Source organism: Burkholderia aenigmatica (assembly GCF_902499175.1).
Taxonomy (GTDB): domain Bacteria; phylum Pseudomonadota; class Gammaproteobacteria; order Burkholderiales; family Burkholderiaceae; genus Burkholderia; species Burkholderia aenigmatica.
Genome location: NZ_CABVQC010000003.1, coordinates 56,881 through 114,551 on the forward strand (window position 1 = coordinate 56,881; position 57,671 = coordinate 114,551).

A 57,671-nucleotide genomic window follows, 5' to 3' on the forward strand; every position below is an offset into this window, starting at 1 on the left:
ACGAAGGATGACGAAGCCGCGATCCTGCAGCATCTGGTCGAACGCTTCGCGCCGTCGTACCTCGTATCGGTGTCGTGGGGCGGCGTCGCGTCGCTGTTCGCGCTTGCGCGCGGCTGCCCGAGCGTGCGGCGCGCGGCGATCTGCTCGTTCTCGCCGTTCCTGAACGATGCGATGGTCGACTACGTGACGCGCGCCCGCGACCACATCGCGGCCGGCGAGAACCTGAAGGCCGCGCAGCTGCTGAACGATACCGTCGGCCGCTACCTGCCGCGCATCATGAAGCTGTACAACTACCGCTACCTCACGCGCCTGCCGCGCGACGAGCAGGACCAGGTCGCGTTTCACGTCGACCAGATCCTGTCGCTGCAGCCCGAGCGCTACTTCAGCGAGTTCTCGAACATCGGCTGCGAACTGCTGTTCCTGAACGGCGAGCGCGACGAATACACGACGCCCGCCGACGTGCGCCAGCTCGGCGCGCACGTGCCGCGCGCGCGGTTCGCGACGGTGCCCGACGCCGGCCATTTCCTCGACATCGAAGGCCGCGCGCAGCGCGAATACACGCGCTCGGCGCTGCTCGACTTTTTCTGCGGCGGGTCGTCGCTTGCCGCAGGCATCGCGCTCGCCGCTGCGCAGGTGTGCGTGCCCGCACCGATGCACGCGCTGTCGTCGTGACACCGCACGCGGGGCGGCCGGTACGCCCGACGCATCCGAATTCCCATCCCAACGAGGCAGGCCAGCCGTGAATATCGTTCAGACCATCGCCATCGTCGTTCCGTGGGCCGCGTGGCTCGCCTACTGGATCGTCACCTCGCAAGGCGCGAAGACGACCGTGCGCAAGGAAGCGTCGCGCTCGCGCACGCTGCAGTCGATTCCGCTGATCGTCGGCGGCGCGCTGATCATCCTGCCCGATCCGTCGTGGCAGGCGCTCGTGCCCGACTGGCAGCGTTTCGGCATGCAGGCGCAGGGCGGGCTCGCGGTGCTGGTGGCCGGCCTGCTGTTCTCGGTGTGGGCGCGGCTGCACCTCGGCACGAACTGGAGCGTGTCGGTCACGCTGAAGGAAGACCATGAACTCGTCCGCACGGGGCCGTATGGGCTCGTGCGTCACCCGATCTATACGGGCTGCCTGATCGCGCTCGTCGGCGCCGCGCTGATCGGCGGCGAATGGCGCGGCGCGATCGGCGTGCTGCTCGTGTTCGCGTCGCTCGCGTACAAGGTGCGCGTCGAGGAGAGCTGGCTGACCGGGTATTTCGGGCCGGCGTACACGCAGTACCGCCGCGAGGTCGCGGCGCTGATTCCCGGCTTCTACTGACACCCGCGAGGCGCGCGATGGCGAAGATGATCGTGACCGCGATCGGTTCGGCGGGCGACGTGCATCCGCTGCTCGGCGTCGCGCGCACGCTCGCGGCGCGCGGTCACGACGTCGTGTTCTGCACGCACGCGCCATTCGAGGCAACTGTGCGCCGTTGCGGGTTCGCGTTCGTGCCGATCGGCACCGCGGCCGAATACGAGGCCGCGATGGCGAACCCCGCGCTGTGGGATTCGCGCACGTCGTTTCGCACGCTGTGGCAGGTGATCGCGCCGACGCTGCGCCCGCATTACGACACGCTGCGCGCGCTGACCGACGGCGATACGGTGCTCGTCGGCACGCTGTGGGCGTTCTCCGCGCGCTTCATGCAGGAATTGCACGGCATGCCGTACGTGTCGGTGCAGGTGTCGCCGTCGACGCTGCTGTCCGCGCATGCGCCGCCGACGCACCCGCGCCTGACGATTCCCGCGCGCTGGCCGTTGCCGGTGAAGGCGGCGCTGATGACGCTGATCGAGCGGCAGGTGCTCGATCGCACCTGCGGCCCCGCGCTCAACGCGGTGCGCCACGCGCTCGGGCTCGCGCCGGCGCGGCGCGTGCTGGGCCGCTGGCTGCATTCGACCGACGGCGTGCTGTGCCTGTTTCCCGGCTGGTTCGCGCCGCCGCAGCCGGACTGGCCGTCGAATCATCTGCAAAGCGGCTTCCCGTTGTTCAACGATATTGCGACTCCCGAAGAAGATGTGGCACTCGATGCGTATCTCGCGGCCGGTGAACCCCCGGTCGTGTTCACGGCCGGTTCGACACGCGTCGATCACGCGGCCTATGCGCACGCGGTGGCGGACGCGCTGCGCACGACCGGCGCGCGCGGGATCCTGCTGACGCCGCACGATGCGGCGCCGGACAGCGACCGGTTGCTCGTGCGCCGCTTCGTGCCGATGCGCACGCTGCTGCCGCGCTGCCGCGCACTCGTGCATCACGGCGGGATCGGCACGGCGGCGCTTGCGTTCGAAGCCGGGATCGCGCAGGTCGTCACGCCGTTCGCCCACGACCAGTTCGACAACGCGCAACGGGTCGCCGTGAGCGGCTGCGGCGTGCGGGTCGACGGCCCGATCGACGGCGCGCGGCTCGGCGCAGCGCTCGCGCGCGTGCTTGATGAGCCCGCGTTTGCCGCGCACGCGACGCGTACACGCGCACTGCTGGCGGCCGAGCGGGATGGTTGCGAAGCCGCCGCCGATTTCATCGAACGGTTCGCGCCGCCGCGCGGGCGAGCGGCCGCGCGGCCCGAAGTCGTGGTGGCCGGCGCATGAGCACCGCGTCGCCGTTTCGCGACGGGCCTGTCGCGCCATCCGCGTTCGACGTGCCGGCCCCCGTGCCGGCCGCGCAGCCGGTGCGCGGCCTCCGGCTCGCGCTGCTGACGTTCGCGCTGTCGCTCGCGACTTTCATCGAGGTGCTCGATTCGACCGTGACGAACGTCGCGGTGCCGGCGATCTCCGGCAGTCTCGGCGTCTCGAACAGCCAGGGCACGTGGGTGATCAGCTCGTATTCGGTCGCGGCTGCGATCGCGGTGCCGCTGACGGGCTGGCTTGCGCGCCGCGTCGGCGAGTTGCGGCTGTTCGTCGGCGCGGTGCTGCTGTTCACGCTGACGTCGCTGCTGTGCGGGCTCGCGCGCGACCTGCACGTGCTCGTGATCTGCCGCGCGCTGCAGGGGCTGTTTTCGGGGCCGATGGTGCCGCTGTCGCAGACGATCCTGCTGCGCACGTTCCCGCCGGACAAGCGCACGATCGCACTCGCGCTGTGGGCGATGACGGTGCTGCTCGCGCCGATCTTCGGGCCGGTGGTCGGCGGCTGGATCGTCGACAACTTCTCGTGGCCGTGGATCTTCCTGATCAATTTGCCGATCGGACTGTTCTCGTTCGCGGTCTGCACCGCGATGCTGCGCCCGGATGCGCAACGCGGCGCGGCCGGCCCGGTCGACGTGCCGGGCATCGTGCTGCTCGTGATCGGCGTCGGCTCGCTGCAGGCGATGCTCGATCTCGGCCACGATCGCGGCTGGTTCGGGTCGCCGCTGATCGTCACGCTCGCGGTGGTCGCGGGGCTGTCGATCGTGTCGCTGCTGATCTGGGAGGCGGGCGAAGCGCATCCCGTCGTCGATCTGAGCCTGTTCCGCGATCGCACGTTCTCATTCTGCGTGCTGATCATCTCGCTCGGGATGATGAGCTTCTCGGTGGTCGGCGTCGTGTTCCCGCTGTGGATGCAGGCCGTGATGGGCTACAACGCGTTTCACGCGGGGCTCGCCACCGCGTCGCTCGGCGTGCTCGCGCTGGTGTTCTCGATCGTCGTCGGGCTCCATGCGCATCGCTTCGACGCACGCGTGCTGGCGACCTTCGGCTTCCTCGTGTTCGCGGCCGTGCTCGCGTGGGATGCGCATTTCACGCTGAAGATGACGTTCGCGCAGATCGCCGCGCCGGGGCTGATCCAGGGGATCGGGCTGCCGTGCTTCTTCATTCCGCTGACCGCCGCGACGCTGTCGCGCATTCCGGACGACCGGCTCGCGGCCGCGTCGAGCCTGTCGAATTTCCTGCGCACGCTGTCGGCCGCGTTCGGCACCGCGATGAGCGTGACGCTGTGGGACAACCGCGCGACCTATCACTACGATGTCGTGTCGCAATCCGTCACGCAGGCATCGGCGAATACGCAGCGCTTCGTGCACACGCTGAACGGGATGGGGGTGGACGGCGTGCGCGAGCTATCCACGCTGCACCAGGTCGTGATGCAGCAGGCGTACATGATGGCGACCAACGACATGTTCTGGATGGCGAGCATGACGTGTCTCGCGCTCGCGGCGATGATGTGGCTGACGCGGCCGAAGCGCGGCGCGGCGGCGTCGTTCGGGCATTGAGGAGAGGAACATGACGACACTCGGCGCACTCGTGATCCTGTATCACCCGAGCGATGCACAGCTCGACGCGCTCGGCGCGTGGCGGCATGCGTGCGACGCATTGCTCGTCGTCGACAACACGCCGCAGCCCGATGCGCGCGCCCGCGCGCTGTGCGCGCGCGAAGGCATCGCGCTGCTGCATCATGGCAACCGCGGCGGGATCGCGGGCGCGTACAACGCGGGGCTCGCGGCGCTGTTTCGCGACCGCATCGATGCCGTCGCGCTGTTCGACCAGGATTCGTCGGTGCCGGCCGCGTATTTCCCCGCGATGCGCGACGTCTGCGCGGGGCTCGCGGGGCGTGCGTTCCTGGCCGGCCCGCGCATTTTCGACGAGAACGCGCGCAGTTTCCTGCCCGAACTCTCGACCAACGGGATCGGGCTGCGCCGCCTGCGCATCGAGCCGGGCGCGCCGCTGCAGCGCTGCGCATTCCTGATCTCGTCGGGCTGCGTCGTGTCGCGCGACGCGTTCGACGTGCTCGGCCGCTTCGACGAGACGCTGTTCATCGATCACGTCGACACCGAATACAGCTTCCGCGCGCTGGCGCGCAACGTGCCGCTCTATGTCGTGCCGTCGCTGGTGCTGCCGCACCGGATCGGCGCGAAGCAGCGTCACGCGATCGGCCCTTTTGAAATGACGTCGATGAATCACTCGTGGCAACGGCGCTATTACAGCGCACGCAATGCGGTGCAACTCGGGATGCAGTACGGGCTGCGCTTTCCGGTGGCGATCGTGCCGAACCTGCTGACCCTGTGGCAGGTCGTGCAGATCGCGCTCGTCGAACGCGACAAGCGCGCGAAGCTCGCCGGCATCCTGTTCGGCGTCGCGGACGGCCTGTTCGGCCGGCTCGGCCCGCTCGAACGCACGCGGCCGCGTCTCGCCGCGCGTGCGCAGCGCGTTCAGCAGGGATGAGGGGCGCGATGCGGGGTGTGAAAGAGACGGTGGATCGGGCGCGTGGCGTGAAGGGCGGCTCGATGATGATCGTCGCCGCGGCGGTGTCGCTGGCGTTGAGCGGATGCGTGCCGTCGGGCTTCCTGCCGTCGCTGTCGTTGCGCGCGCCGGCCGACGATGCGCTCGCGCATACGGCCGGCCCCGGCGTGAACGGCGCGTGGCCTGCGCCCGACTGGGTGAAGCAGCTGCGGGATCCGCAACTCGACGCACTGGTCGCCGAGGCATCGCAGCACAACCCCGACCTGCAGGTCGCGCAGGCACGGCTGCGGATCGCGCAGGCGCAGCTTCAGCAGTTCGATTCGTTGACGGGGCTGACGGGCACGGCCGGCGCGACGGTCAGCCGCGCGCGCATGCCGAAGCCGGGCAACGACGTCGCCGACGTATCGGCCGGCGGCTATCGTGTACCCGTCGAGATCTTCGGCGATCCGAACACCTCGCCATCGTCGGTGTTCGTCGGGCTGACCTACCAGCTCGACCTGTGGGGGAAGAACCGCGCCGCGACGAAAAGCCTGATGTCGCTGCGCGAAGCGGCGCGGGTCGAGGCCGAGCAGGTGCGGCTCACGCTCGCGGTGGCGATCGTCACCGTGTACTGCCAGCTCGACCAGGCCTATGCGACGCAGGAGCTGCTGCAGCAGAAACTGAAGGTCAGCCAGCGCGTGACGACCGTGTTGCGCGAGCGCACCGCGCGCGGGCTCGACAATGCGTACGACGCGAGCGACGCATCGATCAAGCGCAGCAAGCTGCTCGCGCAGATCGCGCTGAACGACGAGCAGATCAAGCTTGCGCAATTGCAGCTCGGCGTGCTGTCTGGCCGCGGCCCCGAGCGCGGGCTCGTGCTGCAACGGCCGCGCGTCGGCGCATTCGCGGGCGGCGCGCTGCCTGCGCGGCTGCCGGCCGATCTCCTGGGTCGCCGGCCCGACATCGTCGCCGCACGGTTGCGAGTCGAGGCCGCGTTCGCGAATGCCGATTCGACGCGCGCGCAGTTCTATCCGGACGTGAACCTCGTCGCGCTCGGCGGCGTGTTCGCGCTGACGCCCGCGTCGCTGTTCTCGCGCGATGCGCTCGCCGGTTCCATCGGCCCGGCGATCTCGCTGCCGATCTTCGATCGCGGCCGGCTGAAGGCCAAGCTCGGTGCGGATGTCGCGCAGGCCGACGTCGCGATCGGGTTGTACAACAAGACCGTCGATGATGCGCTCGGGCAGGTCGCGCAGATCGTCACGTCGCTGCAGACGTCGCAGACGCTCGTCGCGGAGCAGCAGGACGCGGTAGCGGCCGCGCAGAAGATCGTGGAGATCGCGACCGACCGTCACCGGCGCGGCGTGCTGATGCAGAAGGATGTGGATGTCGCGGATCTCACGCTGATCGACGAGCGCGCGCAGATGATCGCATTGCTCGGCCGGCAGCGGACGCTGCGCGTCGGGCTGATCGGCGCGCTGGGCGGCGGATTCGATGCGGGCGCAACGGTCGCGCAGGCGCAGGCCGGGCATCGCGCGCGTGGCGGGGCGGCGAAGCGAGGCGCTTCGACTGTCGCGCCCGCTGCGACCGCCGTGGCTGCGGCGACCGTCACGCCCGTACCGACCGCTGCCGCGACCGCGAGCCGATCGATGGCGGGGCCGTCGGCCGATGCGCGGGCGGCGAGTGCGGCCGTGCCGCAGGCCGTCGCTGCATCGAATGCGGGGGCGGCACGGCGCGACGACGTGGCACGCACGCCGGCTGTCGGTGCGACACCTCGCGGCACCCCCGTTCTCGCGCGCGCGGCCGCGGTGAATTCGGCGCCGAGCCCGTCGGTCATACCGCCGATCCCCCTGTTCCAGCACGATCGTCTGATCGTTACGCAAAGCGACTGATGCACCACGACAACCTTCATACCGCCGCGCCGCCGGCTGCCCTGAACGACCCGGCACTCGACGCGCGCCGCGCGACGCGCCGCAAGCGCTTCATCGTGTTCTTCGCGGTCGTGCTGGTGGCCGCGCTTGCATGGATCGCGTACTGGCTGCTGAGCGATCGCTATTACGAAGACACCGACGACGCATACGTCGCCGGCAGCATCGTGCAGGTCGCCGCGCAGATCCCCGGATCGGTGACCGACGTCGTGGTCGCCGATACGCAGGCCGTGCGCGCCGGCCAGACGCTCGTGAAGCTCGACGACACCGAGGCGTCGGTCGCGTTCGCGCAGGCGAAGGCGCAGCTCGCACAGGCCGTGCGGCAGGTTGCGAACGCGAAGATCTCGAACACGATGTACGTCGAGGCCGTGAATGCGCGGCGCGCCGACCTGTCGCTCGCGCAGCGTGCGTTCGCCGCGCGCTCGGGCGCGGCGGTCGAGATTGTCGCCCCCGAGGAACTCGCGCGTGCGCGCGCGGCGGTCGCCGGCGCGCAGGCGAATCTCGCGGCCGCGCAGGCGCAGCTCGACGCGGCACGCGCGCTCGGCACCAAGCTGCCCGTCGACGAAAGCCCGGCCGTCGTGCAGGCGGCCGCGCAGTTCAAGCTCGCGTACCGGAACCTGAAGCGCACGACGATCGTCGCCCCGGTCGACGGCACGATCGGGCAGCGTTCGGTGCAGGTCGGCCAGCAGGTCGGGCCCGGTGTGCCGCTGATGTCGATCGTGCAGCTCAATCAGCTGTGGATCGAGGCGAATTTCAAGGAAGGGCAGATTCGCCACATGCGCATCGGGCAGCCGGTCGAGATCGTGTCGGATCTGTATGGCTCGCGCGTGAGCTATCGTGGCCGCGTGCAGGGCTTCTCGGCGGGCACCGGCAGCGCATTTTCGATGCTGCCGTCGCAGAATGCGGCCGGCAACTGGATCAAGGTCGTGCAGCGCGTGCCGGTCGTGATCGCGATCGAGCCGCGCGATCTCGCCGCGCATCCGCTGCGCGTCGGGCTGTCGATGCGCGCGACGGTCGACACGCACGACCGCAACGGCCACGCGCTCGACAGCGAGCCGCCGACGCCGGCCGTCAGCACGCGCGTGCACGACGGCGTCGCGAGCGAAGCGGAAAGCGCCGCCGCCGCGATCGTCCGCGAGAATCAGGGCGGGTAGCGTCTGCCCAAAGGCGGGGGAGGCCGGTCGTCAGGACCGGCCCGCCCGCCGGCGCGTCACGCTGCGGGTGAATGCCGCGTGCGCCACCTTCCCGTCGTTTCCCGCCCGACTTTCGGTTTTCCGCCATCGATGTCGGCGCCGTTCAAACGCATGTCGCGTTTGAGACATCGGCGCCCCTGCCTCCGGGACTACTCTCGAACAGCACGTTGCGCGTGCGCCGCATGAGCCGGCGCGCCGCGGCGCCATCCAACGAGACATGGAGACAATACGATGAGCAGCAATCGAGGTGTCGTCTATCTTGGGCCGGGCCAGGTCGAAGTTCAGAAAATCGATTATCCGAAGATGGTCGATCCGACCGGCCGTGCGATCGGCCACGGCGTGATCCTGAAAGTGGTCAGCACGAACATCTGCGGTTCCGACCAGCACATGGTGCGCGGCCGCACGACCGCGCCGGTGGGCCTCGTGCTGGGTCACGAGATCACGGGCGAAGTGGTCGAGATCGGCCGCGACGTCGAGACGCTGAAACTCGGCGATCTCGTGTCGGTGCCGTTCAACGTGGCATGCGGCCGCTGTGCAATGTGCAAGGACACGCACACGGGCGTGTGCCTGAACGTGAACCCGTCGCGTGCGGGCGGCGCCTACGGCTACGTCGACATGGGTGGCTGGATCGGCGGCCAGGCCGAGTACGTGCTGGTGCCGTACGCGGATTTCAACCTGCTGAAATTCCCCGATCGCGATCAGGCGATGTCGAAGATCCGCGATCTGACCTGCCTGTCCGACATTCTGCCGACCGGTTATCACGGTGCGGTGAGCGCGGGCGTGAAGCCGGGCTCGACGGTCTATATCGCGGGCGCGGGCCCGGTCGGGATGGCGGCGGCCGCATCGGCGCGCCTGCTCGGCGCGGCGGTGACGATCGTCGGCGACATGAACGCGGAACGCCTCGCGCATGCGCGGGCGATGGGCTTCGAGACGGTCGACCTGTCGAAAGATGCCTCGCTCGGCGAGCAGATCGAGCAGATCCTCGGCGTGCCGGAGATCGACTGCGCGGTCGACTGCGTCGGCTTCGAGGCGCATGGTCACGGTTCGTCGGGCCATTCGGAAGAAGCGCCCGCGACGGTGCTGAACTCGCTGATGGAAATCACGCGGCCGGCCGGCGCGATCGGCATTCCGGGCCTGTACGTGACGGACGATCCGGGCGCGAAGGACAAGGCCGCGCAGCACGGCAGCCTGAGCATCCGCTTCGGCCTCGGCTGGGCGAAATCGCACTCGTTCTTCACGGGCCAGACGCCGGTGCTGAAGTACAACCGTAACCTGATGCAGGCGATCCTGTTCGACCGGCTGCCGATCGCGAAGATCGTCAACGTCGAAGTGATCTCGCTCGACCAGGCGCCGGAAGGCTACAAGAAGTTCGACGGCGGCGCGCCGCGCAAATTCGTCATCGACCCGCACGGGTTGCTGGCGGCGTAACGCGACCGATCACCACGCGGCAATCGAAGGGGCCGGGGCGCTTGAGCGCCCCGGCCCTTTGTGCATTCGGGAATGCGTGCGCTCAGTGCCCGCGATAGCGCCGGGCGAGCAGCTCACGCGTGAACGATCGACCGGGCGACGTTCGCCCGGCTCCGTTCACGTGGTGCGCTCCATCGCGGCGTCGTACTGACCGCGGCAGGCCGCACCGTTCAGGCGTGCGCGCAGCAGCAGCGCATCCTGCGCGGCGCGTACGTTGGCCGCCTGTCCCTTCCACGCCGCCAGCGGCGGCTCCTGCAGTGCGCGCCCATAGGAAAAGCTCAGCAGCCACGGCCGCCCGGCAACGCGATTCATCGCGTCGAGATGCGCCGTCGCTTCCTCGGGCGTCTGTCCGCCGGACAGGAAGAAAATGCCGGGCACTTCGGCCGGCACGACGCTGCGCAACAGGCGCACCGTCGCCTCTGCGACTTCGGCGTGGGCCGGCGGTGCGGTGTGCGTGCTGCCCGCGACGACCATGCTCGGTTTGAGCAACATGTGCGCCAGCACGACCCGATGCCGGTGCAGCGCGTCGAACACGGCGTGCAGCACGGCGTCGGTCACTTGCGCGCAGCGGCCGATCGAATGATCGCCGTCCATCAGCACTTCCGGCTCGACGATCGGCACGACGCCGGCCTCCTGGCAGATCGCCGCATAGCGCGCCAGCGCTTCGGCGTTTGCCTGGATCGCCGCATGGCCCGGCAGCGTGGCGGACACGTTGTACACCGCGCGCCATTTCGCGAACCGCGCGCCTTGCCGCTGGTAGCCGTCGAGGCGCGCCGCAAGCCCATCGAGCCCTTGCGTGATTTCGTCGCCGGGCGCGAGCGCGAGCGGGATCTTGCCCGCGTCGACCTTGATGCCGGGCACGATCTGCTGGCGAGCGGCGAGTTCGGGCAACGGCGTGCCGTCGTCCGCACATTGCCCGAGCGTCTCTTCATACAGGATCACGCCGCTGACGAATTCACCGAGGCCCGGTGTCGACAGCAACAGGGTGCGCCATGTGCGGCGGTTCTCTTCGGTCGATTCGACCGCGATCGTCTTGAAGCGCTTCGCGATGGTCGGCCCGCTTTCGTCGGCCGCCAGCAAGCCTTTGCCATCCTGAACGAGTGCCTGGATCGTCGCCTGGAGTGCGCTCTCGGTGCTCATGGAATTCCTCCGCTGAAACCGCCATGCGGCCGTGCCGGCCGCCCGCTGTTCACTTCGTCACATTGTCACGCCGCCTGCCGATTTCATTCTTTGTCGCGCACCGGCCAGAACGCAAGGCGCGTGCCGCGCCTGATTGGCGCGCTCGGGTGGCATCGTCCGCGCCAGGGCTGGTGCGTGTGCCATTGCCGCGAGGCCGGCGCACCGATGGGCGGCATCGCGTGTTCGACCGTGGGTGTCCGCAGTCGGCCGTCGTTGAGGCGCACGGATGGAAATCACGCGGCCGGCCGATGCGATCGGCATCCCGGGTCGGTACGTGACGGACGATCCGGGCGCGAAGGACAAGGCCGGGCAGCACGGCAGCCTGAGCCTCCGCTTCGGCCTCGGCTGGGCGAAGTCGCACGCCGCGCGGCCCGGAGCGCTGGCGCCCGGCGATCCCGGCCATACGAAATTGCTGCGATAATCATCGCCCGTTCCCGACCCCACCGCCGCCGACCGGCGGCACATTCACGGATGGCCAAGTCACTTCCCCTCGCAGCGTTGCACACGTTCGTCGAAGTGGCGCGCTGCGGCAGCATGAAACAGGCGGCCGACCAGCTCTGCATTTCTCCGGGCGCCGTCAGCCAGCATGTCCGCAATCTCGAGGATCGCCTCGCCGTGCGCCTGTTCGAGCGCACTGGCCGCGAACTCGAGCTGACCGGCACGGGCCGTGCGCTGTTCGACCAGCTCGCCGGCGGCTTCAACGAGATCGAGGCCGCGTGGGCGAACGTGCACGGCGCCAATCGGCGCATCGTCCGTCTCGCGGTGACGACCACCGCCTCCTTCGCGAACACGTGGCTCGTGCAGCGCCTCGGCGGGTTCAATGCTGCGTACCCGGAAATCGAAATCACGGTCGAGACGCGCGGGCAGCTGGTCGACTTGCGTCGCGACTATGTCGACGTCGCGATCCGGCACGGGTTGGGCCGCTATCCCGGACACGCGTCGTTCCGCATCTGGACGCCCGAGCTGTGGCCCGTGTGCAGCCCGCAACTGCTCGATCCCGCCCGTCCGGTCGCCACGCCGGCCGACTGCCTGTCGTACCCGCTGTTGCAGGATGCGGATCGTGCCGACTGGGCGTTGTGGCTGCGCGCGCAGGGGATCGAGGATGCCCGTGCGCCGCGCGGCGCGAGCTTCAGCGAGGATGCGTTGCTGATCAAGGCGGCGGTCGCCGGGCAGGGCATGGCGCTGGTGCGCGACATCTATGCGCGGGACGAAATCGCGGCCGGCCGGCTGGTACGTGTGCTCGCACGGCCCTGGCCGACCGAACTGTCCTACTACGTCGTGTGCAGCGAAGCGCGCCAGCACGAGTGGAAGATCGCCGCGTTCCGCGACTGGCTCGCGAGCGAGATCGGCAGCGGCGACGACGGCCCGCGCGATCTACTGGCGTGACCCGCGCACGGCGGTGGCCGCGAACCCCTTGAGCTTGCCGGTCGCGAGCGCGGTGCCGAGCAGGATGATTGCGCATCCGGCGACCGTCTGCACCGAGATCGTCTCGTGCAGGAAGATCGCCCCCCATACGACACCGAAGATCGGGATCAGGAACGTGACCGACGCGGCATATTGCGCGCCCGCATGGCGGATCAGCCCGAAGTACAGCAGGTAGGCGACGGCCGTGCAGATCGAGCCGAGCAGCACCACCGCGATCCACGCAGACGTGTGAACGGGGCCGTGTGGCCACAGCGGCAGCGCGAGCGGCACGAGCGCGACCGCCGCGAACAACTGGCTGCCGAATGCCGACACGAACGGCCTGACGTTCGCCAGCTTGCGCTTCGAGTAATGCGCGGCGAACCCGTACGACAGCGTCGCGAGCATTGCCGCGGCGATCGCGCGCGGTGCGCCGGGTGTACCGGCACCGACCGCCGAACCGGCGAGCACGACGACGCCGGCAAAGCCCAGCGCGAGACCGAGCGCCTGCGGCTTCGTCAGCGGCGCGCGCAGCCACACGTACGCGACGATCGCGGTCCATAGCGGTGTCGTCGCATTCAGGATCGAATCGGTGCCGGCCGACACGAACAGCGCCGCGTAGGTCAGCAGGCAGAACGGCAGCGCCGAGTTTGCGATGCCGACGACGAACAGCGGCACCAGATGCGAGCGGAATTCCTGTCGCGCCTGCGCGTGGCGCAGCACCGGCGACAACAGCACGGCCGCGATCGCGACGCGCAGCGCGATCAGCGGGACGACGCCGAATTCCGGTGCGCCCATGCGCATGAACAGGAAGGACGCGCCCCAGATGGCAGCCAGGGTCACGAGCTGTAGTGCATTCATCGACGACTCCGTTCGGTGGATCGGGCGACCGGCCGGAACGCGATACGCGCCGGCGCGGGCGAATGACCCATTGAACGTCACGCGCGAGTCGCGATGCAAACGAGGTTTTGTGACGGGCGGTTTAGAAAAATGAATCGACGGACACGCATGCACGGACTGCGCATGCGCGCTCAGTGGCCGCGATAGAGCTGCGCGATTTGCGTATTGCTGGCGGTGGCGCGTCGCGCATGCACGGTGTGCACGCTCACGCGGTGGAATGCGCGGGCACGATGCGCGGCACTGCGGCTGGCCTTCCAGTCCGCCAGGCGAACCGTGGCGGTGGGGTGCGACCGGTCGCGGGCACGCATGGCCGGCACCGCCCGCGCGACGGCCGTCCGTCCGGCCGATTCGCCGAGATCGGGGCTACCCTGTCGGGCGGCGGCCACCTGCGCTCCGTCAGCCGAATGAAACGGATAGACGGGCGCCGGCAAGACCGGCAGCACGGGATCGTTCGACGCGTACGGGCCGGCATCGCTTGCCGTCGCGCCCGAACCATTCGAACCGCGACAGACCGGATCGGCCTTGCACGTCCGGTCGACCGTCACGTAGCCGCCGACCAGCAGCACGAGCGTCAGGATGCTCAGGATCGGTGCGCTCGATGCGCGCGGCCGCCGGAACGCCGCGTTGCGAAGCGCCCGTGCGACGCGCGACGACCACGTGTGAAAGGAGTGCGCCGCATGGGTGGCATGCGTGTCGTCCGAGGCCTGGCGCACCGGATCGAACGGCCAGTTCCGCTGGCCGCAGACGGGGCAGTGCTCGAGTGCGCGGAAGGCCACGAAGCCGCATTCCCTGCAGCGGCAGCAGGTGGTGCGTCGTGCTTCGGCTCGCGCGTTCAGGATTGCACGCCAGTCGTCGCGCGCGCGGCTTGTCCGGTTGGGCAGGACTCGCATCGCTGGAAGCGGGTGGGCGCCGTCAACGCGGCGAACGGTCGCCGGTCGTCACGATCCTTTCCTGCCAGGCAGCCGGCCGGCTCGTGCCGGAATCCGGCGGAGCGTGCGTCGTCGAGGGTCGTTCGCATGCGGTGCTCATGAGGTTCTCCATGACGTCGAGTGCGCGGAACGCATTCGTTCGTGGCGGCCTACCGCTTCATTCTTGGTCGCAGGCGCGTGAAACGCAAGGCACAATAGGCCGCTGTAATTCGTCAGATCCACGCTAGCCGTCCTGCCGCTGCCGGGCCGCGAGCGTCCCGATGGTCTGCATCGCGTGCTCGACGGCCGGTGTCCACGGCCGGCCGTAATTGAGCCGAAGATAGCGGCGGAATCCGCCGGTCGCGGAAAAGATCGGCCCCGGCGCGATGCTGACGCCGCCTTCCATCGCATCGTCGAACAGATGCATCGCATCCACGCGCGGCGGCAGTTCGATCCACAGGAAATACCCGCCGCGCGGCGCGAATACCTCGGTGCCGGCCGGAAAATACGCGCGCACGGCCGCGAGCATCTGCGCCTGATGCGCGGCGAGATTGCGGCGCAGCTTGCGCAGGAAGCGGTCGTACGCGCCGTCGCGCAGGTAGCTCGAAATCGCCATCTGCGCGGGCACGTCGGCCGCCGGCGCACTCGCGCCTTTTGCCTGACGGATCTGCCGCACGTAGCGTCCGGCCGCGACCCAGCCGATCCGGAACCCGGGCGCGAGGCACTTCGAGAACGAACCGCAATGCAGGACGAGCCCGCTGTCGTCGTACAGCTTGGCGGGGCGCGTGGGTGCCGTGCCGAAATGCAACTCGCCATAGACGTCGTCCTCGATCAACGGTACGTTGCGTGCCGCGAGCAGGTCGATCAGCGCACGCTTGCGCTCGTCGGTGAGTGTCGCGCCGGTCGGGTTGTGGAACGACGTCATGAACCAGCACGCGCGCACCGGATGCGTGTCGAGTGCCTGCGCGAGTGCATCGAGGTCGAGGCCCGTGCGCGGGTCGACCGGAATCTCGACGGCCTTCAGGTGCAGGCGCTGCACGGCATGCAGCACCGCATGGAACGCGGGCCGTTCAATCGCGACGATGTCGCCGGGGCGCGTGAGCGCCTGCAGGCTCAGCGTCAGCGCTTCGAGCGCGCCGGTCGTGATGACGATCTCGTCCATCGGCAACGCCGCGCCCGCGTTCAGGTAGCGCAATGCAATCTGGCGACGCAGCGCGTCGTAGCCGGGCGGCAATCCCGAGAGCAGTTTCGTGCGGTCCATGCTGCGCGCCGCCGACGCAACGTAGCGCCACAGGCTGCTCATCGGGAACAGCGAATAGCTGGCGAATGCGGAGCCGAGTGGCACGACGTCGTCGCATTTGAGCGAATCGAGCAGACGCAACAGCGTGTCGTCGCCGCCGATGGGTGCGGCGGCCGGCTTGCGCGGCGGATCGTGGCCGAATCGAAGGTGTTTGTCTTCGAGGTTCGCAATGAAATATCCGGACCGTGCGCGCGCGACGATCAGACCCTCGCTTTCGAGCGCGTAGTACGCGCGAAACACGGTGGACGGGCTTACGCCGTATGCACGGCACGCGGCACGCACGGTCGGGATGCGCGCACCGGGGGCCAGATCTCCACGCCGGATCGACTCGGAAATCGTCCGGGCGAGCATCGCATAACGCTTCATGCCTGCCTCAAGTCGAGCAGCTTTGTGCCGAAAAAAGAGTAGCACGGCGCGCGCTGCGCGACAGGCCTCGTTATCCCGTGATCCGCTTGTTTTTCACGGGCTCTGATCCTGTTTTTCGGCGCGACTCGCTGGCATGCTTTCGCCGCTCGAGCAATCTTCGTTCCCGACATTGACCGATACGGAACTCACGCTGTCCGCCGGCTGATCCGTGGCCCGTGCGCCGGTGCGTACGAGGTCTAGTCAGCGGTGTCATGACCCTAACCGGAAACCTTCAGCGTGAAATCGAATACTCTCGTCGCGGGCCTCGTGGCCGGCCTCGCCCTCAACCTGCTCGGCGGCGCCGCGCAGGCCGCCTGCATCAGCAATCCGCCGACGCAATCCAACGCGACGTTTCCCGCCGCACTGACCGGCAAGCTCGTCTATCACAGCTACGTCAAGTACGGCGACGGCACGAGCCAGCTGTTCCTCTACGACTTCTCGGCCCATACGCTGACGCAACTGAGCAAGAGCGCATGGGGCATCACCGATCCGATGAACGGCGTGTTCAGCCCCGACGGCAAGTGGCTCGCGTTCATGGGCATCAGCAACGGCGCATGGAACGTGTTCATGCTGCAGCTCGGCGCGGGCACACCGCCGGTCAACCTGACGAACAGCACCGGCGCGACGCGTAACGAGGATCCGAAATTCAGCGCGGACGGCAAGACCCTCGTGTTCAAGCAGAACGGCGACGTCAAGCAGGCGACGCTGTCGTACACGAGCGCGGGCCCGGTCTTCACGTCGGTCGTGAGCCTGACGAATGCGCCGGCCGGCGCCGAATACTCGATGCCGTTCCTCGCGCCGGATGCGAGCGCCGTGTACTACGCGACCGGCACCGGCGCGAACATGGGGCTGATGAAGCGCACGCTCGCGACCGGTGTCACCGTCACGTTCGATCACCCGGCCGGGCTGCAGACGTATTACCCGATCGTGCGTGGGGACGGCATGGTGTTCTATGCACGCTGGAAAGACAGCGGCCAGGCCGACCAGATCTATACGAAGACCGCGGACCCGGCGTCGACGCCGAACGCATTGCCGATCAACGACTGCGTGAGCAACAACTCGGATCCGGCACCGGTGAGCGGCACGAACTACGTATTCTTCTCGTCGACGACGGCGGGCGGCTATCAGCTCTACGTCGGTGACGTGACGACCGGCCAGCGCTGGAGCCTGTCGCAGTTCGGCGTGAACGCCGACACGACGAAGGCCAAGCTCGGGTCGAGCTACTACGGTGGCCCGGCTGCCGCACAGCCGACACTGCTGTCGCAAGGCCACCCGGCTGCCGCATCGGCGAGCTACAACGCGTCGCTCACGCCCGACAAGGCGTTCGACGGCAACACCACGAGCACGCGCTGGGATTCGCCGGAGGGTGCGGGCGTCGATCCGCAATGGATCTCCGTGGATCTCGGTGCGACGAAGACGATCAACAGCATCGATCTCTACTGGGATGCGGGCGCGCTCGTCTACCAGATCCAGGTGTCGAACGACAACGCGAACTGGACGACGATCTACTCGACGAACAACGGCGTGTCATACGGCCACGTGACGCTGCCGAACCTGAACGGGCATGGGCGCTACGTGCGGATGTATGGCACGAAGCGCGCGACGCAGTGGGGTTATTCGCTCGACGAAATGCAGGTGTGGGGATCGTAAGCGCAAAGAAAAAAGCGACCTTCGAGGTCGCTTTTTTCATAGGGCAATCGCGGTGAGGCTCACGCATGCAGCGCATGCGTGGGGAATGCCGGGCTGGCGCTCGTCGCACCCTGCGCAAGCGGCGCGACCTGCTTGCGGCGCTCGCGCGTCGGCGCGACGCCGAACGCGTCGCGATAGCTCTTGCTGAAATGGCACGCCGACTGGAAGCCGCACGCCATCGTGATGTGCATGATCGACATGTCGGTCTGCAGCAGCAGTTCGCGCGCGCGGCGCAGCCGCAGCGTCAGGTAGTAGTGCGTCGGCGTCATCCCGAGGTGCTCGCGGAACAGGCGCTGCAGTTGCCGCTGCGACATGTTCGCGAGCCGCGCGAGCTCCTCGCGCGACAGCGGCTCCTCGATGTTGTTTTCCATCAGCGAGATCACTTCGAACAGCGACTTGTTCGCGGAGCCGAGGCGCGCGACGAGCGGCATGCGTTGCTGCGCGCTCGTGTCACGCACATGTTCGACGATGAACTGCTCGGCGATCTGCGTGACGCGCGCGGTGCCCACGCGCGCGGCGATCAGGTTCAGCATCATGTCGAGCGGCGCGACGCCACCCGTGCACGTGATGCGGTCGCGGTCGATCACGAACAGTTCCTTCAGGAAGCGCGTGTCCGGAAACTCTTCCTTCAGCGCCGACATGTTCTCCCAGTGAATCGCGCATGCGTAGCCCGCGAGCAGTCCCGACTTTGCGAGTGCATAGGTGCCCGTGCACAGGCTGCCGAGCGGGATGCCCGAGCGCGCAAAGCGGCGCAGCGTCGACAGATGGGCGGGCGTGGTCGCGCGCTGCACGTCGACGCCGCCGCACACGAACACGATGTCCGGTTGCCCCACGCATTCGGCCGGGCCGGTGTCGACCGTCAGGCCGTTGCTCGCGGTGACCGGGCCGCCGTCCGGGCTGATGACCGACCAGCGGTAGAGCGGTTGGCCGCTCAGGTAGTTCGCCATCCGAAGCACCTCGATCGCATTAGTAAATGCGATCATCGTGAAATTCGGTAATGGCATGAACGCGAAGTGGGACAGCGACGCTGTGCGGTCGGGCGACATGGGGAGCGTTCCTTGAATCTCTAATAGCTATACGCCCGGGAGGCACCGATCGGGCTGCGGTATTGTGTGAGCCAGCGCAACAAGCGTGCCATACGGCTAAACCCTAGCTCCATACGTTGTATGGCTGAAAGCGGCATGCTGCGCTGCACCGTATTCGTGACGCGTTGCACCCCGACCGGGCGGCAATCGCACCGCCGGCGTGCCTGTTCATAGGTGAACGGCAGGAGGCGGTTTGCTTGGTCATCCGAAAAAGCACGACCGGTCACTTGTATAAAACGGACGCGGATGGCGGAAAAGGCAAAGAACGCGTCTAAATTCATCAATCCGCCGAAAATCCGAACGACAAGAATAGAGCCGTCGGCAGCCTTGTACGGGACGAGCGGGAAACCCAGGCAGGGCGGGCCTTGAGCTTCGGTTTCAGCCCCTTATTCTTCGTCACGGACGCACTATGTCGAACACCCAGCCATTCTTCTCGCAGCCCCTGGCCGAGCGCGACGCGCCGGTGCGCAGCGCCATCCTGAAGGAACTCGAGCGTCAGCAGTCGCAGGTCGAGCTGATCGCGTCGGAAAACATCGTGTCGCGTGCGGTGCTGGAGGCACAAGGCTCGGTGCTGACCAACAAGTACGCGGAAGGTTATCCCGGCAAGCGCTACTACGGCGGCTGCGAGTTCGCGGACGAAGTCGAGGCGCTGGCGATCGAGCGCGTCAAGCAGATCTTCAACGCCGGCTATGCGAACGTGCAGCCGCACTCGGGCGCGCAGGCGAACGGCTCGGTGATGCTCGCGCTGGCCAAGCCGGGCGACACGGTGCTCGGCATGTCGCTCGACGCCGGCGGCCACCTGACGCACGGCGCGAAGCCGGCGCTGTCGGGCAAGTGGTTCAACGCCGTGCAGTACGGCGTGAACCGCGACACGATGCTGATCGACTACGACCAGGTCGAAGCGCTTGCGCACGAGCACAAGCCGAACCTGATCATCGCCGGCTTCTCGGCGTACCCGCGTGCGCTCGATTTCGCACGTTTTCGCGCGATCGCCGACAGCGTCGGCGCGAAGCTGATGGTCGACATGGCGCACATCGCCGGCGTGATCGCCGCGGGCCGCCACGCGAACCCGGTCGAGCATGCGCACGTCGTCACGTCGACCACCCACAAGACGCTGCGCGGCCCGCGCGGCGGCTTCGTGCTGACCAACGACGAGGACATCGCGAAGAAGATCAACTCGGCCGTGTTCCCCGGCCTGCAGGGCGGCCCGTTGATGCACGTGATCGCCGGCAAGGCCGTCGCGTTCGGCGAAGTGCTGCATGCGGACTTCAAGACCTACATCGACAACGTGCTCGCGAATGCGCAGGCGCTCGGCGAAGTGCTGAAGGCCGGCGGCGTGGATCTCGTCACGGGCGGCACCGACAACCACCTGCTGCTGGTCGACCTGCGCCCGAAGGGCCTGAAAGGCGCGCCGGTCGAGCAGGCGCTCGAACGCGCGGGCATCACCTGCAACAAGAACGGCATTCCGTTCGACACCGAGAAGCCGACCGTCACGTCGGGCATCCGCCTCGGCACGCCGGCCGGCACGACGCGCGGCTTCGGCGTCGCGGAATTCCGCGAGGTGGGCCGCCTGATCCTGGAAGTGTTCGACGCGCTGCGCGCGAACCCGGAAGGCGACCACGCGACCGAACAGCGCGTGCGCCGCGAGATCTTCGCGTTGTGCGAACGCTTCCCGATCTATTGATCCCACCGACCCGACAATACTGGAGCAACACATGAGCACGCTGCATCAAGACAGCATCATCATCGACGGGCTGAACATCTCGAAGTTCGAGAAGCCGGTGTTCGAAGACATGCGCAAGGGTGGCATCACCGCCGCGAACTGTACGGTGTCGGTGTGGGAGAACTTCACGAAGACCGTCGACAACATCGGCGTGATGAAGAAGAAGATCCGCGACAACGGCGAGCTGCTGACGCTGGTGCGCACGACGGAAGACATCTTCCGCGCGAAGAAGGAAAACAAGACGGGCGTGATCCTCGGCTTCCAGAACGCGCATGCGTTCGAGGACAACCTCGGCTACATCGAAGCGTTCGCCGACATGGGCGTGCGCGTCGTGCAGCTCTGCTACAACACGCAGAACCTGGTCGGCACCGGTTGCTACGAGCGTGACGGCGGGCTGTCGGACTTCGGCCGCGAAGTGATCACCGAGATGAACCGCGTCGGGATCATGGTCGACCTGTCGCACGTGGGCGGCAACACGTCGTCGGAAGCGATCGCGTTCTCGAAGAAGCCGGTGTGCTACTCGCACTGCCTGCCGTCGGGCCTGAAGGAGCATCCGCGCAACAAGAGCGACGAGCAACTGAAGGAGATCGCCGATGCAGGCGGCTTCGTCGGCGTGACGATGTTCGCGCCGTTCCTGAAGCGCGGGATCGAAGCGAACATCGACGACTACATCGAGGCGATCGAGTACGTCGTGAACCTGATCGGCGAAGACGCGGTCGGCATCGGCACGGATTTCACGCAGGATTTCGCGAAGGAATTCTTCGACATGCTGACGCACGACAAGGGCCGCTATCGCCAGCTGACGAACTTCGGCAAGGTGATCAACCCGGACGGCATCCGCACGATCGGCGAATTCCCGAACCTGACCGCGGCGATGGAACGCCACGGCTGGAAGGAGTCGCGTATCCGCAAGATCATGGGCGAGAACTGGGTGCGTGTGTTCAAGGACGTGTGGGGCGCGTAAGCGCCGCGAACGCCGAACCACCCCCAGCGATTCAACATTACAAGAAATCGGGACGTGCCCGCGCAAGCCGCGCGGGCGCGCGGACGATGTCGCGCCTGCGCACTGAGCCGCGCGGCCACTTTCCTCACGGAGTCACACGATGCAACCGCAACTGCCGATCAACGTCGATCCCGATACCGGCGTCTGGACCACCGACGCGCTGCCGATGCTGTACGTGCCGCGCCACTTCTTCACGAACAACCACGTCGCCGTCGAGGAAGCGCTCGGCGTCGAAGCGTATGCCGAGATCCTCTACAAGGCCGGCTACAAGTCCGCATACCACTGGTGCGACAAGGAAGCCAAGCTGCACGGCCTGACCGGCATGGCCGTGTTCGAGCACTACCTGAAGCGCCTGTCGCAGCGCGGCTGGGGCCTGTTCTCGATCATCGAGGCCGATCCGGCCAGCGCGCGCGCCAGGATCGAGCTGCGCCACTCGTCATTCGTGCTCCAGCAGCCGGGCAAGGAAGGCAAGCTCTGCTACATGTTCGCGGGCTGGTTCGCCGGCGCGATGGACTGGGTCAACGACACGACGCCGGAAGGCAAGGGCGCCCCGCGCGCGCAATCGAAGGAAGTGCAGTGCGCGGCCGAGCATCACGATCACTGCGTGTTCGAAGTGTCGCCGATCGCGCACTGATGCCCTGACGCACTGATTCACCGAAACAGAACAACACCCGCAACACGAGACATTCGAACGCCAGAGGTCGCCAGCGATGCGTTATCCCCACCTGTTCAAACCCATGCAGCTGAACCAGCTGACGCTGCGCAACCGGATCGTCAGCACCGCGCATGCGGAGGTGTATGCCGAGCCGGGCGGCCTGCCGGGCGACCGCTATATCCGCTACTACGAAGAAAAGGCCAAGGGTGGCGTGGGCCTCGCGATCTGCGGCGGGTCGAGCCCGGTGTCGATCGACAGCCCGCAGGGCTGGTGGAAATCGGTGAACCTGTCGAACGACAAGATCATCGATCCGCTTACGCGGCTGGCCGACGCGATGCACAAGCACGGCGCGAAGATCATGATCCAGGCGACGCACATGGGCCGCCGCTCGTCGTTCCACGGCGAGCACTGGCCGCACCTGATGTCGCCGTCGGGCGTGCGCGAACCCGTGCACCGCGGTAACGCGAAGATCATCGAGATCGAGGAAATCCGCCGCATCATCGGCGATTTCGCGGCGGCCGCGAAGCGCGTGAAGGCGGCCGGCATGGACGGCATCGAAATCTCGGCTGCGCACCAGCACCTGATCGACCAGTTCTGGAGCAAGCGTTCGAACCACCGCACCGACGAATGGGGCGGCAGCCTGGAGAACCGGCTGCGCTTCGGCATCGAAGTGCTGACGGCCGTGCGTGAGGCGGTCGGCAAGGATTTCTGCGTCGGCCTGCGCATGTGCGGCGACGAATTCCACGAGGATGGCCTCGATCACGAAGCGCTGAAGGAAATCGCGCAGGCGATGTCGGAGACGGGCCTGATCGACTACCTGAGCGTGGTCGGCTCGGGCGGCGATACGCACAACACGATCGCCAACTGCATGCCGCCGATGGCGCTGCCGCCGGAGCCGTTCGTGCACCTCGCGGCCGGCATCAAGTCGGTCGTGAAGATTCCGGTGATGCACGCGCAGAGCATCCGCGATGCGGGCCAGGCCGAGCGCCTGCTCGCGACCGGCATGATCGACCTGGTCGGCATGACGCGCGCGCAGATTGCCGATCCGCACATGGTGATCAAGATCCGCGACGGCCGCGAAGACGAAATCAAGCAGTGCGTCGGCGCGAACTACTGCATCGACCGCCAGTACAACGGCCTCGACGTGCTGTGCATCCAGAACGCCGCGACGTCGCGCGAAGCGACGATGCCGCACATCATCGAGAAGTCGCGCGGCCCGAAGCGCAAGGTCGTGGTGGTCGGCGCGGGACCGGCGGGCCTGGAAGCGGCGCGTGTCGCGAAGCTGCGCGGCCACGACGTCGTGCTGTTCGAAAAGAACGCGGAAGTCGGCGGGCAGGTGATGATCGCGGCGAAGGCGCCGCAGCGCGAACAGATGTCGGGGATCATCCGCTGGTTCGACATGGAAACGAAGCGCCTGGGCGTCGATCGACGCCTCGGCGTCGCCGCCGACGAGAAGATGATCATGGCCGAGAAGCCGGACATCGTCGTGCTTGCGACGGGCGGGTCGAGCTTCACGTGGCAGGTGCCGGGCTGGGGCGTGGCCGAGGGCCTCGCCGTCAGCTCGTGGGACATCCTGACGGGCAAGGTCGAGCCGAAGCAGAACGTGCTGCTGTTCGACGGCGTGAGCACGCATGCGGGCGCCGGCGTGGCCGACTTCATGGCGAGCCGCGGCTCGAAGGTCGAGGTCGTCACGCCTGACGTGAAGGTGGCCGACGATTGCGGCGGCACGACGTTCCCGATCTTCTATCGCCGCCTGTACGCATTCGGCGTGATCCCGACGCCGAACACGATGCTCGATCGCGTCTATGAAGAGGACGGCAAGCTGATCGCCGTGCTGCGCAACGAGTACACGGAAGAGCTCGAAGAGCGCGCCGTCGACCAGGTGGTGATCGAGAACGGTTCGTCGCCGAACGACGAACTGTACTGGAAGCTCAAGCCGGAATCGGTGAACCGCGGCCAGATCGATCCGCACACGCTGTTCGCGGCCGAGCCGCAGCCGTGCCTGTCGGAAGAACTCGGCAACGGCCGTTTCCTGCTGTTCCGTGTCGGCGACTGCATCTCGATGCACAACGTCCACGGTGCGATCTACGACTCGCTGCGTCTCGTGAAGGATTTCTAAACGATGAACCCGTCCTTCCTCATTACCGCCCTGTTGTGGCTGTCGGTGGCGGGGCTCGCGTTCGCGGTCGCGAAGCGCTCGTCCTACTGGCGTCTCGGCCGGGCCACCGCGCCCGGCTCGTTCGGGATCGCGAACCTGTTCGCGATCCCGAAGCGCTACTTCGTCGACCTGCACCACGTGGTCGCCCGCGATCCGTACATCGCGAAGACGCACGTCGCGACCGCCGGTGGCGCGATCGGCGCGCTCGCGCTGGTGTTCATCAACTACGGCCTCGCGATCTACTCGCCGTGGCTCGACAAGCTGATCTTCCTGTCGGCGCTCGCGATGCTGGTCGGCGCGGTGTTCGTGTGGCGCCGGCGCGCGGCCAAGGACGTGCCGGCCCGCCTGTCGCGCGGCCCGTGGAATACGCTGCCCTGGCTGCTCGGCTCGTTCGCGCTCGGCCTCGTGCTGTTCATGCTGGTGCCGACCGGCGCGATGTCGGGTGCGTTCGCGGTGCTCTGTGCCGTGCTGATCGGTGTCGGTGCATTCACGATGACGGTCGGCGCCGCGAAGGGCGGCCCGATGAAGCACGCGATCGCCGGCCTGCTGCACCTGGCCTTCCACCCGCGCCAGGAGCGCTTCGCGGCCACCCGCGAATCGTTCACGGGCGACGGTACGGCCACGCCGCCGACCGCGCTGAAGCTGCCGGACATCGAGCATCAGGAGTACGGCGTCGAGAAGCCGGTCGAATTCCGCTGGAACCAGCTGCTGAGCTTCGACGCATGCGTGCAGTGCGGCAAGTGCGAAGCCGCGTGCCCCGCGTTCGCGTCGGGCCAGCCGCTGAACCCGAAGAAGCTGATCCAGGATCTCGTCGTCGGGATGGCGGGCGGCACCGACGCGGCGTACGCGGGCAGCCCGTCGCCGGGCCTCGCGGTCGGCCGGCATCGCGGCGAGCCGAACGGCCCGATCGTGTCGGGCCTGATCGAAGAGCAGACGCTGTGGTCGTGCACCACCTGCCGCGCATGCGTGCAGGAATGCCCGATGCTGATCGAGCACGTCGATGCGATCGTCGACATGCGCCGCAACCGCACGCTCGTGCACGGCACGGTGCCGGGCAAGGGCCAGGAAGTGCTCGCGAACCTGCGTGAAACCGGCACGATGGGCGGCTACGACACGACCGCGCGCTACGACTGGTCGGTCGACCTGAGTGCGCCCGTCGCACAGCCCGGCAAGCCGGTCGACGTGCTGTTCGTCGCGGGCGAAGGCGCGTTCGACATGCGCTACCAGCGCACGCTGCGCGCGTTCGTCAAGGTGCTGAACAAGGCGGGCGTCGACTATGCGGTGCTCGGCTCGACCGAAACCGATACGGGCGACGTCGCACGCCGGCTCGGCGACGAAGCGACGTTCCAGCAGATGGCGAAGCGCCTGATCGGCACGCTCGGTACGCTGTCGTACAAGCAGATCGTGACGGCCGACCCGCACGTGATGCACAGCCTGCGCAACGAATACCGTGCGCTCGGGCTGCGCGTGACGGTCAAGCACCATACGACCTACCTCGCCGAACTGGCAGAGAGCGGCAAGATCGCACCGAAGGCCGTCGAAGCGCTGCGCGAGAAGCGCACCACGTATCACGACCCGTGCTACCTCGGCCGCTACAACGGCGAGACGGAAGCGCCGCGCAAGCTGCTGAAGACGATCGGCATCCAGGTCGTCGAAATGGAGCGCAACGGCATGCGCGGCCGCTGCTGCGGCGGTGGCGGCGGTGCGCCGCTGACCGACATCCCCGGCAAGCAGCGCATTCCCGACATCCGTATCGCCGATGCACGCACGATCGGCGCGGACGTGGTCGCGGTTGCCTGCCCGAACTGCACGGCGATGCTCGAAGGCGTCGTGGGCCCGCGCCCCGACGTGCTCGACGTGGCCGAACTCGTTGCCGCCTCGCTGGAGTGAATCGATGAACACGATCAAACGAATCGATCCGCGCCGGCCGTTCATCATCACGGCCGCCGGCCTGAAGCGCATCACGCTCGGCGAGGAAGGCAGCGCCGATGAGAACGCCGCGCACGGGTCCGTGCACGGTCATGGCGCAGCGGCCGCGAAGCCGCGCCGCGCGGTGCAGGATCCGAAGCACGTGATGCTGGTGGTCGCGCACAGCGAACGTGGCGCGCTCGACGATCATTCGCGGCAGGCAATCGCTGCCGCCGCGCTGCTCGCCGATGCGCAGACCGAAGTCGCGCTGCTCGCGTTCGGCGAGCTGAAGGACGACGTGGCCGAACTGGGCGTCGACAAGCTGCTGGAACTCGCCGGCTTCGAGCGCCGCGCGTTCGACCCTGAAAGCGAACTGCAAGCGTTGCAGGCATGTGTTGCGGCACTCGCGCCGAAACACGTGTTCGTGCCCGACAACGCGACGGGCGACGGCGATCTCGGCCGGCGTTACGCAGCGGCCGCCGGTGCGAGCGTCGCGACGCACGTCGTCGAGATCGACGCAAAGCATGTCGGCGCGTATGTGCAGGCCGGGCGCGCGTTCGCCACCCGAGCGCTGCCCGACGTGATCCTGCTCGCGCAGAACGCGGTCGACGCGAAGCTGCCGTTCGTCGGTGCGGGCGAACGCCTGGCCGCCGACTTCATCCGCCCGATGCATGACGCCGCGCAGCCGTACCGCGATCTCGGTCTCGACGAAATCGATGCGGCCCAGGTCGCACTCGAGGAAGCCGATTTCATCGTGTCGGCCGGCAACGGCGTGTCCGACATCGGCGCGTTCGAGCGGCTGGCCGGCGCGTTCGGCGCGGCGATCGGCGCGAGCCGTGTCGCGGTCGACAACGGCCACTTCACGCGCGACAAGCAGGTGGGTGCAACCGGCAAGACGGTCGAGGCGAGCGTGTACATCGCGTTCGGCATCTCGGGCGCGGTGCAGCACCTGCAGGGGATCAAGGACTGCCGCCACGTGATCGCCGTGAACCTCGACGGCAGCGCGCCGATCGCGAAGCGCGCGAACCTGACGGTGGTGGGCGACGCGCAGGGCACGATCGCCGCGCTGATCGAACAGGTGCAGGCTGCGCGCGCCGCGCGTGGCGAATCGCCGGCCGCGGTCGGCACCCGTGAACCGGAAGGAGTCGCCGCATGAACGCCCCCCGCCAGTTGCAACGCATCGCGGTGCTCGTGTCCGTCGGCCGCCACCCGGTCAGCGGCGTCGCGCGCTATAGCCGCAACGACGCAGCCGCGCTCGAAACCGGCCGCCAGCTCGCGGAGCGGCATCACGCGAAGCTCGACGTGATCCATGCGGGCGACCCCGCGAATGCGGCGCTTGCCGAATATCTCGCGCTCGGCGCACGGGAGGTCGAGGTGCTGGCCTGCCGCGACGACGACGATGCCGTGCACGCGCTCGCCGCGCGCGTCGAGGACTACGACCTCGTGCTGACCGGCACCCGTGCCGAGGGCGCGTACGACACAGGGATGCTGCCGTATCGCATCGCCGCGACGCTCGGCTATCCGCTCGTCGGCTCGGCCGTCGACGTGACGGTCGAAGGCGGTCGCGTGGCCGTCCGGCAATTTTTGCCGAAAGGGCTGCGGCGGCGCGTCGACGCGGCGCTGCCGGCCGTCGTCGCCGTCCATCCGCTGGCCAATGCCGAGCCGCGCTACGCGTATGCGCGGCTGCGCGCCGGCGCGATCCGGCCCGCGCTCGCGGCACCCGGCGCGGACGCCGACGCGGCCGCGTGGAAGGTCGGCCCGATCGAGCGTAAACCCGTAAAGCTGGTCGCCGCCGAGAAGCGCTCCGGGCATGCCCGGATGCTGTCCGCGACGACGACCGAAAGCCGTGGCGGCAACGTCGTAAATGAAGGGAGTTCGGTCGAAAAAGCACAAGTGATACTCGCGTATTTGCGCGAGCATCAGCTCATCGACTACTGATTTTGATGCCTGTCGGCAAGAACCCAGGGATGCAAGGAATCCGGAGCAAACGATGAAAGTATCGGCAGACATTCGTGCATTGATCGAGCGGCGCAAGGAAGGGCACAGCCTCGAAGCACCGTTCTACACGAGCGAGGACATCTTCGCGCTCGACATGGAGGCGATTTTCCGCCAGCACTGGATCCAGGTGGCGGTCGAACCGGACATTCCGGAGCCGGGCGACTACGTGACCGTGGAACTGGGGAGCGATTCGATCCTGATCGTGCGCGACGACGACATGGCGATCCGCGCGTTCCACAACGTGTGCCGTCACCGCGGCGCGCGCCTGTGCAACGAGGACAAGGGCTCGGTCGGCAACATCGTGTGCCCGTACCACAGCTGGACCTACAACCTGACGGGCCAGCTGATGTTCGCCGAGCACATGGGCGAGAAGTTCGACCGCTGCAAGCACAGCCTGAAGTCGGTGCACGTCGAGAACCTCGCGGGCCTGATCTTCGTCTGCCTGGCCGACGAGCCGCCCGCCGACTTCGCGCAGCTGCGCGCCGAGATGGAGCCGTACCTGCTGCCGCACGATCTGCCGAGCACGAAGATCGCCGCGCAGATCGACATCATCGAGGAAGGCAACTGGAAGCTCACGATGGAGAACAACCGCGAGTGCTATCACTGCGTCGCGAACCATCCGGAGCTCACCATCTCGCTGTACGAATACGGCTTCGGCTACCAGCGTTCCGACGCGAACGCCGAAGGCATGGACGCGTTCGCTGAAACGTGCGTGCGTCGCGGCAAGGAGTGGGCCGAAATGGGCCTGCCGTCCGAAGAGATCGAGAAGCTGCTCGACGTGACGGGTTTCCGCACGCAGCGCCTGCCGCTCGATCGCCACGGCGAATCGCAGACGCTCGATGCGAAGGTCGCGTCGAGGAAGCTGCTCGGCGGCTTCGACAAGGCCGACCTCGGCGGGCTGTCGTTCTGGACGCAGCCGAACTCGTGGCACCACTTCATGAGCGATCACATCGTGACGTTCTCGGTGATCCCGCTGTCGGCCGGCAAGACGCTCGTGCGCACGAAGTGGCTCGTGCACAAGGACGCGAAGGAAGGCATCGATTACGACGTGAAGAACCTCACGGCCGTGTGGAACGCGACCAACGACCAGGATCGCGCGCTCGTCGAGTTCTCGCAGCGCGGCGCAACCAGCAGCGCGTACGAGCCGGGCCCGTATTCGCCGTTCACGGAAGGTCTCGTCGAAAAATTCTCGGCCTGGTACATCGGCCGGCTCGCCGAAAAAACCGGCGAATAAGCGGACAGCAGCGGACAAGCGGAGTCACTGATGAAACAACCCCCACGCTCACTTTGCTCGCTGCCCCCCAAGGGGGCGGCTAACCTCCTTGGGGCGGCCCGGCGGAGGTTGCCATGATGCGAGATGCGGCCAACTTCGAGCCGACGGACAGCCGGGTGACGCACCCGGCGTTCTGGAACGCCCTTCCCGAGCGCTGGACGAGCGACGTCGAGGAAACGCTGGTGTGCTGCCACGTGCGGCAGGAAACGCACGACGTGAAGAGTTTCTTCTTCCGTTCGCCGCAGGGCCGCTCGTTTTCGTTCGAGCCCGGGCAGTTCCTCACGCTCGAGCTCGACATCGACGGCGAAACCATCAACCGCTGCTACACGATTTCGTCGTCGCCCGCGCGGCCGCACACGGTGTCGATCACGGTGAAGCGCGTGCCGGGCGGCAAGGTGTCGAACTGGCTGCACGACAACCTGCAGCCGGGCGCACCGGTGCGCGTGCTCGGCCCGGCCGGCGAGTTCACGTGCGCACGGCATCCGGCGCGCAAGTACCTGTTCCTGTCGGCCGGATCGGGCGTCACGCCGCTGATGTCGATGAGCCGCGCGCACCATGATCTCGCGGAAGATCGCGACATCCTGTTCGTGCACAGCGCGCGCACGCCGGACGACATCATCTTCGCGCGCGAGCTCGACCTGATCGCGTCGAACCACACGAACTTCCGCACGTCGTTCGTCGTCGAGCGCGTCGGTGCGCGCACCAACTGGCCGGGCGTCACGGGCTTCCTGACGCTGCCGCTGCTGAAGCTGATCGCACCGGATTTCATGGAGCGCGAGATCTTCACGTGCGGCCCCGCGCCGTACATGAAGGCCGTGCGCGACCTGCTCGACGAAGCCGGCTTCGATCGCAAGCAGTATCACGAGGAAAGCTTCTCGTTCGAAACGCTCGCGCAGACCGCGAGCGACGAACTACTCGCCGATCTCGCCCCGCCGGCCGAAGGCGCCGACACCGACACGAAGCAGTACACGGTCAGCTTCGCAAAGAGCAATCGCGAGATTTCGTGCGGCTCGGAGCAGCACGTGCTCGACGCGGCACGCCAGTCGGGCGTGCGGCTGCCGGCCTCGTGCACGCAGGGCATGTGCGGCACCTGCAAGGTGAAGCTCGTGTCGGGGCAGGTTGAAATGAAACATAACGGCGGCATCCGCCAGCGCGAGATCGACCAGGGCATGGTGCTGCTGTGCTGCAGCAAGCCGCTGTCGGACCTCGTGATCGACAAGTAGTCGCAACACACCATCGGCTGTCCGGGTGCGTCGCACCCGGACAAGCATCCGTCGGAAAACAACGATACCGCGGATTTGTGGTTGAAGAACCTAGAGAGACAACGCGCACGGTGCGCACATCAAGGAGATCGACCATGAAGCTGTTCGGAAAAATGTTGTGGACCGGCGCACTGTCGGCAATGGTGGCACTGAGCGCCTCGGCGCTCGCCGATACGAAGCCCACGCTGAAGATCGGTTACGTCGAAGGCTGGGACGACAGCGTCGCGACGTCGAACGTCGCGGCACGCGTGATCGAGAAGAAGCTCGGTTACCAGGTCCAGCTCGTGCCGGTCGCTGCCGGGATCATGTGGCAGGGTGTCGCGCGCGGCGATCTCGACGCGACGCTGTCCGCGTGGCTGCCGGTCACGCACGGCTCGTACTGGGATGAATACAAGGCCAAGGTCGTCGACCTCGGCGCGAATTTCCCGGATGCAAAGATCGGCCTGATCGTGCCTGCATACGTGAAGGCGAAGAGCATCGACGACCTGAACGCGGAGAAGGGCAGCTTCGGCGGCCGGATCGTCGGCATCGATGCAGGCGCCGGCGTGATGCGCAAGACCGACGATGCGATCAAGAGCTACGGGCTGAACTACACGCTGATGCCGAGCTCGGGCAGTGCGATGACGGCCGAGCTGTCGCGTTCGGTCAATGCGAACAAGCCGGTCATCGTGACGGGCTGGGCGCCGCACTGGATGTTCGCGAAGTGGAAGCTGCGCTTCCTCGAGGATCCGAAGAAGGTGTTCGGCGGCGCCGAGCACGTCGACAGCGTCGTCAATCCGGCGCTCGAAACCAAAGCCAAGCCGGTCGTCGCGTTCCTGAAAAAATTCCAGTGGAAGCCGGGTGAAATCGACAGCGTGATGCTGGCGATCCAGAACGGCTCGAAGCCCGATGCGGCCGCCGATGCGTGGATCGCCGCGCACGCGGATCGCGTGAATGCGTGGACGGAAGGCGCGCAGTAAGCCAGAGATGAATCACCTCGATAAATAGATAAAGAGACAGTCCGGGATGGGTTGGCAGGAGTGCGAAATAATGACACTGCGACACGGCCTTATCCCGGAATAATTTTTTTGATTCTGCAAAAAAGCCCGTAAATTGTTACACTACGGCCCTTGTGCGGAGTCATCACAGGAGGAATTGGATGAGTCAGGCAGGACTGCGTGCGAACCGCACCAGTGATGTTGAGGCAACCATCTCACATGATTCGACGGGCCACACGCTGCATCGTGGCCTGACTTGGAAAGACGCTTTTTGGGTAACGAGCGGCGTGCCGGCAGGCGTGCTGTTCACGATCGGCGGCGTATGCGCGACGATCGGTCAGCCCGCGTGGGCGATCTGGATCGCCGCGATCACGATGGGGCTGGTTCAAAGCGCGACTTATGCGGAAATATCGGGGCTATTTCCCCATAAATCGGGCGGCGCGTCCGTGTATGGCGCGATCGGCTGGGTCCGTTACAGCAAGCTGATTGCCCCGGTTTCCGTGTGGTGCAACTGGCTCGCGTGGTCGCCGATGCTCGCGCTCGGCTGCGGCCTCGCGGCGAGCTATGCGCTCACGAGTCTCTTTCCCGCCGATGCGGCGGTGCTGCACTGGCAGCTCAAGGTTGCGGATCTCGGGTTCATCAAGCCGGGTCTGTCCCTGCGGATCAATGCGACGTTCATCATCGCGACGATCCTGCTTCTCATTACGTTCAAGCTTCAGCACAGCGGTGCATCGAAGGCTGCGCGTACGCAGCGCATTCTCGGCATCGCGTCGCTCACGCCGCTGCTGATCGTCGGCATCGTGCCGTTCGTCACGGGCGACGTGCCGATGTCGAACCTGCTCCCGCTGCTGCCGCTCGGTCACGACGCGCACGGCAATCTCACGGCCGCGACGTTCGGCTCGTGGAACGGGCAGGGCGTCACGATGGCGCTCGGCGCGATGTTCATGGCCGGCTGGGCGTCGTACGGCTTCGAGACGGCCGTCTGCTACACGCGTGAATTCCGCGATCCGCGTCGCGATACCGCCAAGGCGATCTTCTGGTCGGGCGCGCTGTGTCTCGTCGTGATGACGCTCGTGCCACTGGCGTTCCAGGGCGCGCTCGGTACGCAGGCGATGCTCGATCCGTCGATCGGCGACGGCACTGGCGTCGCGGCCGCGATGGCGAAGATCGTCGGCGGCGGTGCATGGGTCGCGAATGCGGTCGTCGTGATGCTGATGTTGTCGATCCTGCTGATCGTGATGACGTCGATGATGGGCTCGTCGCGCACGCTGTACCAGGCATCGGTCGACGGCTGGCTGCCGAAGTACCTGTCGCACGTGAACGAGCACGGCTCGCCCACGCGCGCGATGTGGACCGATCTCGGCTTCAACCTCGTGTTGCTGATGATGTCGGACTACATGACGGTGCTGTCGATCTCGAACGTCTGCTACATGCTGTTCGTATTCCTGAATCTTCAGTCGGGCTGGATCCACCGGATGGATCGCGGCAACTGGGATCGGCCGTTCCGCTGTCCGACGTGGCTGCTCGTCGCCGGCTCGATCTGCGGCTACGCGAACCTCGTGTATGTCGGCGCGGGTGCGAACCTGCAGGGCGACGGCACGCTGCGCAACGGCTTGATCGCGATGCTGCTGATCGTGCCGGTGTTCCTGTTCCGCCATTACTGGCAGGATCGCGGCCGTTTCCCCGCGCAGATGCAGCGCGACATGGAGCTCGAAGTGCCGAAGCGCGCGATGTGGCTGAACCTGATGCCCTATGCGGCGCTGATCGGCGCGGGGTTGACGATCTGGTTGTCGTATTACTTTGCCTGGGTGAAGTGAGCACTTAACCCTGGCTCGTCGCGCGAGGCCCCGGAAACCGCACACGGGGTCATCGCGCGGCGGATCAGGTGCGTTGCCCGGTCATCAGGCCGCCGATGTCGCGGCGGCCGCTTCCAACGACGGCACGCGTGTTCCGTTCATCGGGAAATTTCACGCTCGCCTGTTCTGTCGCCGTTTTCCTCGGCGCGATTCCCTTTCCGCGTCATACGCTTTCCCGTCGCCGCTTCGCTCGACCGACCGTCGGAACAACCGGCCGTCGGAACAACCGGTCGCGATGGTATCCGGGCCGGGATTCGCACCTCGGCGCGAAAACCGTGCCGTTTCGTATCGATATCCGCTACCCGCGCGCATCGCGGCGGCCCGCCCGGGCACGCGAAGACTGAACCGCCATTCGCTTGAGCTACACTTCCACTCCGACGTGATATCCCCTACAGTGGCGGTGCCTCGGGCCGATGGCCTGTCGGGGCAGAACCTGAGACGGAAAGGAATAGAAAATGAGTTTTGCTCCGAATGGCGGCCTCCCGGGCGGCCTCGGCGGCAGCCCTTTGGGTTCGTTGAGCGCGCTCGGCGGCCTGATCGGGCCTGCGGCATCGACTATCGCAGGAAACCTGGGGCCGCTGGCCGGCGTAGCCGGCCATGTCGACACGGTCCAGCGTGCGCTGCAACTCGCGCAAACAGGTTTCTCCCTGATGGAGAAGACGCCCACCGCGGTCGCCCAGGCATTGAACGACGCCGCCGGCGGTGTCGCGCGCCTGACCCAGCTCAACCGCTACGCGACGATCGAGACGCCGCTCGGGCCCGATGTCCTGCTGGTCAGTGCGGCGATCGTTGACGAGTACGTGAATCGGTTGCCGGAGATCCATCTGGATCTGCTCTCGCACCGTCACAGTCTGACGCCGGAGCAATTGATCGGGCAGCCGGTGCGGCTCAAGTTCGATCAACAGTCGCGGATGCTGTCGCTGGAACGATTGACCGCGTCGAATGCCGGCGAAGAGTCTCGCTACTTCGACGGTTACGTGTCGTCGTTCGATCGCGTCGGCAATCCCGGCAAGGTGACGCAATACCAGATGACCGTGGTGCCGTGGTTCTGGTTTCTGACGCGCTCGACCGACTGCCGGATCTTCCAGAACAAGACCGCGCAGGACATCTTGCGCGAGATTTTCCAGGAGCACGGCTTCGCGGATTTCTCGTTCGATCTTCACACCGAGCAAAAGCCGCTCGAGTACGTCGTGATGTACCAGGAGTCCTACTTCAATTTCTGCGCGCGCCTGATGGAGCAGGAAGGCCTGGTCTGGACGCACCGTTATGAGAAGGACAAGCACGTCCTCGTGATCGGGGACGGCAATCTCGTCTTCAGGCCGATCGACGGTCTCGCGTCGATGCCGTTCTCGAGCACCGAATCGAGCGAACTCAACGGGATCGACCGGCTCGACGAGGGGCGGCGTTTCGGCGTCGGCAAGATTACCTACCAGGATTTCAATCATCAGCAGCCTTCGTCGCCACTGATGCGGGTCGAGGCCGGCCCGCAGCATCTCGATCATGCGAGGCTCGCGACCACCGAGCGGTTCGAGCACCAGTCGCTCTACGATCATGGAGACGACGGCAATCGCTACGCGCGTTATGCGATGGAGGCGGAGGAAGCCATCTCGCATCGCTATCTCGGTAGCGGCTACGCATGGAAGATGACCACGTCGGGCCAGGTCAAGGTCGTCGATCATCCGGTGCAGACGAACAATCAGGACTACGCGATCCTGCATGTGCGGCACGAGGCGGTGAACGATTACACGCAGAATTCCGCGCAGTTGCCGTACCGGAACAGCTTCGTGCTGTTGCCGATGAAGATTCCGTTCCGCGCGCCACGCATGACGCCGAAGCCGGTGATTCACGGTACGCAGTCCGCGATAGTCGTCGGCCCGAAGGGCGAGCAGATCCATACGAACGGGAGCTGCGTCAAGCTGCATTTCCTGTGGGACCGCCGCGGCAAGCGCGATGGGGCGGATTCCATGTGGATTCGTGTATCGCAGCCGTGGGCCGGCGATGGCTGGGGCGCGGCCGCCATTCCGCGGATCGGTCAGGAAGTGATCGTCGCATTCAATCAGGGCGACCCGGACAATCCGGTGATCGTCGGCCGCATGTTCAACGGGGAGCAGGGCAATCCTTACCATGGCGCGGCGGGCCAGACCATGGGGATCAAGAGCCAGACGCACAAGGGCGAAGGCTCGAACGAACTGCTGATGAGCGACGTTGCCGGCGCGCAGATGCTGTACATGCATGCGCAGAAGGACATGAACGTCGTCGTCGAGGATGCGCAGATCAACACCGTGCTCAAGGGTGACCGGACGATCCAGGTCGGGAAGGGCAACCAGGCGACGACGGTGGCGGTCGGTAACCTGACGGACGTGGTGTCGCAAGGCAATACGCTCCATCAGACCCCGCAGGGCGTGCACACGATCGAGGCGAAGGAGCTGTGGATCAAGATCGGCGGCAACGGCGGCACGCGGATCCACATGACGGCAGACGCGATCGACATCTACAAGGGCGATTCGGTGATCCATCTCGATACGGCGAACATCAGCATCCAGGCGTCGCGTACCGACATCAATCCGAAGAACGGCTGATACTGAACAGGACAACAACACATGTACCAGATGCATGAGGGCACGCTGGCGCTGCCGGTCGAATGGCAAGACAAGACGATGAACGTATTCGTGTCGGCAGCGACCGGCACCGAGGGTGTCAGCCTGGTGATTACGCGCGAGCGGCTGCCCTGGGGGATGAAGTTCGACGAGTACGTGGCGAGCGAGATTCGCAAGATCGCGAAGAAGGTGCCCGAATACGCGGAAGTGTCGAGTGCGAAGGCGACCGTCTCGGGCCGCGACGCACACGTTCATGAATTCACGTGGACCAACAACCACGCGTCGATTCATCAGCAATTGACGATGGTCGAGTACGGACAGGTCGCGATGATGCTGACCTTCACCGCACCGGGTGCGCTGAGCGACACGCAGCGTGAGCAGGTCAGTGCGGTGATCCAGAGCCTGCAGTTGCGCGACCCGAATTGACGGACTCCTGACCATGTCGGACACGCCTGTATACGACGAGCCGAGCGGTAGCGCTGCGGAACGCCTGGAGCGTCTCGGCCATCTGGAAGATGGCGAGGCGGCCAAGGCCGCCGAGCAACCGTTCTACGAGAACGTCAACAATGTCATGCTCGGCGGCGACGTCGGCTGGGCGACGGCCAGCGTCCTCGATGCGGGGATCACCGCGGGTGCATCGGGGTCGGCGATCGCCGGTGCGCTCGCGGTCGAACTCGCGCCGGTCGCGATCGCGATCGGCGGCGCGTGGGCACTGGACAAGCTCGGTGTCACGGGAGCGATGTCGCGAGGTTTCGTGTCGATCGGCGACGAGCTCGGTCTCACGATCGGCCATGGCGATCCGCATCCTGCCTGTGTCGGCGATGCGGTTGCCCACTCGATGGGCGCATGGGGCCTTTTCGGCGGCCTGCTGGTGGGCGTCGCGGTCGGGGCGATCGTCGCTGCGGCGGTGGTGGCAACGGTCGCGACCGGCGGGCTCGCGGGCGCGGTGATCGTCGGCGCGTGCATGGCGGGCGGCCTCAGCCTCGGCAGCGCACTGGCGTCCGCCAGCCAGCAGATGGGCAGCGACTGCGGACAGATCCTGACCGGCTCACACGACGTGTACTTCGAGGGCCGCCAGGTTGCGCGCGTCACCGATCTCGTCAAGTGCGACCAGCACTCGGGCGTGCCGCAACCGCTCGTCGAAGGCAGCCGGACCGTGTTCGTGAACGACCTGCCGCTTGTGCGGATCGGCCACGAAACGCACTGCAGCGCGAAGGTCAATGCTGGTCGCAACAGTATCTGGATCGACAAGACGACCGCGCAGTATGGTCCGAAAAATCCCGAGCTGACGGCCGCCGAGGAGTTTTGGGCGAGCCTGCTCGGCGCGCTGGCGGGTGGTGCGATTGGGCGGACCATCGGTAAGGGATTCAAGCCGAAATCGACCGAATCGGCCGAGCAGGGTGGTGTGAAGGATACGCTGAGCAAGTGCGTGAACGACCCGGTCGACGTCGCCACCGGCGAAGTGCTGGAGGTACGTGTCGATCTGGCGATTCCGGGTGTGCTACCGCTCGAGCTCAAGCGTCGCTACCGGACCCGCTCGGACGATCGCGGGCTGCTCGGGCGCCGCTGGTCGGACAACTGGTCGCAGTGCCTGACGCTCGACGATGGCCGCTTCGTGCGATTCCATGACGGCGCCGGCCTCGCGATCGGCTTTGATGCGCCGGACACGGCGCTCGACGGCATCAACCTGCGCGAGCCGCGTTATCGGCTGATCGGCAGCCGGTTCGAGCCGCGCCTGCTGGATCGCGACACGCGGCAATTGCGCATTTTCTCGCCGCTGGTCGAAGGCGGGTCGTCCCGCCTCGAGCGGATCGAGGATCTCGACGGCAATGCAATCGGCTTCTCGTACGATGCCGCCGGGCGCCTGAGCGGACTGACCCATAGCGACGGCTATCGGCTGGAGGTCGTCTATCACGGCCGGGACCGTCAGCCGGAGCGAATCGTGCTTCACGATCCGGACGACGGCGCTCGCACGCTCGTGGACTACGGCTATCAGGACGGCATGCTGGCTCGCGTGGCGAGCTTTCAGTCCGGCCAGTTCCAATACGCCTACGACGAGCACGGCTGGATGACCCAGTGGCGGGATACGGACCAGACCGATGTCCGCTATCGGTACGACACCGCCGGGCGCGTGGTCGAGACCGGTACCCGGCAGGGCTACCACACCGGCCGGTTCGTCTACGAGGCCGATCGCACGCGCGTGTTCGATGCCGACGGCGAGTGGATCTACGCCTATAACGGCGAAGGTCTCGTGACGGCCGAAACCGATCCGCTCGGCCATTGCACGCGCTCCGAATGGGAGCTGGGCCGGCTGATGGCGCGGATCGATCCGCTGGGGCGCCGGACCGACTACCGCTATGACGATATCGGGCAACTGGTGTCGATCACGGAAAGCTCGGGGCGAGCGATCGACCTCGGGTACGACGAGCGGCATCTCACGACGGTCGGCCTGCCGACCGGCGGCCGGATCACGCTCGAGTACGATCATCTGCACCGCTTGATTGCGCGAACCGAGCCGGACGGCGCCAAAACGCAGTATCGCTACGGTTCCCGCGGCGAACTGCTGCGCGTGGTTCAGGGGGATCGCGAGACACGGCTCGACTATGACCGGCGACTGCGGCTGACGGATATCGCGTTACCGGGCGGCGCGCGCATTCGGCGCAGGAGTGACGTGCTGGGGCGGGTGCTGGAGGAAACGTCGCCCGATGGGCATACGACCCGCTTCGACTATAGCGACGGCCCGGACAACCCGCGCGGCAAGTTGCGCGCGGTCACGCACGCGGACGGCTCGTCCTCGCGCGCGCAATACAACAGCGAGAGCCTGCTGGTCGGGTTGACCGACCCCCTCGGGCGTACGGTCGGTCGCGCCTACGGTCCGTTCGATCTGCTGGTGGCGTCGACCGACGCGGCCGGGCAGCAGACGCGGTTCGAATACGATCACGCGACGCGCTTGACGAAGGTCGTCAACCCGCTGGGCGATGTCTACACCTATCGCTACGACGCGGCCGGGCGTCTCGCCGACGAGATCGACTGGGGCGGCCGCGTGACCGCGTACCAGCGCGATGCCGCCGGGCGCTTGCTGGCGAAGACGCTGCCCGACGGTGGCCAGTGGCGCTATGCGTACGACGCACAGGACCGGCTGACCGAAGTGGACGCCGGTGACGTGAAGCTCGTCTATCGCTACGACGAATCGGGCCGGCCGGCGTCCGCGGAGGTGCACGGCGAGCAGTCCCATGTGACGCGTTTCGCTTACGACCAGAACGGACGTCTGATCGGCGAGGATCAGCACGGCGAATTGCTGCGGCACGTCTACGACGCCGACGGGCAGCGTCGTCTGAGGATGACGCCGCACCGCGAGACGGCCTACGCATACGACGAACTGGGTGCGCTGACGCAGGTTGGCGGGCTGACGATCCATCGCGACAGCCTGGGACGCGAGACGGGGCGGCAGGCGGGGGAATTCGCCACGCAGCGGCAATACGATGCGCTGGGCCGGATCCGCCGACAGGTCGCCGGCCCTGCCGCGGCGATCGACGCGTTGCAGGCCGACCCGGCACGTGCGCTCGAGCAATTGACGCGACAGGTCTATCACTACGACGCGGCCGGGCAACTGGAGCAGGTCGACACCGACGCCGACACGCTCACCTACCGGCGTGACGTGCGCGGCCAGGTCGTGCAGGCAGACAGTCTGGTGCAGCCGGCCGAGCATTATCGTTACGACGCGGCGATGAACATCGTCGCGCACGGTCGGCAGGCGCCGGTGGACGTTCACCATTACGGCCGCGGCGGCCTGCCGGAACGGATCGGTCATGCGCGCTACCGGTACGACGCACGCGGCCGTACGATCGAAAAGACCGTCGAGCAGCCCGGGTTCCGGCCGAAAACGTGGCAATACACGTGGGACGGCCTCAACCGGCTCGTGAAGGTCGTGACGCCCGAGCGCGGCGTCTGGCTGTATCGCTATGACGCGTTCAACCGCCGGGTCGAGAAGCAGCAGGCGGGCAGTCGCGAAACCGTGAGGTTTCTGTGGGACGGCTCGACCATGGCGGAGCGCTGGGTCGAGCAACGGGACGGCACGACCGGACAGGTGGTGACGTGGCATATCGAGCCGGGCAGCTACTCGCCGCTCGCGCAGGAGACCGACGACGGGCTGTACGCCGTCCTGACGGACCAGGTCGGCCTGCCGACCGAGGTGTTCGACGGACAGGGCCAGTCCGTATGGAAGGCGTCGTACTCGTTGTGGGGCAAGTTGCTGCCGGCCAGACGGGCTGCGAACGACGGCTGCCGCGCGTCGATCGATACGACGCTGCGCTTTCCCGGCCAGTGGGCGGACGACGAGACCGGACTGAACTACAACCTGAACCGGTACTACGATCCGGATTCCGGGCAATATCTGTCCGTCGATCCGATCGGGCTGGCTGGCGGCATTCGGACTCACGGCTATGTGGCCAATCCGACCCAGTGGGTCGACCCTCTCGGCCTTGCCGGGTGTGAATTCCGCGAGTTCCTGAAGGAGAAGTGGGGGAGCAAGAACGTTGCGGACGCGCTGGAGGCGAAACGCAACAATCCGGTGCTGGACAAGTTGCTGACGGACGACGAGTACCTCGCGGTACGCGGCTATACGGCCAACCTGTACGAGGAAATCAACCCGGCATTGCGCGCCGGGAACCCGGGTGAATGGGCGCGGCTGACCGAGGAAGCGACGAACGGTCTGACCAAGCTCGCAGACAATGGGTATGCGCATGTGGGCGACGTCGTGCGCAACGTGCGGTTGACCAATGAACAGGTTGAACAGTTGTTCCCGGTCGGCGGGGTCTTCCAGGACAAGGCCTTCCTGTCGACGACGACCGATCTGGATGGCGTATTCCCGGGCAAGGTAACGATAAACATCACGTCCCGCACGGGTGTTTCGGTCAGCACGCTTTCCGAATATCCTCGGGAAGCGGAGGTATTGTTCAAGCCTGATACCCCGTTCAACGTGCTCGATCGGACGCACGATCCCGCGAACGGTTCATGGAATATCACAATGGAACAGCAGTGATGAGCGACAAGGACGCCGCGTTGTCGGCAGAGCAGAGAGCGGCCGTCGAGCGGGCTGCCGCGCGTGCAGCGCGACGAAGTCAGTATCCCGAAGATATGGGGTTCATGCCGTATTCCGGACGATTCACCAATGCGGATGTGGTGCTCAAGACACCGTGGCTGAGCGAGTATTTCAAGTTCCGGAACCGGAATCCGCTGGCTGACCGTGAAACACTACGGGGCGTTCAGCAGCAGATCGGTGCCGATTGCTCGGATATCATCGATCGATTCCGCGGCGCGATGCTGGGGCTGGCAATCGGCGACGCGCTGGGCACCACCCTCGAATTTTCGCCGCGAGACAGGGCGACGGTCACCGATATCGTCGGTGGCGGTCCCTTTCATCTGAAGCCCGGCGATTGGACCGACGATACGAGCATGGCATGCTGTCTCGCGTACAGTCTTGTCCATTCGCATGGATTCAATCCCGACCATGCGATGCTGGCTTTTTCCTACTGGTATCGGTTCGGCGCATACAGCCCGACGGGGGAGTGCTTCGATATCGGCGGCACCACGCGGGCCGCGCTCGATCGTTATTTGAAAACGGGGAATGCGTTTTCTGGCGATACGCATCCGAATTCGGCCGGGAACGGCTCGCTGATGCGGCTGGCTCCCGTCGTGCTGTTCTATGCGAGCGACTTCGACAAGGCCGTGCACTTCGCGGCCGAAAGCTCGCGGCTCACGCATGGCGCGCAGGAAGCGGTCGATGCCTGCCGGTTCTTTGCGGCATTGATGTGGGGGGCGTTCGCGGGGTTTTCGAAAGAGGAGATTCTGAGCGACCGTTTTTCACCGTTGCCGGGGTATTGGGATCAACATCCGCTCGCGCCGGCGGTAGAGCGAATTGCGCGCGGCGCGTACAAGCAAAAGACGCGCGATGAAATCTCATCGTCGGGCTACGTGATCGACACGCTGGAAGCTGCGTTGTGGGCGTTCTATCACAACGACGATTTCGAGTCGGGCATGCTTGCGGCAGTCAATCTCGCGGGTGACGCGGATACCATTGGCGCCGTCTTTGGCCAACTGGCCGGCGCCAGCTACGGCGAGACGCGGATTCCTGTCAGGTGGATCGTCAACACGCACGCCGCACACGGGTTTTATCATTTTGCCGAGGATTTGCTGGCCGCTTCTCGAACGAATCAACCCGGAAGCTGAACGCGCGCCGGGAATCGGATTCTCGTCCGGAGGGGGCGATGCCGTGTTTCAAATGCCAGCGGTTTCCCGTGCCCACGTCGAACTACGATGAGATGGCCGTGAATGAAACCATGCAGTCCGCGCTTTATCGCTGCCGCGCGTGCGGACAGTTGATCCGGACCGGCGCGCTGGAGCGCGCGATTGCGTACCTCTCGCCCGGCGACGCCGCGCAGCAGTTTCCCGGCTTCGATCCGTCGACACGTTGATCGGGCCGGCGTGTCCCATTCCGGAAGTCCGGTCACGCCACCAAGCGTGGCCGCTTGATTTTGGGAATGATCGGTTCTAATATCGGCTTCCATGAGCCCGACCTCGACATCTTCCGGCACCCGTGACAGGGGGCGCCCACGTGAATTCGACACCGACGAGGTGATCGACGCGGCAGCACGCGTGTTCTGGGAGCAGGGGTATCACGCGACGTCGATCGACGCGTTGTGCGAGGCGACCGGCGTCTTTCGCGGCAGCCTGTACCGTACGTTCGGCGACAAGCACGGGTTGCTGGTCGCCGCGTTCGACCGTTACGCGGAAGGCGCGATCGCACGGCTCAAGGAGCGTCTCGCGGCGGATCTGCCGCCGCGGCAGGCACTTCGGGATGCGCTGCTGTACTACACGGAAATCGGTGTGCGGCTATCGGAGCGGCGCGGCTGCTTCATCACGAATTCGGCCGTCGAACTCCTGCCCGGCGACGACGCACTGCGCCCGTACATCGAGTCGACCCTGTTGCGCATCGGCACGCAATTCAGCCTGGCCATCGCGCGCGGCCAGCAGTCGGGCGATTTCGACCGGAATCTCGATCCGGAAGAGGTGGGCCGGTTCCTGCTGTGCGTGATCCAGGGGATGCGCGTGCTGGGCAAGTCGAGCGCGTCGGAGGCGGAACTGGCATCGATCGTCGAGATCGCCATGCGGGCGCTGACCTGATTTTTTTTGATTATTTTGAGAACGATCGGTTTCAAATGTCGGGAGGTATTCCGGGTGCCCGCATCGAGACCGTGAAGGGCAGGCAACGACAGCAACGAAGTTGATGTGACACGGCCGCTGCGCGCAGCCGCACCGGCATCATTGTTCAATTAATTTGGGAATGATCAGTCATGAATGATGCAGCACTCGCAACGCCCGCCGCGAACGCGTACGGGAAAGGCGTCGTGGCATGTGTGACCGCGACGATCCTGATTGGCGTGATGTTTCCGGTGATGACCGATGCGTTGCGGTACATCGATCCCTTTACGTTCACGTCGCTGCGCTATCTGATCGCCGGCATCGGTTTCGTCGCGTTGCTGCGGCTCGTCGAAGGGCCCGGTGCGTTCCGTTCGGCCGGCGAGCCCGTGGCACTCGCGTGGTTGCTCGGCTCCGTCGGCTTTTGCGGATTCGGGTCGTTCGTGTTCCTGGGCCAGCAACTGGCCGGCGACGAAGGGGCACTGACCGCGTCGATCATGATGGCCACGCAGCCAATGATGGGGCTGCTGCTCAACGCACTGGTGCGGCGGGTCGCGCCCGCGCCGGTGTCGGTGCTGTTCGTCGTGCTGTCCTTTGCCGGCGTGGCCCTCGTCATCACGAGCGGGGACGTGATTGCCGCGCTGCACGAGCCGCAGCACTATGCGGCCAACGCGCTGATCATCGTCGGCGCGTTGTGCTGGGTCGTCTATACGTTCGGCGCGGCGCGCTTCACCCGCTGGTCGGCATTGAAATACACGACCTTCACGACCTGGCTCGGACTGACCACGATCGTCGCGGTCAATCTGCTGCTGGTGGTCACGCACCGGATCGCGGCACCGTCACTCGCCGCGGTACACGCGGTCCTGCCGCATCTCATGTACATGGGGCCGGTGGCCGGCTTCGGCGCGATCCTGCTCTGGATGACGGGCAACCGGATTCTCGGGCCGATGAACGGTGTGCTGTTCATGGACATCGTGCCCATCACGGCCTTCGCCGTTTCCGCGTTCACGGGCGTCGTGCCCAATCGTGCGCAGATCGCAGGCGCCGCGCTGACGGGCGCGGCGCTGATCCTGAACAACCTGTACCTGCGGCGCAGGGCGCGTCGCATCGGCACGACGCCCGCGCGCGTGCCGTCGGCATCCACATGAGCGTCGCGCTCTGCGTGCGTTACGAAAACACCACCGTCCGATCCCCGTTCAGAAACACGCGCCGCTCGATGAACGCCTTCACCGCGCGCGCCAGCGTGAGCGACTCGACATCGCGCCCCACCGCGAGCAGTTGCTCCGGGCGCAACGCGTGATCGACGCGCTCGACGACCTGCTCGATGATCGGGCCTTCGTCCAGATCGTCGGTGACGAAGTGCGCGGTCGCGCCGATCAGCTTCACGCCGCGCGCATGCGCCTGGTGATACGGCTTCGCGCCCTTGAAGCCGGGCAGGAACGAATGATGGATGTTGATCGCGCGGTTCGCGAGCTTCGCGCTCGTCTCCTGCGAGAGCACCTGCATGTAGCGCGCGAGGATCACGAGCTCGGCGCCGCTCGACTCGAAGAAGTCGAGCCACTGCGCTTCCTGCTGCGCCTTCGTATCGGCCGTGATCGGGAAGTGGCGGAACGGCAGCCCGTGCTGCGCGGCGAGCGGCTCGAAGTCGGGATGGTTCGACACGATGCCGACGATGTCCATCTTCAGCTCGCCCATCCGCCAGCGGAACAGCAGGTCCGCGAGGCAATGCTCGAGCTTCGACACCATGATCAGCACCTTCGGCCGTGCGTTCACGTCGTGGATCGCCCACTGCATGTCGCCCTGCTCGCCGCCGAGGCTGGCCGCGATCGGCGCGAATTCGTGGCGCAGTGCATCGATCTGCAGCGTTTCATCCGTCGGATGAAAGACGCAGCGCACGAAGAAGCGGGTGCTGAGGTCGTCGTCGAACACGTTCAGCGCATCGACATAGCAGCGATGGCGATCGAGAAAGCCGACGACGGCGGCGACCTGGCCGGCCGCGCTCGGGCACGACAGTGTCAGGACGAATTGATCGGGGCGGTGCTCGGCGGTCATGAGACTCCTCGGATGGCATGGGCGCACGGCCGTGCGGCGGCGCACGAAAGTGCCGCGCCGCGCGGGTAGCGGGAGGCTCAAGTAAATCAGGACGATTTTGGGGCGGATAGAACCAACGCGCCGTGTGGCTGGTATCGGTGCGCCAGCGCGCGGGGGCGGGCAGGGGGCGTCACGCGCTCGCGCACGCGTCGAGCAGCCAGCGCCGGAACACGTGGGTCGCGTCCGGTTCGGGCCGCTGCGGCGGCCGCACCAGGAAGTAGCCGCGCGACGTGACGACCGGCGCGTCGACGAGCTTCACGAGCTGCCCGGACGCGACGAGTTCGTCGACCAGCGGCGACCAGCCGAGCGCAACGCCTTCGCCGAGCAGTGCCGCATGGATCACGAGCGCGTAGCTGTTGAAGGTCACGCCGCGCGCGGCGGCGGCCGTATCGAGCCCGTGCGCGTCGAACCAGCCGGACCACGACAGCCAGCGCTCGGGGCGAGTCGGCTGCACGTGCAGCAGCGGCATCGCGAGCAGGTGCTCGGCCCGCGCGACGTGCGGGTGCGCGTCGCGGAACGCGGGCGAGCACACGGGCGTGACCGATTCCGGAAAGAGGCGGGCGGCCGTGCACGACGGCCAGTGGCCGTCGCCGAACAGGATCGCGATGTCGCCGTGGTCGCGCTGCGCGTCGTAATCCTGTGACGTGACGACGCGCACATCGACATCCGGCATCACACGCTTCAGCCCGGCCAGGCGCGGCATCAGCCAGTAGGTCGCGAAGCCGAAGTCGGTGACGATCGTGAGCGCGCCATGCTCGCGGCGCGCACGCAGGGTCGCGGTCGCGCCGCGCAGCGTGTCGAGGCTCAGCCGCACGGCTTCGTACAGGCACTGGCCGTCGGCCGTCAGCGTGACGCCGCGCGGGCTGCGCTCGAACAGCGGCACGCCCAGTTCGGCCTCGAGCTGGAACACCTGCTGGCTCACGGCCGGCTGGGTGGAGCCGAGTTCGCGCGCGGCGGCCGTGAAGCTCGCGAGCCGGGCGGCCGATTCGAACGCGCGCAGCGCCTGCATCGACGGTAACGGTTCGGATTTCGACATAAGTCTCTCTAATGGCCCCATAAGGGCCGGACGCCTTCCCGCGCGAATTCGGGCGGGCGATAGTGCATCGGACGGTACGGCACACGCGCTTCGCATCCCGCTTCAGGGCCGCCGCGCAAGGCATTCCGCGATTCTAGCCAGTCGCGGGCCGCACGTGCGGCACTTTCTTCGTGCTGCTTCCGTCATGCCGGACGTCTCGCCGCGCGAGCGGCGCGCCGTTCCATTCGAACACCGTTTTCCCCACGACTGCCGATGACGAACCCGACACCCAACATCCTGATCCTGATGGCCGACCAGCTCACGCCGTTCGCGCTGCCGGCCTATGGCAATCGCGTCGCGCGCACGCCGACGCTGGACCGTCTCGCCGCGCAAGGCGTCGTATTCGATGCCGCGTATTGCGCGAGCCCGCTGTGCGCGCCGTCGCGTTTCTCGCTGCTGACCGGCAAGCTGCCGTCGGGGATCGGCGCCTACGATAACGCCGCCGAATTACCGGCGCAAACGCTGACGTTCGCGCACTACCTGCGCGCGGGCGGCTATCGGACGATGCTGTCCGGCAAGATGCATTTCTGCGGGCCCGATCAGCTGCACGGCTTCGAGGAGCGGCTCACGACCGACATCTATCCGGCCGATTTCGGCTGGGTGCCCGACTGGGACAGCCCGACCGAGCGGCCGAGCTGGTATCACAACATGAGTTCGGTGCTGGAGGCTGGCCCGTGCGTGCGCACGAACCAGCTCGATTTCGACGACGAGGTCACGTTCGCCGCGAAACAGAAGCTGTACGACGTCGCGCGCGAGCGTGCGGCCGGGCACGATGCGCGGCCGTTCTGCATGGTCGTGTCGCTGACCCATCCGCACGACCCGTATGCAATCACGCGCGAATACTGGGATCAATACAGCGACGACGAGATCGACCTGCCGGCCGTGCGGCTCGACGCGGCGCAAAGCGATCCGCATTCGCAGCGGCTGCGCTTCGTCTGCGAGAACGACCGCACGCCGCCCACCGACGCACAGATCCGCGCCGCGCGCCGCGCCTACTACGGCGCGACGTCCTACGTCGACACGCAGTTCGGCAGCGTGCTGGCCGCGCTCGAACAATGCGGATTCGCCGACGACACGATCGTGATCGTCACGTCCGACCACGGCGACATGCTCGGCGAACGCGGGCTCTGGTACAAGATGACGTTCTTCGAAGGCGGCTGCCGCGTGCCGCTGATCGTCCATGCGCCGGGCCGCTTCGGTGCCGCGCGCGTGCGCGGGCCCGTGTCGCACGTCGACCTGCTGCCGACCCTGGTCGACCTGGCCGGCGCCGCACCGGCCGGCGGCTGGCCCGACCCGGTCGATGGCGCGAGCCTCGTGCCGCACCTGCACGGCACGCCCGCACACGACGTTGCGCTCGGCGAATACCTCGCGGAAGGCGCGGTTGCACCGGTCGTGATGATCCGCAGCGGCGACTGGAAGTACGTGCATTGCCCGGCCGATCCCGACCAGCTCTACAACCTCTCCGATGACCCGCGCGAGCTGACGAACCTCGCCGGCACGCCGGAGGCGGCCGACGTGCTCGCCGCGTTCCGCGCGCAAGCTGCGCAGCGCTGGAACCTGCCCGAACTGGACCGGCAGGTGCGCGCGAGCCAGCGGCGCCGGCGCTTCCATTACGCGGCGACGACGCAGGGCCGCATCCAGGCGTGGGACTGGCAGCCGTTCACCGACGCGAGCCAGCGCTACATGCGCAATCACATCGAACTCGACACGCTCGAGGCGATGGCGCGTTTTCCGCGCGTCGGGCGCTGAGCGTCCCGGATCGCGATCACTGACGAACGACGGAGGAAGCGGACGATGGAACGGCAATGCAATGCAGCAATCCGGATCGGCGCGGCGCTCGCCGCGGCCGCGTGCGTGATGACGACGCAGGCCGCGCACGCGGCCGACCCGCAGACGTGCAGCGACGTGAAGATGGCGGCGCCCGGCTGGACCGACATCGATGCGACGAACGCGATGGCGGGTGTCGTGCTGAAGGCGCTCGGCTACCGGCAGGACGTGGCGAACCTGTCGGTGCCGATCACGTACCAGGGGCTCAAGAAAGGGCAGGTCGACGTGTTCCTCGGCAACTGGATGCCCGCGCAGGCGCCGCTCGTGAAGCCGTTCGTCGACGAGAAATCGATCGACGTGCTGCACGCGAACCTGAGCGGCGCGAAGTTCACGCTCGCGGTGCCCGATTATGTGGCGGCCGCCGGCGTGCATACGTTCGCCGATCTCGCGCGCTACGCGGACCGCTTCGGCGGCAAGATCTACGGGATCGAGCCCGGCGCGCCCGCGAACCAGAACATCAAGCGGCTGCTGTCCGACCATGCGCTCGGCCCGGCGAACTGGTCGCTCGTCGAATCGAGCGAGACGGGCATGCTCACGCAGGTCGAGCGCGCGGTGCGCGACAAGCGCTGGATCGTGTTTCTCGCGTGGGAGCCGCATCTGATGAACACGAAGTTCCACCTGACCTACCTGTCGGGCGGCGATGCGTATTTCGGCCCGAACTACGGCGGCGCGACGGTCAATACGGTCACGCGCGCCGGGTTCGCCGGCCAGTGCACGAACCTCGCGCGGTTGTTCCGGCAGATGACGTTTTCCGTTGACGTCGAGAACCGGATGATCGCCGACATGCTCGACCACAAGACGTCGCCCGCGCTCGCGGCGCAGCATGCGCTGAAAGCCGACCCGGCGCTGGTGGCCGGCTGGCTGGACGGCGTGACGACAGCGGCCGGCGCACCGGGCCTGCCGGCCGTGCGCGCGGCCCTCGACGGTCACTGATTCCCGCCCTCGCGGCGGCCGGTTTTTACCGTGCCGCCCGTCTACGTGTTTTCCCGACCAGTCGCATCGTGACCATTTGGTGTCGCCTTCAGACGGGTGGCGCGAAATATGGGTTTGTATTTTTCGCCAATGGCTGCGTTATTGCGGAAAACGAAATACCAAAGCCAGCTGGCGTACCGAATTTGAATCCACCGGCGCATCGCAGCGCGCGCCGGGACGAGGTTCTTTCCATCGAACGGTTCAGGGAGGGTGGTCGATAATGAAGCATACGAAAGTTGCCGTAGCCGCCGCGCTTGCATGCGCGGCCTGTGTACCTGCTATCGGGCATGCGCAGAGCAGTGTGACGCTGTACGGGATTCTCGACGCGGGCATCACGTACGTGAACAACACGGGCGGCTCGCACGTGGTCAAGTTCGACGACGGCGTCGCGTACGGGAACCGTTTCGGCCTCAAGGGCACGGAAGATCTCGGTGGCGGCCTGAAGGCCGTGTTCACCCTCGAGAGCGGCTTCCGCCTCGGCACCGGGCAGCTCGGCTTCGGCGGCTCGGAATTCGGCCGCCAGGCGTATGTCGGCCTGCAGAACGACTGGGGCACGCTGTCGTTCGGTAACCAGCTCGACATCACGAACGAACTCGTATCGATCTACAACATCTCCGCGTGGGGTAGCGGCTATGCGATCCACCAGGGCGACTTCGACCGCTTCAACGGCGACCGCCTGCCGAACTCGGTGAAGTTCCTGTCGAACGACCTCAGTGGCTTCAAGTTCGGTGCGATGTACTCGTTCGGCAACGTCGCGGGCAACTTCCATCGCAACAGCGCATGGAGCGCGGGTGCGAGCTTCACGAAGGGCGACTTTTCGATCGGTGCCGCGTACACGCGCCTGAACAACCCGAACGGCATCTATGCGTTCGACCCGTACGCGATGATCGGCACGCATACGTTCCTCGGCCAGCAGACCGTCACCGTCGATCCGGCGACCGGCGCACGCACCGACCTGTTTGCGAACACGCCGATGAATGTCGACAGCCAGGGCACCTTCGGCATCGGCACGAGCTACACGATCGGCAAGCTGACGCTCGACGGCAACTTCTCGTACACGACGATCAAGGGCTTCGGCCAGTCGTCGCACATGCAGGTCTATGAAGGCGGCGGCTCGTACCAGTTCACGCCGGCATTGAGCCTGATCGCCGGCTACCAGCACACGCGCTTCGAAGGCCATCACTGGAACCAGGGCACGGCGGGCCTGCACTACATGCTGTCGAAGCGCACGGACGTGTACCTCTCCGGCGATTACCTGCGCGCGTCGCAAGGTGTGGATGCGGTGGTCGGCTACAGCTTCACGCCGTCGACGACGCAGACGCAGGCCGACGTGCGGATCGGGATGCGGCATTCGTTCTGAGCAGTGTTGTGTGGGGTAGTGACGTCTTCAGCGAGAGGTCTCTCTTTGGCGCGAACCGAGGTTCGCGCTTTTTTTTTGCCCGGTGTAATCGGGCATGAGATCCGTCGGGCCAGTGCCGGCCGCGTGGCCACTGCCCCGGGATCGTCGCCGGGAACGACGGCTCGACGGTGTTGACCATTGCCGTCTATAGGCGTTAGCATCGTCCGCATGCTTGAGCGCACCATTTCCCCCTTCTCGATGATCCGCGCATGTTGTCAGAACATGCCTGGGGGAAGTTGCGTCTAGCGAACTCGCTAAACATTCAAGCAATCGCCTTCCGGCCGCCTGTGATGCAAAACAGGCGGCCTTTTTGTTTTTGGGCCGACCCTTTCCGGACGGAGAAACTCGATGCCGCTTGCGCTGTATGACACCTGGTCGCGTACCGTGCGCCCGTTTACGCCGATCCATCCCGGGCAGGTCGGCATGTATTGCTGCGGCCCCACGGTCTACGACGACGCCCATATCGGCAACCTGAGAACCTACGTGTTCGAGGATCTCCTGCGTCGCGTGCTGGCGCGCAACGGATACGCGGTCCGGCACGTCGTCAATATCACCGACGTCGGCCACCTGACTTCGGATGCGGACGAAGGCGAAGACAAGATGGAGAAGGGGAGCCGTCGAACCGGTGAATCGGCGTGGGAGATCGCCCGGCGCTACACCGAGGCTTTCGTCCGGGACTGGCGCGCGCTCCACCTGCTCGAGCCGACGGTCTGGTGCCGTGCCACCGACCACATCGCCGAACAGATCGCGTTCATCGAGACGCTCGACCGGGCCGGCTACGTCTATCGGACGGACGATGGCCTCTACTTCGACACCAGTCGGCAGGATGACTACGGTTATCTCGCGCGGCTGGACCGCACCGGGCTGCAGGCGGGCAAGCGGGTAGCGTTGGGCGAGAAGCGGAGCATCACGGATTTTGCGTTGTGGAAGTTCAGCCCGACCGACCTCAAGCGGCAAATGGAATGGGACAGCCCGTGGGGGCGCGGCTTCCCGGGCTGGCATATCGAATGCTCGGCGATGTCGGCGAAGTATCTTGGGACCTTGTTCGATATCCATTGCGGCGGCGAGGATCACATCGCCGTGCATCACAGCAACGAGATCGCGCAGACGCGGGCGGCCCACGGCACGCAGCTCGCGAACTACTGGATGCACGGGCACTTTCTGACACGCGATGCCGATGCCGATGCCGATGCCGATGCCGATGCCGATGCGAAGATGTCGAAGTCGAGTGGCGATTTCGTCCGTCTGCAGACCTTGCAGAGCCGGAATGTCGATCCGCTCGCGTACCGTTACCTGTGCCTGACGGCCCACTATCGAAGCAAGCTGCGTTTCTCGTGGGCGTCGCTCGAGGCGGCACAAACCGCGCTGAATCGGCTGCGGCATGTCTATGCGGGCTGGCCGGACGGCGGGCGTGTCGATGCGGATTTTGCTGCGCGATTCGACGCCGAAGTGAACGAGGACCTGAATCTGCCCAGGGCGCTCGCGGTGCTGTGGGATCTGGTCAGGAGCAATCTGCCGCCGGCGACCCTGAAAGCGACCGTGGACAGCTTCGACGCCGTGCTTGGCCTCGGTTTGCGTGAATGGCGGCCGGTTGCGTTCGACGTTCCGGAACGCGTCCGCGTGTTGCTCGATGATCGTGAGCGCGCGAGGGCGGACAAGGACTGGACGCAAGCCGACCGGATTCGGGGGGCGTTGAGCGCCGAGGGCTGGAGAGTCGAGGACACGCCGGGAGGTCAACGTCTGTTCGGCATCACGGTGGGCTCGACCGATACGGGCAGCCCGCCGCGGTGACGCTCGCGGGCCGCCTGCATCAGAAGATCCGATGCCCAAGCCACCATCCGCCGGCCGCGAACAACGCAGCCGCGGGCAGCGTCAGCACCCATGCCCACACGATGTTGCCGGCCACGCCCCAGCGCACGGCCGACAACTTCTGCGTCGCGCCGACACCGACGATCGCGCCGGTGATCGTGTGCGTGGTCGACACCGGAATGCCGAGGAACGACGCGAGGAACAGCGTCATCGCACCGCCGGTTTCCGCACAGAAACCGCCGACCGGCTTGAGCTTCGTGATCTTCTGGCCCATCGTGCGCACGATGCGCCAGCCGCCGAACAGCGTGCCGAGGCCCATCGATAGATAGCACGCGCCGATCACCCACGCCGGCGGCGCATCGGCGGTTGCCGACGCATAGCCCGTCGCGATCAGCAGCATCCAGATGATGCCGATCGTCTTCTGCGCGTCGTTGCCGCCGTGGCCGAGGCTGTACAGCCCGGCCGACAGCAGCTGCAGCCGGCGGAAGCGCCGGTCGACCTTGCTGGGCGCGGTACGGAAATACAGCCACGACACGCCGAGCATGAACAGCGAGCCGAGGATGAAGCCGAGCAGCGGCGAAATGAAGATGAACGCGATGGTCTTCAGCAGCCCGTCGATGTTCAGCGAACTCCAGCCGGACTTCGCGAGCGCGGCGCCGACCAGGCCGCCGATCAGCGCATGCGACGAGCTCGACGGAATCCCGTAGTACCACGTGATCACGTTCCAGCCGATCGCACCGATCAGCGCACCGAACACGACGTAGTGGTCGACGATCTCGGGATCGATCGTGCCTTTACCGACGGTCTGCGCGACTTTCAGGTGGAAGATGAAATACGCGATGACGTTGAACGCCGCCGCGAACACGACGGCCTGCTGGGGTTTCAGCACCCCGGTGGACACGACGGTGGCGATCGAGTTCGCCGCGTCGTGAAAGCCGTTCATGAAGTCGAATACGAGCGCGACGAGCACCAGCGTCGCGACCATCCAGAGGGCGAGTTGTATCGAATGCATTGTGATCCGCTCAGGCGTTTTCCAGCACGATGCCTTCGATGATGTTCGCGACATCCTCGAATTTGTCGGTAATGCGTTCGAGCAGGTCGTAGACGCCCTTCAGCTTGATGAGCGTCTTCACGTCGATGTCGTCGCGAAAGAGTTTCGATATCGCGGATCGCAGCACGCGGTCGGCACGGGTTTCGAGCGCGTCGATCTCTTCGCATGCCTTGAGGATCTCCGCCGACAGCTTCATGTCGGACAGCCGGTTCACCGCGATTTGCGCCTGCAGCGCCGCTTGCACGACGATGTCCGCGAGTTCGCTGGCTTCCTCGGTGACCGACTTCAGGTCGTAGACCACGACGGTGGTCGCGACGTCCTCCATCAGGTCGAGGATGTCGTCCATCGTCGTGACCAGCTTGTGGATCTCGTCGCGATCGAGCGGCGTGATGAAGGTCTTGTGCAGCAGGTCGATCGCCTCGTGCGCGAGCTTGTCGCCGGTTCGTTCGGTGGTCTGGACGTTGGCCATGGCCAGCTCGGCATCGTCGAGATTGTCGAGAAGCATCTGAACCTCGCACGCGGCCAGGACGATGTGCTGCGCATGCGTGTCGAAGAGGTCGAAAAACCGGTTTTCGACGGGGAGGAAGCGTCCAAGCATGGATTCTCCGGGGAAAAGGTGGGCGGAATGACGCGGGTCAGGCCGCGCACGGGCGGCACGGCATGCTGTTGCCGAACGCGACGTGCCGGCGCTCCGCGAGCGAGCGCAAGTCCAGCGGACGGTGGTTGACGATCGTGCTGGCGTGCCCGGCCGACAGGTCGGGATTGACGAAGTACATCAGCGACTTGCGCGGTGTGCGTGTGCGCGGGCGTTCGACGGCATGCTGCATCGCCGGCACTTCGCCGTCGGTGAGCGCTTCGAGCAGCGAGCCGGCCAGCACGATCATTTCGTCGGACCGCGGCAGCGCGGAAATCGGCGACGCATCCGGCAGCAGGATCAAGCCGGGTGCGGTCGGCCGGATGAACGACAGCAGGTGGCCGTCTTCGTGCGGATCCTGCAGATACGCGCGGTCGTGGCTGCCGTGATGCTGCTCGTACGCGCAGAGCTGCAGGTAGGAGCAGTGGCGGACCGGCGGCTGCGTCGCGCCGCCGAGGTTGTCGCATACCGCGTCGAGCAGATCCTGTGCGATCGCGCTGATGCAGGCTTCGTAGGCGGCCAACTCGCGGTAGAACGTGGACTTCACCAGCGGAAAGCCGCGATGCGCGTCGCGCCGCGCGACCCAGTAGCAGAATCGGTCGCACAGATCCGGCCGCTCGGGCGTATGCGAGTATTCGAGCCCGAACGGCAGGAAGCCGTCGGTCTGGTCCGGAAACGAGAACGCGAGCTTTTGCTTGCGATCCAGCTGGTCATAGGCTGCCGCGAGCCGGTCGAAATGCATGAGCAGTGCGTACGGCATCTTGAAGTAGACGTAGCTGTCGCGGATCAGCCGGCTGGCGTGGAGTTTCATACGGTTTTGCATGGTGTTCTCCCGGTACATCGGACATGGCGTGGTGCCGAACGACGGTCGTTGCCGCGTTGCCGGCACATGAGAAGGCGGGGCGTGGTGTGCGCGATCCGGTCGGCGTCATCGCGGAGCGCGTGACGGAACCGCGGCGGCTCGACGCACATGACGTATGAGGCGGCGACGCGGATGAGCGTCCTTGCGGCTGTCGTGGCCGAGCCGGTGTTGCCGGTGCGGCTGAGCGGAGATATCGAGTCGTGTCATGCGTGCTCCAGGCGCCGGGCGGCACACGGCGGGAGCGTCACGACGTCAACGACGGACGAACGCTTCCCGCCGCGCCGCGTCGGGCGCGATCGGCTGATAAGAGGCTGGGAGTCGGGTGTTTGCCGGCATGGCGTGCGAACGCGCGCCGGCGCAGCTTAATCGGCTAGGGTCGTCGTCCATTTCGAACTCCTGTCTATTTGTGCAACACGTGCGTGAACCTGGGCTGCGCACGCGCGAGCATGCGGCCGGACACGCGCACGCGACGCGGGTCACGTACGGACGCCGCCCAAGTGTCGAGCGGCGATTGAATTGTCGAGTACGGGAATTTCGGATCGACGGCACGCCGATCCTGAAAGACACCGCATCCTGCTATCCCGGGATGCGGCAGAAGACAAGGCTCTGCGAAGCTTCCTCAGGCGGCAGTCAGGTTGGTACAGGACCAACTACAACTCGCATCGGTAGGCACAGAAGCCTCCATGAATGAAAACGAGTGCGATGTTAAGAGGGAACCGCGCGGCGCGTCAATCGAAAACTTCGCATGCGTTTTACGCGGCTTCGCCGGCAGGTTGCCCAGGTGCGATCGGGGGCTGCCGGCGATGCGTCGAAACAATTTCGGGACAGCGGGCGGCGCCCGGCCGGCCGGTCCGGCGGAACGGCGTCACGCGGTTCGCCGGCGTCCGGCATCATGTCGGTTCAACGACGACGGCCGTGCCGTAGCAAATGACTTCGGTTACCCCCGACCCGATCTCGGTCGAGTCGTAGCGCATCGCGACGATCGCATTCGCGCCGAGCTTGCGCGCATCGGCGAGCATCTTGTCGAAGGCGTGCTGGCGGGCCTTCTCGCACAGCGACGTATAGAGCGTGATGTTGCCGCCGAAGATCGTCTGCAGCGATGCGCCGAACGAGCCGACGATCGAGCGCGAGCGCACGATGATGCCTTGCGCGACGCCGAGCGAGCGGACGGTCGTGTGGCCGGGCAGGTCGAAAGCCGTCGTGACGCGAGCGGGCGGCAGATCGTCGAAGGAGCGGCTGGTATCGGTCATGGCGGAACCTCGGTAGCGGAGTGGTCGAACGCCGATTCTATCCGGACGCGCGCACGAAGCTGGCGGTGAGCCTGTCGCGGCATCGCGAGGCAGCCGGTCAAACAATCGAGAGGTGGGCAGTGTTTAACGAATGTATCAACGCGTTCTGGCAGCAGAAGTTTTCGGGAGACCGATGCGTTCATGACGGCAACGATCTGCAGATCGCCGTCAGTTCCGCGCTCGACGACGAGCAGGGCATGATCCTCGTGCCGACCGACGGGAAAAACCGGATCGTCGTGCAGGAGAAAGTTGCGCACACGCTGGGCCTGGAAGAAACGGATGCGTGGACGATGGCCGCGTTCGTCGATCGCCTGTCGACCTCGGGCGGCGGATTGTGCGGCGCGGACAATCTTTTCTACTATCCCGCGCAGGCCCTGGCCGATCTGCAGAATCACGCGATTCCCGCGCCGGTCCGTGCGCTGACGCCGGCGGATCGACCGGCATTCGACGCATTCACCGCCGCGATGCCGGCGGAGGACTTCGATACGGCCAGCGTCGAACTCGACCATTGGCGCGTTTTCGGTGCATTCGAGCAGGATCGGCTGGTATGCGCGGGTAGCGTCTATGCGTGGTGGCATTCCTGCCTGGCCGACATGGGCGTGCTGACGCTGCCCGAATTCAGGGGCAACGGCCACGCGCGCGGCGTCGTGCGCGCGATGAGTGTCGCGGCCTGTCGCGAGGGGCTGGAGCCGCAGTACCGGTGCCAGCTCGACAATCCGGCTTCCGCGGCAGTTGCGCGGGCGGTGGGCATGCTTCTTTACGGGACGCTGGACGAGATCATCTGAATCTGACCGGCGCCGCCGGGAAGGAAGCACATAAAGCCGCCTCCTTCCCGGCTGCACGCCGTCAGGGCTTCACAGCGGTGCCGCCATCGCCACCGAGATCGACCGCGTAGGCCAGCGCCAGCTTGCCGAACTTCAACGCGTGATTTGCCTGCCGATCCGAATTCTCCAGCGTGTCGTTCACGGTATGGATATACGGACTGTCGTTCTGGTCGGCCTCGAACGGGAACGACGCCGGATACCCTTGCGCATTCCACGACGCGTGATCCGAGCACGCATACCCGCACTGCGACGTGCCGATCGCGAGTTCCGGCAGGTAGGTCTTCGCCAGATTCGTCAGGTAGGTGTTCTGCGACGCGTTCGTGTAGTCGGTGATCAGGTAGATATCCTTCGGATCGCCCTTGTAGTTCGTCATGTCGAGCTGCAGCACGCCGATCACGTTCGCATTCTGCGCACGGAACTGCTTCGCGATCGCTTTCGAGCCGAGCAGGCCGGCTTCCTCGGCCGCGTACCCGACGAACTTGATCGTCCGCTTCGGCCGGTAGTTGTTCGCCAGCAGCACGCGAAGCGCTTCGGTGAGGCTGGCGATACCCGACGCATCGTCGTCCGCGCCGGGCGAGCGCGTGTTCTCCGTCGTGCGGCCGACCGTCGAATCGAGGTGGCCGCCCAGCAC

The 57,671-nt window shown here is 66.3% G+C and carries 45 protein-coding genes and 1 pseudogene (2 of these 46 only partly in view); 34 read left to right on the forward strand and 12 right to left on the reverse strand.

The window, feature by feature from the left end; genetic code table 11:
- The 8 genes from BDO18943_RS03215 to fdhA all read left to right on the forward strand — a co-directional run.
- Positions 1-672, forward strand: partial view of an alpha/beta fold hydrolase gene (locus tag BDO18943_RS03215; RefSeq protein ID WP_175021196.1) — the 3' portion only. It extends 231 nt beyond the left edge of the window; only the last 672 of its 903 coding nucleotides appear in the window; its start codon lies beyond the left edge, outside the window; its stop codon occupies positions 670-672.
- 67 nt (positions 673-739) lie between these two features.
- The gene (locus BDO18943_RS03220) at positions 740-1,309 is read left to right on the forward strand and encodes a methyltransferase family protein (protein WP_175021197.1); all 570 of its coding nucleotides are present in this window, start codon (positions 740-742) and stop codon (positions 1,307-1,309) included.
- A 17-nt stretch (positions 1,310-1,326) separates the two neighbouring features.
- Positions 1,327-2,610 (forward strand): glycosyltransferase, encoded by a 1,284-nt coding sequence (locus BDO18943_RS03225; protein ID WP_175021198.1) that lies wholly within the window; start codon positions 1,327-1,329, stop codon positions 2,608-2,610.
- Positions 2,607-4,202, forward strand: a complete 1,596-nt coding sequence (locus BDO18943_RS03230; protein WP_175021199.1) for a DHA2 family efflux MFS transporter permease subunit — start codon at positions 2,607-2,609, stop codon at positions 4,200-4,202. Before BDO18943_RS03225 ends, BDO18943_RS03230 begins: the two co-directional genes overlap by 4 nt.
- 10 nt (positions 4,203-4,212) lie before the next feature.
- Positions 4,213-5,151: a glycosyltransferase family 2 protein gene (locus BDO18943_RS03235; protein WP_043180486.1), complete on the forward strand. Its 939-nt coding sequence runs from the start codon at positions 4,213-4,215 to the stop codon at positions 5,149-5,151.
- A 62-nt stretch (positions 5,152-5,213) separates the two neighbouring features.
- Positions 5,214-7,037: an efflux transporter outer membrane subunit gene (locus BDO18943_RS03240; RefSeq protein ID WP_407649789.1), complete on the forward strand. Its 1,824-nt coding sequence runs from the start codon at positions 5,214-5,216 to the stop codon at positions 7,035-7,037.
- Positions 7,037-8,227, forward strand: coding sequence for an HlyD family secretion protein (locus BDO18943_RS03245; RefSeq protein WP_175021201.1), 1,191 nt, complete (start codon positions 7,037-7,039; stop codon positions 8,225-8,227). The genes BDO18943_RS03240 and BDO18943_RS03245 overlap by 1 nt, the downstream gene beginning before the upstream one ends.
- A gap of 270 nt (positions 8,228-8,497) precedes the next feature.
- The gene (fdhA, locus tag BDO18943_RS03250) at positions 8,498-9,694 is read left to right on the forward strand and encodes a formaldehyde dehydrogenase, glutathione-independent (RefSeq protein ID WP_043180475.1); all 1,197 of its coding nucleotides are present in this window, start codon (positions 8,498-8,500) and stop codon (positions 9,692-9,694) included.
- Positions 9,695-9,850: 156 nt separating this feature from the next.
- Here the strand turns inward: fdhA and BDO18943_RS03255 are convergent, their stop codons facing one another.
- On the reverse strand, positions 9,851-10,873 hold the full coding sequence (locus BDO18943_RS03255) for a class I fructose-bisphosphate aldolase (protein WP_175021202.1): 1,023 nt from the start codon (positions 10,871-10,873) through the stop codon (positions 9,851-9,853).
- Between the two features lie 265 nt (positions 10,874-11,138).
- Between BDO18943_RS03255 and BDO18943_RS03260 the strand changes: the two are divergent.
- Positions 11,139-11,276, forward strand: a pseudogene (locus tag BDO18943_RS03260) (formaldehyde dehydrogenase, glutathione-independent); the annotation flags it as partial.
- A gap of 107 nt (positions 11,277-11,383) precedes the next feature.
- Positions 11,384-12,298: a LysR substrate-binding domain-containing protein gene (locus BDO18943_RS03265; RefSeq protein ID WP_175021203.1), complete on the forward strand. Its 915-nt coding sequence runs from the start codon at positions 11,384-11,386 to the stop codon at positions 12,296-12,298.
- On the opposite strand, the gene BDO18943_RS03270 is transcribed toward BDO18943_RS03265, so the two are convergent.
- From BDO18943_RS03270 to BDO18943_RS03280, 3 genes are all read right to left on the reverse strand, one after another.
- The gene (locus tag BDO18943_RS03270; protein ID WP_175021204.1) at positions 12,287-13,174 is read right to left on the reverse strand and encodes a DMT family transporter; all 888 of its coding nucleotides are present in this window, start codon (positions 13,172-13,174) and stop codon (positions 12,287-12,289) included. The genes BDO18943_RS03265 and BDO18943_RS03270 overlap by 12 nt on opposite strands.
- A gap of 170 nt (positions 13,175-13,344) precedes the next feature.
- Positions 13,345-14,103, reverse strand: coding sequence for a hypothetical protein (locus BDO18943_RS03275; RefSeq protein ID WP_175021205.1), 759 nt, complete (start codon positions 14,101-14,103; stop codon positions 13,345-13,347).
- A gap of 262 nt (positions 14,104-14,365) precedes the next feature.
- Positions 14,366-15,787, reverse strand: a complete 1,422-nt coding sequence (locus BDO18943_RS03280; protein WP_175021206.1) for an aminotransferase-like domain-containing protein — start codon at positions 15,785-15,787, stop codon at positions 14,366-14,368.
- 276 nt (positions 15,788-16,063) lie between these two features.
- Between BDO18943_RS03280 and BDO18943_RS03285 the strand changes: the two genes are divergently transcribed.
- Positions 16,064-17,476 (forward strand): discoidin domain-containing protein, encoded by a 1,413-nt coding sequence (locus BDO18943_RS03285; protein ID WP_175021207.1) that lies wholly within the window; start codon positions 16,064-16,066, stop codon positions 17,474-17,476.
- Positions 17,477-17,535: 59 nt separating this feature from the next.
- On the opposite strand, the gene BDO18943_RS03290 is transcribed toward BDO18943_RS03285, so the two are convergent.
- On the reverse strand, positions 17,536-18,561 hold the full coding sequence (locus tag BDO18943_RS03290) for a GlxA family transcriptional regulator (RefSeq protein WP_175021208.1): 1,026 nt from the start codon (positions 18,559-18,561) through the stop codon (positions 17,536-17,538).
- A 448-nt stretch (positions 18,562-19,009) separates the two neighbouring features.
- Here BDO18943_RS03290 and BDO18943_RS03295 point away from each other — a divergent pair, with 448 nt between their 5' ends.
- The 18 genes from BDO18943_RS03295 to BDO18943_RS03380 all read left to right on the forward strand — a co-directional run bounded on the left by BDO18943_RS03295 (position 19,010) and on the right by BDO18943_RS03380 (position 44,355).
- Positions 19,010-20,284, forward strand: a complete 1,275-nt coding sequence (locus BDO18943_RS03295; RefSeq protein ID WP_043180455.1) for a serine hydroxymethyltransferase — start codon at positions 19,010-19,012, stop codon at positions 20,282-20,284.
- A 31-nt stretch (positions 20,285-20,315) separates the two neighbouring features.
- Positions 20,316-21,287 (forward strand): dipeptidase, encoded by a 972-nt coding sequence (locus BDO18943_RS03300; protein ID WP_043180452.1) that lies wholly within the window; start codon positions 20,316-20,318, stop codon positions 21,285-21,287.
- A gap of 139 nt (positions 21,288-21,426) precedes the next feature.
- Positions 21,427-21,960 carry a DUF5943 domain-containing protein gene (locus BDO18943_RS03305; RefSeq protein ID WP_043180450.1) on the forward strand — a complete coding sequence of 178 codons (534 nt, stop codon included), beginning with the start codon at positions 21,427-21,429 and terminating at the stop codon, positions 21,958-21,960.
- Between the two features lie 76 nt (positions 21,961-22,036).
- Positions 22,037-24,100 carry an NADH:flavin oxidoreductase gene (locus BDO18943_RS03310; RefSeq protein ID WP_043180448.1) on the forward strand — a complete coding sequence of 688 codons (2,064 nt, stop codon included), beginning with the start codon at positions 22,037-22,039 and terminating at the stop codon, positions 24,098-24,100.
- A 3-nt stretch (positions 24,101-24,103) separates the two neighbouring features.
- Complete coding sequence (locus BDO18943_RS03315; protein WP_175021209.1) at positions 24,104-26,029, forward strand: (Fe-S)-binding protein; 1,926 nt, start codon at positions 24,104-24,106, stop codon at positions 26,027-26,029.
- A 4-nt stretch (positions 26,030-26,033) separates the two neighbouring features.
- Entirely contained in the window at positions 26,034-27,203 is a 1,170-nt protein-coding gene (locus BDO18943_RS03320) for an electron transfer flavoprotein subunit alpha/FixB family protein (RefSeq protein WP_175021210.1), read from the forward strand.
- Positions 27,200-27,985 carry an electron transfer flavoprotein subunit beta/FixA family protein gene (locus tag BDO18943_RS03325; protein ID WP_175021211.1) on the forward strand — a complete coding sequence of 262 codons (786 nt, stop codon included), beginning with the start codon at positions 27,200-27,202 and terminating at the stop codon, positions 27,983-27,985. The genes BDO18943_RS03320 and BDO18943_RS03325 overlap by 4 nt, the downstream gene beginning before the upstream one ends.
- Positions 27,986-28,037: 52 nt before the next feature.
- A complete protein-coding gene (locus BDO18943_RS03330) occupies positions 28,038-29,279 on the forward strand; it encodes an aromatic ring-hydroxylating oxygenase subunit alpha (RefSeq protein WP_175021212.1) in 1,242 nt (413 codons plus the stop codon).
- A 113-nt stretch (positions 29,280-29,392) separates the two neighbouring features.
- Positions 29,393-30,541, forward strand: a complete 1,149-nt coding sequence (locus BDO18943_RS03335) for a hybrid-cluster NAD(P)-dependent oxidoreductase (RefSeq protein WP_175021213.1) — start codon at positions 29,393-29,395, stop codon at positions 30,539-30,541.
- Positions 30,542-30,675: 134 nt separating this feature from the next.
- The gene (locus tag BDO18943_RS03340) at positions 30,676-31,539 is read left to right on the forward strand and encodes a glycine betaine ABC transporter substrate-binding protein (RefSeq protein WP_175021214.1); all 864 of its coding nucleotides are present in this window, start codon (positions 30,676-30,678) and stop codon (positions 31,537-31,539) included.
- A 179-nt stretch (positions 31,540-31,718) separates the two neighbouring features.
- Positions 31,719-33,374: an APC family permease gene (locus tag BDO18943_RS03345; protein WP_175021215.1), complete on the forward strand. Its 1,656-nt coding sequence runs from the start codon at positions 31,719-31,721 to the stop codon at positions 33,372-33,374.
- Positions 33,375-33,868: 494 nt separating this feature from the next.
- On the forward strand, positions 33,869-35,992 hold the full coding sequence (locus BDO18943_RS03350) for a type VI secretion system Vgr family protein (protein WP_175021216.1): 2,124 nt from the start codon (positions 33,869-33,871) through the stop codon (positions 35,990-35,992).
- A gap of 21 nt (positions 35,993-36,013) precedes the next feature.
- On the forward strand, positions 36,014-36,436 hold the full coding sequence (locus tag BDO18943_RS03355) for a DcrB-related protein (protein ID WP_089452013.1): 423 nt from the start codon (positions 36,014-36,016) through the stop codon (positions 36,434-36,436).
- Between the two features lie 13 nt (positions 36,437-36,449).
- On the forward strand, positions 36,450-41,051 hold the full coding sequence (locus BDO18943_RS03360) for an RHS repeat-associated core domain-containing protein (RefSeq protein WP_175021217.1): 4,602 nt from the start codon (positions 36,450-36,452) through the stop codon (positions 41,049-41,051).
- Complete coding sequence (locus tag BDO18943_RS03365) at positions 41,051-42,238, forward strand: ADP-ribosylglycohydrolase family protein (RefSeq protein WP_175021218.1); 1,188 nt, start codon at positions 41,051-41,053, stop codon at positions 42,236-42,238. Before BDO18943_RS03360 ends, BDO18943_RS03365 begins: the two co-directional genes overlap by 1 nt.
- Positions 42,239-42,336: 98 nt before the next feature.
- Positions 42,337-42,483 (forward strand): hypothetical protein, encoded by a 147-nt coding sequence (locus BDO18943_RS03370; protein WP_175021219.1) that lies wholly within the window; start codon positions 42,337-42,339, stop codon positions 42,481-42,483.
- 91 nt (positions 42,484-42,574) lie between these two features.
- Positions 42,575-43,192, forward strand: coding sequence for a TetR/AcrR family transcriptional regulator (locus BDO18943_RS03375; RefSeq protein WP_175021220.1), 618 nt, complete (start codon positions 42,575-42,577; stop codon positions 43,190-43,192).
- Positions 43,193-43,362: 170 nt separating this feature from the next.
- Positions 43,363-44,355 (forward strand): DMT family transporter, encoded by a 993-nt coding sequence (locus BDO18943_RS03380; RefSeq protein ID WP_175021221.1) that lies wholly within the window; start codon positions 43,363-43,365, stop codon positions 44,353-44,355.
- Positions 44,356-44,374: 19 nt separating this feature from the next.
- Here the strand turns inward: BDO18943_RS03380 and purU are convergent, their stop codons facing one another.
- Complete coding sequence (gene purU / locus BDO18943_RS03385; protein ID WP_043180421.1) at positions 44,375-45,259, reverse strand: formyltetrahydrofolate deformylase; 885 nt, start codon at positions 45,257-45,259, stop codon at positions 44,375-44,377.
- A 169-nt stretch (positions 45,260-45,428) separates the two neighbouring features.
- Entirely contained in the window at positions 45,429-46,334 is a 906-nt protein-coding gene (locus BDO18943_RS03390) for a choline sulfate utilization transcriptional regulator (protein ID WP_041493195.1), read from the reverse strand.
- A gap of 252 nt (positions 46,335-46,586) precedes the next feature.
- On the opposite strand from BDO18943_RS03390, the gene betC reads away from it, so the two are divergent.
- The 4 genes from betC to cysS all read left to right on the forward strand — a co-directional run bounded on the left by betC (position 46,587) and on the right by cysS (position 52,362).
- Complete coding sequence (gene betC / locus BDO18943_RS03395; RefSeq protein WP_043180419.1) at positions 46,587-48,122, forward strand: choline-sulfatase; 1,536 nt, start codon at positions 46,587-46,589, stop codon at positions 48,120-48,122.
- A gap of 45 nt (positions 48,123-48,167) precedes the next feature.
- Positions 48,168-49,133: a choline ABC transporter substrate-binding protein gene (gene choX, locus BDO18943_RS03400; protein ID WP_043180417.1), complete on the forward strand. Its 966-nt coding sequence runs from the start codon at positions 48,168-48,170 to the stop codon at positions 49,131-49,133.
- 259 nt (positions 49,134-49,392) lie between these two features.
- Entirely contained in the window at positions 49,393-50,532 is a 1,140-nt protein-coding gene (locus BDO18943_RS03405; protein ID WP_175021222.1) for a porin, read from the forward strand.
- Positions 50,533-50,919: 387 nt separating this feature from the next.
- Positions 50,920-52,362: a cysteine--tRNA ligase gene (cysS, locus tag BDO18943_RS03410; RefSeq protein ID WP_175021223.1), complete on the forward strand. Its 1,443-nt coding sequence runs from the start codon at positions 50,920-50,922 to the stop codon at positions 52,360-52,362.
- 19 nt (positions 52,363-52,381) lie between these two features.
- On the opposite strand, the gene BDO18943_RS03415 is transcribed toward cysS, so the two are convergent.
- From BDO18943_RS03415 to BDO18943_RS03430, 4 genes are all read right to left on the reverse strand, one after another.
- Positions 52,382-53,392 carry an inorganic phosphate transporter gene (locus tag BDO18943_RS03415; RefSeq protein ID WP_043180412.1) on the reverse strand — a complete coding sequence of 337 codons (1,011 nt, stop codon included), beginning with the start codon at positions 53,390-53,392 and terminating at the stop codon, positions 52,382-52,384.
- A 10-nt stretch (positions 53,393-53,402) separates the two neighbouring features.
- Complete coding sequence (locus tag BDO18943_RS03420) at positions 53,403-54,029, reverse strand: DUF47 domain-containing protein (RefSeq protein WP_175021224.1); 627 nt, start codon at positions 54,027-54,029, stop codon at positions 53,403-53,405.
- A gap of 37 nt (positions 54,030-54,066) precedes the next feature.
- A complete protein-coding gene (locus BDO18943_RS03425) occupies positions 54,067-54,876 on the reverse strand; it encodes a 2OG-Fe(II) oxygenase family protein (protein ID WP_175021225.1) in 810 nt (269 codons plus the stop codon).
- A gap of 941 nt (positions 54,877-55,817) precedes the next feature.
- The gene (locus tag BDO18943_RS03430; protein ID WP_175021226.1) at positions 55,818-56,177 is read right to left on the reverse strand and encodes a YbjQ family protein; all 360 of its coding nucleotides are present in this window, start codon (positions 56,175-56,177) and stop codon (positions 55,818-55,820) included.
- Between the two features lie 119 nt (positions 56,178-56,296).
- On the opposite strand from BDO18943_RS03430, the gene BDO18943_RS03435 reads away from it, so the two are divergent.
- Positions 56,297-57,001, forward strand: coding sequence for a GNAT family N-acetyltransferase (locus BDO18943_RS03435; RefSeq protein ID WP_175021227.1), 705 nt, complete (start codon positions 56,297-56,299; stop codon positions 56,999-57,001).
- Between the two features lie 61 nt (positions 57,002-57,062).
- On the opposite strand, the gene BDO18943_RS03440 is transcribed toward BDO18943_RS03435, so the two are convergent.
- Positions 57,063-57,671, reverse strand: partial view of a M20/M25/M40 family metallo-hydrolase gene (locus tag BDO18943_RS03440; protein WP_175021228.1) — the 3' end only. Its footprint extends 648 nt past the window's final position; only the last 609 of its 1,257 coding nucleotides appear in the window; its start codon lies off the right edge, out of view — the gene reads right to left on this strand; it ends in the stop codon at positions 57,063-57,065.

Coding starts and splice junctions, on each gene's coding strand:
- BDO18943_RS03240 (WP_407649789.1), top strand. CDS start 5,214: ATGATGATCGTCGCCGCGGCGGTGTCGCTGGCGTTGAGCGGATGCGTG.
- BDO18943_RS03365 (WP_175021218.1), top strand. CDS start 41,051: ATGAGCGACAAGGACGCCGCGTTGTCGGCAGAGCAGAGAGCGGCCGTC.
- BDO18943_RS03360 (WP_175021217.1), top strand. CDS start 36,450: ATGTCGGACACGCCTGTATACGACGAGCCGAGCGGTAGCGCTGCGGAA.
- BDO18943_RS03300 (WP_043180452.1), top strand. CDS start 20,316: ATGAGCACGCTGCATCAAGACAGCATCATCATCGACGGGCTGAACATC.
- BDO18943_RS03280 (WP_175021206.1), bottom strand. CDS start 15,787: ATGAAGCGTTATGCGATGCTCGCCCGGACGATTTCCGAGTCGATCCGG.
- BDO18943_RS03350 (WP_175021216.1), top strand. CDS start 33,869: ATGAGTTTTGCTCCGAATGGCGGCCTCCCGGGCGGCCTCGGCGGCAGC.
- BDO18943_RS03420 (WP_175021224.1), bottom strand. CDS start 54,029: ATGCTTGGACGCTTCCTCCCCGTCGAAAACCGGTTTTTCGACCTCTTC.
- BDO18943_RS03295 (WP_043180455.1), top strand. CDS start 19,010: ATGTCGAACACCCAGCCATTCTTCTCGCAGCCCCTGGCCGAGCGCGAC.
- BDO18943_RS03335 (WP_175021213.1), top strand. CDS start 29,393: ATGATGCGAGATGCGGCCAACTTCGAGCCGACGGACAGCCGGGTGACG.
- BDO18943_RS03320 (WP_175021210.1), top strand. CDS start 26,034: ATGAACACGATCAAACGAATCGATCCGCGCCGGCCGTTCATCATCACG.
- BDO18943_RS03255 (WP_175021202.1), bottom strand. CDS start 10,873: ATGAGCACCGAGAGCGCACTCCAGGCGACGATCCAGGCACTCGTTCAG.
- BDO18943_RS03375 (WP_175021220.1), top strand. CDS start 42,575: ATGAGCCCGACCTCGACATCTTCCGGCACCCGTGACAGGGGGCGCCCA.
- betC (WP_043180419.1), top strand. CDS start 46,587: ATGACGAACCCGACACCCAACATCCTGATCCTGATGGCCGACCAGCTC.
- BDO18943_RS03305 (WP_043180450.1), top strand. CDS start 21,427: ATGCAACCGCAACTGCCGATCAACGTCGATCCCGATACCGGCGTCTGG.
- BDO18943_RS03310 (WP_043180448.1), top strand. CDS start 22,037: ATGCGTTATCCCCACCTGTTCAAACCCATGCAGCTGAACCAGCTGACG.
- BDO18943_RS03380 (WP_175021221.1), top strand. CDS start 43,363: ATGAATGATGCAGCACTCGCAACGCCCGCCGCGAACGCGTACGGGAAA.
- BDO18943_RS03340 (WP_175021214.1), top strand. CDS start 30,676: ATGAAGCTGTTCGGAAAAATGTTGTGGACCGGCGCACTGTCGGCAATG.
- BDO18943_RS03230 (WP_175021199.1), top strand. CDS start 2,607: ATGAGCACCGCGTCGCCGTTTCGCGACGGGCCTGTCGCGCCATCCGCG.
- BDO18943_RS03405 (WP_175021222.1), top strand. CDS start 49,393: ATGAAGCATACGAAAGTTGCCGTAGCCGCCGCGCTTGCATGCGCGGCC.
- BDO18943_RS03330 (WP_175021212.1), top strand. CDS start 28,038: ATGAAAGTATCGGCAGACATTCGTGCATTGATCGAGCGGCGCAAGGAA.
- BDO18943_RS03275 (WP_175021205.1), bottom strand. CDS start 14,103: ATGCGAGTCCTGCCCAACCGGACAAGCCGCGCGCGCGACGACTGGCGT.
- BDO18943_RS03265 (WP_175021203.1), top strand. CDS start 11,384: ATGGCCAAGTCACTTCCCCTCGCAGCGTTGCACACGTTCGTCGAAGTG.
- fdhA (WP_043180475.1), top strand. CDS start 8,498: ATGAGCAGCAATCGAGGTGTCGTCTATCTTGGGCCGGGCCAGGTCGAA.
- purU (WP_043180421.1), bottom strand. CDS start 45,259: ATGACCGCCGAGCACCGCCCCGATCAATTCGTCCTGACACTGTCGTGC.
- BDO18943_RS03315 (WP_175021209.1), top strand. CDS start 24,104: ATGAACCCGTCCTTCCTCATTACCGCCCTGTTGTGGCTGTCGGTGGCG.
- BDO18943_RS03355 (WP_089452013.1), top strand. CDS start 36,014: ATGTACCAGATGCATGAGGGCACGCTGGCGCTGCCGGTCGAATGGCAA.
- choX (WP_043180417.1), top strand. CDS start 48,168: ATGGAACGGCAATGCAATGCAGCAATCCGGATCGGCGCGGCGCTCGCC.
- BDO18943_RS03290 (WP_175021208.1), bottom strand. CDS start 18,561: ATGTCGCCCGACCGCACAGCGTCGCTGTCCCACTTCGCGTTCATGCCA.
- BDO18943_RS03430 (WP_175021226.1), bottom strand. CDS start 56,177: ATGACCGATACCAGCCGCTCCTTCGACGATCTGCCGCCCGCTCGCGTC.
- BDO18943_RS03225 (WP_175021198.1), top strand. CDS start 1,327: ATGGCGAAGATGATCGTGACCGCGATCGGTTCGGCGGGCGACGTGCAT.
- BDO18943_RS03245 (WP_175021201.1), top strand. CDS start 7,037: ATGCACCACGACAACCTTCATACCGCCGCGCCGCCGGCTGCCCTGAAC.
- BDO18943_RS03270 (WP_175021204.1), bottom strand. CDS start 13,174: ATGAATGCACTACAGCTCGTGACCCTGGCTGCCATCTGGGGCGCGTCC.
- BDO18943_RS03415 (WP_043180412.1), bottom strand. CDS start 53,392: ATGCATTCGATACAACTCGCCCTCTGGATGGTCGCGACGCTGGTGCTC.
- BDO18943_RS03345 (WP_175021215.1), top strand. CDS start 31,719: ATGAGTCAGGCAGGACTGCGTGCGAACCGCACCAGTGATGTTGAGGCA.
- BDO18943_RS03325 (WP_175021211.1), top strand. CDS start 27,200: ATGAACGCCCCCCGCCAGTTGCAACGCATCGCGGTGCTCGTGTCCGTC.
- BDO18943_RS03425 (WP_175021225.1), bottom strand. CDS start 54,876: ATGAAACTCCACGCCAGCCGGCTGATCCGCGACAGCTACGTCTACTTC.
- cysS (WP_175021223.1), top strand. CDS start 50,920: ATGCCGCTTGCGCTGTATGACACCTGGTCGCGTACCGTGCGCCCGTTT.
- BDO18943_RS03390 (WP_041493195.1), bottom strand. CDS start 46,334: ATGTCGAAATCCGAACCGTTACCGTCGATGCAGGCGCTGCGCGCGTTC.
- BDO18943_RS03235 (WP_043180486.1), top strand. CDS start 4,213: ATGACGACACTCGGCGCACTCGTGATCCTGTATCACCCGAGCGATGCA.